The 41,088-nt window shown below is 72.5% G+C and carries 41 protein-coding genes and 1 pseudogene; 24 read left to right on the forward strand and 18 right to left on the reverse strand.

The window, feature by feature from the left end:
* The 5 genes and pseudogenes from J7523_RS16580 to J7523_RS16600 all read left to right on the forward strand — a co-directional run.
* Positions 1–218, forward strand: a pseudogene (locus J7523_RS16580) (single-stranded DNA-binding protein); the annotation flags it as partial.
* A 77-nt stretch (positions 219–295) separates the two neighbouring features.
* Entirely contained in the window at positions 296–532 is a 237-nt protein-coding gene (gene rpsR, locus J7523_RS16585) for a 30S ribosomal protein S18 (protein ID WP_203750476.1), read from the forward strand.
* A gap of 14 nt (positions 533–546) precedes the next feature.
* Complete coding sequence (gene rplI / locus J7523_RS16590; RefSeq protein ID WP_291889082.1) at positions 547–996, forward strand: 50S ribosomal protein L9; 450 nt, start codon at positions 547–549, stop codon at positions 994–996.
* Positions 997–1,338: 342 nt separating this feature from the next.
* Positions 1,339–1,956, forward strand: a complete 618-nt coding sequence (locus tag J7523_RS16595; protein WP_291889085.1) for an ATP-dependent Clp protease proteolytic subunit — start codon at positions 1,339–1,341, stop codon at positions 1,954–1,956.
* Positions 1,956–2,567: an ATP-dependent Clp protease proteolytic subunit gene (locus J7523_RS16600; RefSeq protein ID WP_291889087.1), complete on the forward strand. Its 612-nt coding sequence runs from the start codon at positions 1,956–1,958 to the stop codon at positions 2,565–2,567. The genes J7523_RS16595 and J7523_RS16600 overlap by 1 nt, the downstream gene beginning before the upstream one ends.
* Before the next feature lie 15 nt (positions 2,568–2,582).
* On the opposite strand, the gene J7523_RS16605 is transcribed toward J7523_RS16600, so the two are convergent.
* Together J7523_RS16605 and J7523_RS16610 are read right to left on the reverse strand one after the other, a co-directional pair.
* Complete coding sequence (locus J7523_RS16605; protein WP_291889090.1) at positions 2,583–3,008, reverse strand: helix-turn-helix transcriptional regulator; 426 nt, start codon at positions 3,006–3,008, stop codon at positions 2,583–2,585.
* 139 nt (positions 3,009–3,147) lie between these two features.
* The gene (locus tag J7523_RS16610) at positions 3,148–3,534 is read right to left on the reverse strand and encodes a helix-turn-helix domain-containing protein (RefSeq protein WP_291889092.1); all 387 of its coding nucleotides are present in this window, start codon (positions 3,532–3,534) and stop codon (positions 3,148–3,150) included.
* 121 nt (positions 3,535–3,655) lie between these two features.
* Between J7523_RS16610 and J7523_RS16615 the strand changes: the two genes are divergently transcribed.
* On the forward strand, positions 3,656–4,576 hold the full coding sequence (locus J7523_RS16615; RefSeq protein ID WP_291889095.1) for a zinc-binding dehydrogenase: 921 nt from the start codon (positions 3,656–3,658) through the stop codon (positions 4,574–4,576).
* A gap of 20 nt (positions 4,577–4,596) precedes the next feature.
* Here J7523_RS16615 and J7523_RS16620 read toward each other — a convergent pair whose 3' ends face one another.
* The 5 genes from J7523_RS16620 to J7523_RS16640 all read right to left on the reverse strand — a co-directional run bounded on the left by J7523_RS16620 (position 4,597) and on the right by J7523_RS16640 (position 10,564).
* Positions 4,597–7,797 (reverse strand): beta-phosphoglucomutase family hydrolase, encoded by a 3,201-nt coding sequence (locus J7523_RS16620; RefSeq protein WP_291889096.1) that lies wholly within the window; start codon positions 7,795–7,797, stop codon positions 4,597–4,599.
* A 162-nt stretch (positions 7,798–7,959) separates the two neighbouring features.
* A complete protein-coding gene (locus J7523_RS16625) occupies positions 7,960–8,412 on the reverse strand; it encodes an HNH endonuclease (protein ID WP_291889099.1) in 453 nt (150 codons plus the stop codon).
* A 39-nt stretch (positions 8,413–8,451) separates the two neighbouring features.
* Entirely contained in the window at positions 8,452–8,682 is a 231-nt protein-coding gene (locus tag J7523_RS16630; RefSeq protein ID WP_291889103.1) for a hypothetical protein, read from the reverse strand.
* Positions 8,683–8,916: 234 nt separating this feature from the next.
* Positions 8,917–9,042 carry a hypothetical protein gene (locus J7523_RS16635; protein WP_291889106.1) on the reverse strand — a complete coding sequence of 42 codons (126 nt, stop codon included), beginning with the start codon at positions 9,040–9,042 and terminating at the stop codon, positions 8,917–8,919.
* 166 nt (positions 9,043–9,208) lie between these two features.
* Entirely contained in the window at positions 9,209–10,564 is a 1,356-nt protein-coding gene (locus J7523_RS16640; RefSeq protein WP_291889110.1) for an MATE family efflux transporter, read from the reverse strand.
* A 316-nt stretch (positions 10,565–10,880) separates the two neighbouring features.
* Here J7523_RS16640 and J7523_RS16645 point away from each other — a divergent pair, with 316 nt between their 5' ends.
* The 5 genes from J7523_RS16645 to J7523_RS16665 all read left to right on the forward strand — a co-directional run bounded on the left by J7523_RS16645 (position 10,881) and on the right by J7523_RS16665 (position 17,345).
* Positions 10,881–13,547 carry a replicative DNA helicase gene (locus J7523_RS16645; RefSeq protein WP_291889112.1) on the forward strand — a complete coding sequence of 889 codons (2,667 nt, stop codon included), beginning with the start codon at positions 10,881–10,883 and terminating at the stop codon, positions 13,545–13,547.
* Between the two features lie 41 nt (positions 13,548–13,588).
* Positions 13,589–13,894, forward strand: coding sequence for a hypothetical protein (locus J7523_RS16650; protein WP_291889114.1), 306 nt, complete (start codon positions 13,589–13,591; stop codon positions 13,892–13,894).
* Positions 13,891–14,370, forward strand: a complete 480-nt coding sequence (locus J7523_RS16655; protein ID WP_291889118.1) for a DUF3800 domain-containing protein — start codon at positions 13,891–13,893, stop codon at positions 14,368–14,370. The genes J7523_RS16650 and J7523_RS16655 overlap by 4 nt, the downstream gene beginning before the upstream one ends.
* A 303-nt stretch (positions 14,371–14,673) precedes the next feature.
* A complete protein-coding gene (locus J7523_RS16660; RefSeq protein WP_291889121.1) occupies positions 14,674–15,393 on the forward strand; it encodes a DinB family protein in 720 nt (239 codons plus the stop codon).
* 449 nt (positions 15,394–15,842) lie between these two features.
* On the forward strand, positions 15,843–17,345 hold the full coding sequence (locus J7523_RS16665) for an MFS transporter (protein ID WP_291889123.1): 1,503 nt from the start codon (positions 15,843–15,845) through the stop codon (positions 17,343–17,345).
* A 76-nt stretch (positions 17,346–17,421) separates the two neighbouring features.
* Here the strand turns inward: J7523_RS16665 and J7523_RS16670 are convergent, their stop codons facing one another.
* On the reverse strand, positions 17,422–17,826 hold the full coding sequence (locus J7523_RS16670) for a helix-turn-helix domain-containing protein (protein ID WP_291889126.1): 405 nt from the start codon (positions 17,824–17,826) through the stop codon (positions 17,422–17,424).
* 128 nt (positions 17,827–17,954) lie between these two features.
* On the opposite strand from J7523_RS16670, the gene J7523_RS16675 reads away from it, so the two are divergent.
* The 5 genes from J7523_RS16675 to J7523_RS16695 all read left to right on the forward strand — a co-directional run bounded on the left by J7523_RS16675 (position 17,955) and on the right by J7523_RS16695 (position 23,894).
* A complete protein-coding gene (locus tag J7523_RS16675; RefSeq protein ID WP_291889130.1) occupies positions 17,955–18,815 on the forward strand; it encodes an SDR family oxidoreductase in 861 nt (286 codons plus the stop codon).
* 138 nt (positions 18,816–18,953) lie between these two features.
* Positions 18,954–19,901 carry an ATP-binding cassette domain-containing protein gene (locus J7523_RS16680; RefSeq protein ID WP_291889132.1) on the forward strand — a complete coding sequence of 316 codons (948 nt, stop codon included), beginning with the start codon at positions 18,954–18,956 and terminating at the stop codon, positions 19,899–19,901.
* Positions 19,901–20,698, forward strand: coding sequence for a hypothetical protein (locus tag J7523_RS16685; protein WP_291889135.1), 798 nt, complete (start codon positions 19,901–19,903; stop codon positions 20,696–20,698). Before J7523_RS16680 ends, J7523_RS16685 begins: the two co-directional genes overlap by 1 nt.
* Positions 20,699–20,725: 27 nt before the next feature.
* Positions 20,726–21,301, forward strand: coding sequence for a TetR/AcrR family transcriptional regulator (locus J7523_RS16690; RefSeq protein WP_291889138.1), 576 nt, complete (start codon positions 20,726–20,728; stop codon positions 21,299–21,301).
* A gap of 184 nt (positions 21,302–21,485) precedes the next feature.
* Complete coding sequence (locus J7523_RS16695; RefSeq protein ID WP_291889141.1) at positions 21,486–23,894, forward strand: ricin-type beta-trefoil lectin domain protein; 2,409 nt, start codon at positions 21,486–21,488, stop codon at positions 23,892–23,894.
* A 6-nt stretch (positions 23,895–23,900) separates the two neighbouring features.
* Here the strand turns inward: J7523_RS16695 and J7523_RS16700 are convergent, their stop codons facing one another.
* On the reverse strand, positions 23,901–24,920 hold the full coding sequence (locus J7523_RS16700) for a DUF2804 domain-containing protein (RefSeq protein ID WP_291889143.1): 1,020 nt from the start codon (positions 24,918–24,920) through the stop codon (positions 23,901–23,903).
* A gap of 319 nt (positions 24,921–25,239) precedes the next feature.
* On the opposite strand from J7523_RS16700, the gene J7523_RS16705 reads away from it, so the two are divergent.
* On the forward strand, positions 25,240–25,380 hold the full coding sequence (locus J7523_RS16705; RefSeq protein ID WP_291889146.1) for a hypothetical protein: 141 nt from the start codon (positions 25,240–25,242) through the stop codon (positions 25,378–25,380).
* A 130-nt stretch (positions 25,381–25,510) separates the two neighbouring features.
* Here the strand turns inward: J7523_RS16705 and J7523_RS16710 are convergent, their stop codons facing one another.
* Together J7523_RS16710 and J7523_RS16715 are read right to left on the reverse strand one after the other, a co-directional pair.
* Entirely contained in the window at positions 25,511–27,001 is a 1,491-nt protein-coding gene (locus J7523_RS16710) for a non-reducing end alpha-L-arabinofuranosidase family hydrolase (RefSeq protein ID WP_291889149.1), read from the reverse strand.
* A gap of 442 nt (positions 27,002–27,443) precedes the next feature.
* Positions 27,444–27,965, reverse strand: a complete 522-nt coding sequence (locus J7523_RS16715; RefSeq protein WP_291889152.1) for a hypothetical protein — start codon at positions 27,963–27,965, stop codon at positions 27,444–27,446.
* Positions 27,966–28,075: 110 nt separating this feature from the next.
* Here J7523_RS16715 and J7523_RS16720 point away from each other — a divergent pair, with 110 nt between their 5' ends.
* A complete protein-coding gene (locus J7523_RS16720; protein WP_291889154.1) occupies positions 28,076–28,996 on the forward strand; it encodes a hypothetical protein in 921 nt (306 codons plus the stop codon).
* Positions 28,997–29,062: 66 nt separating this feature from the next.
* Here the strand turns inward: J7523_RS16720 and J7523_RS16725 are convergent, their stop codons facing one another.
* Positions 29,063–29,818: an alpha/beta hydrolase gene (locus J7523_RS16725; protein ID WP_291889156.1), complete on the reverse strand. Its 756-nt coding sequence runs from the start codon at positions 29,816–29,818 to the stop codon at positions 29,063–29,065.
* 88 nt (positions 29,819–29,906) lie between these two features.
* Here J7523_RS16725 and J7523_RS16730 point away from each other — a divergent pair, with 88 nt between their 5' ends.
* Entirely contained in the window at positions 29,907–30,620 is a 714-nt protein-coding gene (locus tag J7523_RS16730; RefSeq protein WP_291889158.1) for a WYL domain-containing protein, read from the forward strand.
* Between the two features lie 20 nt (positions 30,621–30,640).
* Here the strand turns inward: J7523_RS16730 and J7523_RS16735 are convergent, their stop codons facing one another.
* Both J7523_RS16735 and J7523_RS16740 read right to left on the reverse strand, forming a co-directional pair.
* Positions 30,641–31,003, reverse strand: a complete 363-nt coding sequence (locus J7523_RS16735; protein WP_291889160.1) for a nuclear transport factor 2 family protein — start codon at positions 31,001–31,003, stop codon at positions 30,641–30,643.
* 92 nt (positions 31,004–31,095) lie between these two features.
* Complete coding sequence (locus tag J7523_RS16740) at positions 31,096–31,590, reverse strand: aromatic ring-opening dioxygenase LigA (RefSeq protein ID WP_291889163.1); 495 nt, start codon at positions 31,588–31,590, stop codon at positions 31,096–31,098.
* Positions 31,591–31,773: 183 nt separating this feature from the next.
* Here J7523_RS16740 and J7523_RS16745 point away from each other — a divergent pair, with 183 nt between their 5' ends.
* Entirely contained in the window at positions 31,774–32,835 is a 1,062-nt protein-coding gene (locus J7523_RS16745) for a hypothetical protein (RefSeq protein WP_291889166.1), read from the forward strand.
* A 58-nt stretch (positions 32,836–32,893) separates the two neighbouring features.
* Here J7523_RS16745 and J7523_RS16750 read toward each other — a convergent pair whose 3' ends face one another.
* Together J7523_RS16750 and J7523_RS16755 are read right to left on the reverse strand one after the other, a co-directional pair.
* On the reverse strand, positions 32,894–33,757 hold the full coding sequence (locus J7523_RS16750) for a hypothetical protein (RefSeq protein ID WP_291889168.1): 864 nt from the start codon (positions 33,755–33,757) through the stop codon (positions 32,894–32,896).
* Between the two features lie 48 nt (positions 33,758–33,805).
* Complete coding sequence (locus tag J7523_RS16755) at positions 33,806–34,654, reverse strand: LysR family transcriptional regulator (protein WP_291889171.1); 849 nt, start codon at positions 34,652–34,654, stop codon at positions 33,806–33,808.
* 104 nt (positions 34,655–34,758) lie between these two features.
* On the opposite strand from J7523_RS16755, the gene J7523_RS16760 reads away from it, so the two are divergent.
* Complete coding sequence (locus tag J7523_RS16760; protein WP_291889174.1) at positions 34,759–35,484, forward strand: SDR family oxidoreductase; 726 nt, start codon at positions 34,759–34,761, stop codon at positions 35,482–35,484.
* 67 nt (positions 35,485–35,551) lie between these two features.
* On the opposite strand, the gene J7523_RS16765 is transcribed toward J7523_RS16760, so the two are convergent.
* Positions 35,552–37,156 carry a glycoside hydrolase family 6 protein gene (locus tag J7523_RS16765; RefSeq protein ID WP_291889178.1) on the reverse strand — a complete coding sequence of 535 codons (1,605 nt, stop codon included), beginning with the start codon at positions 37,154–37,156 and terminating at the stop codon, positions 35,552–35,554.
* Between the two features lie 217 nt (positions 37,157–37,373).
* Here J7523_RS16765 and J7523_RS16770 point away from each other — a divergent pair, with 217 nt between their 5' ends.
* The 3 genes from J7523_RS16770 to J7523_RS16780 all read left to right on the forward strand — a co-directional run bounded on the left by J7523_RS16770 (position 37,374) and on the right by J7523_RS16780 (position 39,462).
* Entirely contained in the window at positions 37,374–38,456 is a 1,083-nt protein-coding gene (locus tag J7523_RS16770) for a LacI family DNA-binding transcriptional regulator (protein ID WP_291889180.1), read from the forward strand.
* 150 nt (positions 38,457–38,606) lie between these two features.
* A complete protein-coding gene (locus J7523_RS16775) occupies positions 38,607–39,128 on the forward strand; it encodes a GNAT family N-acetyltransferase (protein ID WP_291889183.1) in 522 nt (173 codons plus the stop codon).
* 91 nt (positions 39,129–39,219) lie between these two features.
* Positions 39,220–39,462 (forward strand): hypothetical protein, encoded by a 243-nt coding sequence (locus J7523_RS16780; protein ID WP_291889184.1) that lies wholly within the window; start codon positions 39,220–39,222, stop codon positions 39,460–39,462.
* 52 nt (positions 39,463–39,514) lie between these two features.
* On the opposite strand, the gene J7523_RS16785 is transcribed toward J7523_RS16780, so the two are convergent.
* Positions 39,515–41,088: phospholipase D-like domain-containing protein (locus J7523_RS16785; RefSeq protein WP_291889187.1), on the reverse strand; the 1,574-nt coding region annotated here is incomplete at its 5' end.

Here is a 41,088-nt window from a genome sequence, read left to right on the forward strand (position 1 = left end):
AGCGCACCGTGTACGAGCTGCAGGTCGACGAGGTCGGCCCGTCGCTGCGGTACGCCACGGCCAAGGTCACCCGGACCCAGCGTTCGGGCGGCGGCGGCTTCGGTGGTGGCGGCGGTGGCGGTTTCAGCGGCGGTGGCGGCGGTGGCGGCCAGCAGGACGACCCGTGGGCCACGCCCGCGGGCGGTGCCGGCGGCTACTCCGACGAGCCCCCGTTCTGATCGTCTGATCGACAACCCCAGACATCCATCCCCGGGCATGGCAACGCCCGGGGCTCCAGCAGACAAGGAGCACCACGATGGCCAAGGCCGTGGTCCGTAAGCCGAAGAAGAAGCAGAACCCGCTCAAGGCAGCCAAGATCGACGCTGTCGACTACAAGGACACCGCGCTGCTGCGCAAGTTCATCAGCGACCGCGGGAAGATCCGCGCCCGCCGGGTGACCGGTGTGTCCGTCCAGGAGCAGCGCGCGATCGCGCGTGCCGTCAAGAACGCCCGCGAGATGGCCCTGCTGCCGTACTCGTCGTCGGCTCGCTGAGGAAGGAGAACCTCATGAGCAAGATCATCCTGACCCACGAGGTCACCGGCCTCGGTGCCCCGGGTGACGTCGTCGAGGTGAAGGACGGGTACGCCCGCAACTACCTCATCCCGCGCAACCTGGCCACGCCGTGGACCAAGGGTGCCGAGAAGGACGTCACCGCGATCCGCAAGGCCCGCAAGGCCCGTGAGATCGCGTCGCTCGACGACGCCAAGGCGGTCCGCGACTCGCTGCAGTCGAAGCCGGTCGTCGTCAAGGCCAAGGCCGGCGACGCCGGTCGTCTGTTCGGTGCGGTCACGACCGCCGAGATCGCCGAGGCGGTCAAGGCGTCGGGCGCCCCGCAGATCGACAAGCGCAAGGTCGAGATCGCTCAGCCGATCAAGGCCCTGGGCGAGTACCAGGTGTCCGTCCGCCTCCACGCGGACGTCGCCGCGACCGTGACCGTCAAGGTCGTCGCCGCCTGACACCAGGCACCAGCACCACGAAGGCCCCGCCCCGGTTCGCCGGACGCGGGGCCTTCGTGCGTCCGCGGGTCGCGGCGGATGTCGGCGCCTCGCCGTGGACGTCTGGTGAACCGGACCCGAGCGACCAGACGGGCCCCTGGGCTCTCGCGGGAGCACCGCCCGGCCGCTCGGCCCGACCACGCGGTCGCTGCTGCTCGCGAGCGGCGCGCTCACGGGCTGACCGTGCGGCGGCGTGGCCGGTCTGCCGTCGGCGGATCTGCGCACGGCAGACCGGTGGGTCCGAGCGGGGCGCACGGTGGCAGCGTCGAGAGGGCCAGCACGACGACCCTGACGGAGGCCACCATGATCACCGCCCGCACCGCGGCACCACCCAGCACCCGACCGTTCGACGACGACCTGTCGACCCGGCTGCTGCACCAGCGCATCGTCGTGCTCGGGCAGGAGGTGGACGACGAGCTCGCGAACCGGGTGTGCGCGCAGCTGCTGCTGCTGTCCGCCGAGGACCCCCGCCGCGACATCGCCCTGTACATCAACTCGCCGGGTGGCTCGGTGAGTGCGGCCCTCGCGATGTACGACACCATGCGGCTGATCCCGAACGACGTCGCGACGCTCGCGATGGGGCTCGCCGCGAGCGCCGCGCAGTTCCTGCTCAGCGGGGGGACGCCCGGCAAGCGGTTCGCGCTGCGGCACGCGCGGGTGCTCATGCACCAGCCGTCGGGCGGCATCGGCGGGACGGCGATCGACATCGCGATCCAGGCGCAGAACATGGCGCACGTGAAGCGGACGATGCAGGGCCTGATCGCCGAGCACACCGGGCAGAGCGTCGAGACGATCGAGAAGGACTCCGACCGAGACCGCTGGTTCACCGCCGAGGAGGCGCGCGACTACGGCTTCGTCGACCGGGTGGTCGAGCGCCTGGAGGACGTGCGGCCCGACGCGACGCGACGGGCGGGCCTCTGATGGCCGGCCAGTACACGATCCCGTACGTGGTGGAGCAGCGGCCGACGGGGGAGCGGGCGTCCGACGTGTTCTCGCGGCTGCTGTCCGACCGGATCGTGTTCCTCGGCACCGAGATCGACGACGGCGTCGCGAACGTCGTCATCGCGCAGCTGCTGCACCTGCAGTCGGAGAGCTCGGACCTGCCGATCCACGTCTACATCAACTCGCCGGGCGGCTCGATCACGGCGCTGCTCGCCATCTACGACACCATGCAGTACGTGAAGCCCGACGTGGCGACGTTCTGCCTCGGGCAGGCCGCGTCGGCCGCGGCGGTGCTGCTCGCCGCGGGGACGCCGGGGAACCGGCACGTGCTCGAGCATGCGCGGGTGCTGCTGCACCAGCCGTCCGGGGGTGCCGAGGGGACGGCCGCCGACCTGGAGATCCAGGCGGGGGAGATCCTGCGGCTGCGGGCGCAGGTGGACGACGTGCTCGCGCGGCACACCGGCCAGACGGTCGAGAAGCTGCGGCGCGACACCGAGCGGGACCTGATCCTCACCGCGCAGCAGGCCGTCGACTACGGGCTCGCGGACCGGGTGGTGACGACGCTCAAGGGGCTGACCGCGGCGGCCTGACGAGCGCCGGGCCGGTCAGGCGGCGAGCAGGAGCACCTGGCCGGCCGGTTCGGCCGTCGCCGACAGGTGCGACCCGGTGGCGCGCTCGCGGTCCGGGGTCGACGAGAGGACCGCCAGGTCGTCGCGCGTGCGGGCGGTGAGGTCGACGACGACCCGGCCGTCCGCCTGCGCGAGCTCGGCGTGCGCGGCGCCGACGAGGTCGACCAGCCGCATGCCGAGCGCGCGGCACACGGCGACGAGCACCTCGGACGAGGCCTCCTTGCGCCCGCGCTCGACCTCGGAGAGGTACGCGACGGAGACGAGCGCGGACTCGGCGACGTCGCGCAGCGTGCGCCCTTGCTCCTCGCGGCGTCGCCGCAGGATGCCGCCGACGAGCCGCCGCATGAGCGGCTCGACCTGCTGCGCCGGGTGGCGGCGGACGGGGGTGAGCTGCTGCGTCATCGGTGGCCTCCGGTCGGGGTGCGCCTGGTTGCCACGCTAACGCCGGGTCGGTCGGTGCGGCGGGTGCGGGCTTCTGCCGTCAGCGGACAGCCGAGGTCGGACGGCAACGGGCCGATCGGAGCGGCCGCGTCGGGCGACGTCAGACGCGAGCGTCGTACCGGCCGCGGGACGCCTCGACCTCGTCCATGTGCGCCTGCGCCCACACCTTGAGGGCGTCGACCACCGGCATGAGCGAGCGGCCCAGCGGCGTGAGCTCGTAGTCGACGCGCACCGGCACGGACGCGGTGACGGTCCGCTCGACGAGGCCGTCGCGCTCGAGGTTGCGCAGGGTCTGCGTGAGCATCTTCTGGCTGACGCCGAGGATCCGTCGGCGCAGCTCGCCGTGCCGCAGGGGACCGGGTCCGAGGGCGACCAGGACGAGGCAGACCCACTTGTCGGAGAGCTCGTCGAGCAGCTGCCGGGTGGGGCAGTTGGCGTCGAACGGGTCGAAGGGTGTGGGTGTCGGGCAGGTCACCGTGGTCGTCATCCGTGGCTCCTCGGGCACCGGGAACAAGGCTTAGGCACCAAAAGGTACCTACTTCCCAACGGTGACCACAATGCTCAGGATGGGTCCCGCCATCCAGGACGCAGCGACACGAGGAGTTCCCATGCCCGCTCTGACCATCCCCGCCTTCGGCTCCACCGCGCTCGTCGAGCGCGAGCCGGCCCGCCCCGGGAGCGGCGAGGTCCGCATCCGCGTCGAGGCCGCGCCCGTGCACCCGGTCGACGTGTGGGTGCACGACGGGAGGCTCGCGGCCCTCCTGCCCGGCGAGCCGCCGTACGTCGCCGGTTGGGGTGTCGCCGGCGTCGTCGACGAGGTCGGGCCGGGCGTCGACGACCTCGCCGTCGGCGACGCGGTGCTCGGCCTGTCCGACTGGTTCGACACGTTCGTCGGCACGCACGCGTCGACCGTCGTGCTGCCCGCCCGTGCCGTCGGCCGGCGACCGGCCGGGCTCGACGCCGTCGCCGCGGCTGCCCTGTCGCTCAACGCGCTGACCGCGCTGCAGGCGCTCGACCTGGTCGGCCTGACGAGCGGCACGCTCGGGATCACCGGCGCGGCGGGCGGCGTCGGCGGGTACGCGCTCGAGCTCGCGCGGCTGCGCGGCCTCGACGTCGTCGCGCTCGCCCGCGAGGGGGACCGGGAGTTCGTCGAGCGCACCGGAGCCCGGCTCGCGGTGCGTCCCGACGACATCGCCGACACCGCGGCGGCGCTCACGGCGGTGGCGGGGCCGCTCGATGGGGTGCTCGACGCGGCGCTGCTGGCGGACCGGGCCCTGCCCGCGGTGCGCGACGGCGGTGTCTTCCTCGGCCTGACCGGGCCGGCCACGCCGCCAGCCGAGCGCGGGATCCGGGCGGAGGCGGTGCAGGTCGTCGGCGACTGGGCGCAGCTCTCGTCGCTCGCCGAGCTCGCGGCGTCGGGTGCGATCAGCACGCGCGTCGCGGCGACGTACCCGCTCGCCGAGGCGGACCAGGCGTACCGCGCGGTGCTCGACGGCGGGCTGCGCGGGGTCGTCGTCCTCGTGCCCTGACGCCCGGGAGCGTCGGGTCCTCAGGCACCGACCGACGGCGAGCCGGCGGCGACCGGCTCGCCGTCGGTCGGTGCACCGTCGTCGCTGGTCCGGAACGTGCCCGTGAACTGCACGGGCGCACCCGGCGCGACGGTGAACCGTTCGCCGCGGTGGGTCGCCGACAGCGGTCCGCCGCTGAGCACGGAGTACGTGACGCGGTCGGGCTCGATGTCGACCTCGAGCACCGACCCGCGGATCCGCAGCGGGAACCGCAGCCGTCGCCCGCGCGTCGGGAGCATCGGCGAGAACTGCGTGCCGCGCCACCGGTACCCGGCGAACCCCTGCACGAGCGCCATCCACGTGCCCCCGGCCGACGCGACGTGCACGCCGTCGCGCAGGTTCCCCGCGGTGTCGGCGACGTCGATCGCGACCGCGTCCACCAGGTACTCCTCGGCGGTCCGGAACTTGCCGACGTCCACCGCCGCGATGGCCTGGATGCACTCGGACAGCGACGAGTCGCCCGTGGTCAGCGGGTCGTAGTACTCGAAGATCCGCCGCCGCTCGTCGGCGGTGAACCGCTCGGGCAGCAGCACGGTCGCCAGCACGACGTCGGCCTGCTTGATCACCTGGTGCCGGTAGATGACGAGCGGGTGGTAGTTCAGCAGGAGCGGGTACTTGTCCTCGGGGGTGCCCTCGAAGTCCCACCGGGGGAGCTCGAGGAAGTTCTCGTCCTGCAGGTGCACACCGGCCTTCTCGTCGTACGGGACGAAGATGTTCGCGGCCGCCCGACGCCACCGCTCCTCCTCCTCGTCCCGCAGTCCGACCTTCTCGGCCAGGGCCTGCAGGTCGGACGGCGACTCGGCCCGCAGCCGCGCGACCGCGTCGGCCGCGGCCCGCATGTTCTCCGCCGCCATGACGTTCGTGTAGAGGTTGTTGTCGACGACCGTCGAGTACTCGTCGGGCCCGGTGACCTTGTGGATGACGAACTTCCCGTCCATCCGGTCCGAGAAGAACCCCAGGTCGACCCACATGCGGGCCGTCTCGACGAGCAGCTCGACGCCGTACCGGAACAGCAGATCGGTGTCGCCCGTGACCTCCACGTACTGCTCCAGGGCATACGCCACGTCGGCGTTGATGTGGTACTGCGCGGTGCCCGCCTCGAAGTACGCGGACGCCTCCTCGCCGTTGATCGTGCGCCACGGGAACAGCGCGCCCGAGCAGCCCACCTCGGCGGCCCGGCGGCGCGCGTCCGGGAGCATGCGGACGCGGTGCATGAGCAGGCTGCGCGCGATCGTCGGCGACGTGTGGATGAGGAACGGCAGCAGGTACGCCTCGGTGTCCCAGAAGTAGTGGCCCTCGTACCCGGTCCCCGTGAGCCCCTTCGACGGGACGCCGTGACCCTCACTGCGCCACGACGCCTGCAGCAGCGCGAACTGGCTGAGGTGCAGCGCCTGCTGCGCGGCGGTCGCCCCCTCCCACACGATCTCGCTGCGCACCCAGAACTCGGCGACCTCGGCCTCGTGCTCGTCGACGACGGCGTCGCGACCCGACGCCTGCGCCTGGTGCAGCGTGAGGCCGGTGCGGTCGGCGAGCTCGTCGCAGTCCTCCGCGCCGTAGTGGTACGCGAGCCACTTCGTGATCCCGACGGGCACCCCGACCCGTGCGTCGACCTCCACGACCACGTGCGCGCGCGACGCGTCGGTGGTGGTGCGCACGTGCCTGACCGACGGGTCGTCGAGGTCGTGGTCCATGCCGGCGGCGACCGCCAGGCCGCTGCTGCGGGTCCGGTACGTGCGCACCACGCGCAGGTCGTCGACCACCTCGACGTCCGGCACGAGCGACCCGTGCGCGAGCGGGCGGCTCTGCCGCGGGTCGACCGCGACCGTCTCGTCGGCCGGCGCGGCCCGTGGCGTGACGAGCTCGGACGCGAGCAGCACCCGGGCCGGGGCGTCGAGCGCCGTCACCTCGTAGCGCAGGCACGCGAGGTGCCGTCGGGCCAGCGACACGACCCGCTCGGACCGGACCCGGAACCGCCGGCCGTCGCGCAGCCGGTAGACGACGGTGCGCTCCAGCACGCCGCGGCGCATGTCGAGGACCCGCTCGAACTGCTCGATCTCCGCCGTCTGCGACGTCACCGGGGTGTCGTCGACGAGCAGCCGGATCGTGGTGCCGTCCGGCACCGGCTGGATCGTCTGGCCGGTCGTCGCGAAGCCGAACGCGGTCTCCGGGTACTGGATCGGCCACGTCTCGTGGAACCCGTTGAGCAGCGTGTCCGGCGTGAGGGACGGGACACCCTCCTCGAGCGCCCCGCGGATGCCGAGGTACCCGTTCGACAGCGCGAACAGCGTCTCCGTCTGCTCGACGAACTCCGGGTTGAACGACCGCTCCACGAGCCGCCACGGGTCGACGGGGTAGTCGGACGACGACGCGACGATCCGCCGTGCCGCCGCCATGAGGTGGTGCCGGCGAGGGCCCGAACGGTGCAGCGCGTCGTCGGGGGATGCGAGCAGCTCGCCCAGGTCGTCCACGACGACGTCGGCGCCGCTCGCCCGCAGCGCGTCCGCGTGGCCCTCGCGGTTCACGCCGATGACGAGCCCGAACCTGCCGGCGCGACCCGCCGCGACACCCGCGAGCGCGTCCTCCACCACGACGGCCCGCTGCGGCTCGACGCCCACCCGCCGCGCGCCCTCGAGGAACGAGTCCGGGGCCGGCTTGCCGGGCAGGCCCAGCTCGAGGACCGTCTCGCCGTCGACGCGCGCGTCGAACAGGTTCGCGATGCCCGCCGCGTCGAGGACCGCCGCGCAGTTGCGGCTGCTCGACACGACTGCCGTCCGCAGCCCCGCCTCCCGCAGCTCCCGCACCCACGCGACCGACCCCGGAAAGGCCTCGACCCCGTTCCTGGCGATCTCCTCCTCGACGAGCAGCTGCTTGCGGTTCCCGAGACCCCACTCGGACAGCTCGTCCGGCGGCGCGTCGGGCTCGCCGGGCGGCAGCTCGATGCCCCGGCTCCGCAGGAAGTCACGGACGCCGATCTCGCGCGGCTTGCCGTCGACCGCCGACGCGTAGTCGGACCGCTCGTCGAAGGTCGGCGTGCTCGTGCCGTGCTCCTCGTCCCACTCGGCGAGGAACTCGTCGAACATGCGCTTCCACGCCGCCGCGTGGACCTTGCGGGTCGTGGTGAGGACGCCGTCGAGGTCGAACAGGACGGCGTCGAAGTCACGCAGCGAGACGGGCGAGGGCATGTGGAACCTCCCGCAGCCGGCGCCCGCCGCCGCCTCGCTGGTCGTTCAGCCAGGTCGGGGCGCCGCACCCCCGATCGTGGAGACTCCGGCGGCGTCCGGCAACCCGTGCCGGGCGGCGGCCCGTGTGCGGGCCGGCGAGGGTGTCACCGGCCCGCACACCGGTCAGCGGCCTGCGGTCAGCAGCTCCGCGAACGTCGGGACGCGCGGGAGGTACCGCAGGGCCATGCCCGCCTCCTCGGGGGTGCGGTCACGCTTGCGGTGGTTGCACCGGCCGCACGCCGTCACGGTGTTGAGCCACGAGTCGGCGCCGCCACGGCTCCGCGGCTGCACGTGGTCGACGGTGTCGCCGGGCCGGCCGCAGTACGCGCACCGGCCGCCGTCGCGGCGCAGCATCCCGGCCTTCGTCCACGCCGGGACGCCGCCCCTGCTCCGCCACCTCATGTGCACGTACCGAACCAGCCGCAACACCGCCGGAAGCGGGTACGGGCCGAACGTCTTGCCGTCGACCGCCTGCTCCACCACGGCCACCTGCCGGTGCAGCATCCGGACCGCGTGCGCGAGGCTCACCCGGTGCAGGGGCTCGTAACCGGCGTTGAGGACCAGCACTCCGGACATCTCGGGATCACCTCCTTGCCTTCTCGTTTGCTTCGGGACCTACTCGACGACGTCGACCACGCGCGCGAAGTCGGCGTGCTGCTCGCACCACAGGTGGTCGCCGACCACCGCGACCGGGTCGCGGACGTAGGTGGTCTCGCACGCCAGCAGCACGCGGCGCAGCGGGTTGGCGGCCTGCCGTCGGGACAGGCGCCGTTCGGCGCGGCGGCGCTCGTCGGCGGCGAGGTCGCGGTGCCGGGGGGTGAGGGAGTCGTTGACGATGCGGACCACGGGGGTCTCCTCTCCGGTCGGGCGGGTGTCTGGTGATGGGGGGCGGCCGCGCTCGCGGGCTCGGGCTGCTGGGCGGTCGCGGGCGGTCGGGGTCGGTGGGTCGCGGGCAGAGGAGTCGAACCTCTCCGTGCGGGCTTATGAGACCCGCTGGGCACCTGCACCCGCGGTGCCTGGGGACGACAACGGGGCCGTCCCCTCGTCGGGGAACGGCCCTCGGTGGCCTGGTGGTCCAGGTCAGTGCGTGGGTGCTCTCCCGTGCGTCTTGCGCATGAGGTGGAGGCAGGGCTCGGCGAACAGGTAGCCGGGCAGGGTGCCTTCGGCGCGGTCGGTGGACCGGCAGGTGCTCGTCGTGCGGATCAACGCGGTCCTCCTTCCGTGGGCGTGGCTGTCGCGTGGCAGGGCTGAACACTGCCCGACGAGCGCGCGATCCGGAACGGATTTACGTCAGCGGGCGACGGCGGTGCTGCTGCGCGGCGGTCGGTGAGCCGCCCGCGGTCCTTCGTCCACCGCGAAGCGACCACAGCCCCTACGCGCCCGTCACCATCCACGCGTTCCCGCGCGCCCGCCACCCCGTCGTCACCGCGCGCGAGAGCATGAAGACGCCCGCGAACGCCGCCCACAACCACGCCAGCCCCACCGCACCGCCCGGAGCCCATACCCGCACCGCCAGCGCGAACGGCACGTACACCGCCAGCGTCACCACGCCCGCCCACGCGAGGAAGCGACCGTCACCCGCTCCGATGAGCACCCCGTCGAGCACGAACACCCAGCCCGCCATCGGCATCGTCACCGCCGCGACGACGAGCGCGACCACGGCGGCGTGTCGCACGGCCGGGTCGGTCGTGAACAGCCGGACGTACACGAAGGAGGCACCCCCGACGAGCACCCCGAGCACCGCCCCGGCACCGACGCCCCACTGCAGGGTCCGCCGCAGCACCGCCCGAGTCCGCACGACGTCGGCGGCGCCGAGCGCGTGCCCGACGAGCGCCTGCGCGGCGATCGCCAGGGCGTCGAGCGCGAACGCGGCGAGCCCCCAGACGGCGTTGACGACCTGGTGCCCGGCCAGTGCGACCGCGCCGAGCCCGGTCGCGACCCACACGGTGAGCAGGATCGCGGCCCGCAACGACAGCGTCCGCACGAACAGGGGGGCGCCGGCGCGGGCGTTCGCCCACAGTCCCGCCGGGTGCGGGGAGATCCGCGCGCCCGCCTCGCGCGCACCGCGCACGACGACCGCGGCCAGCACAGCTCCCATCGCGAGCTGTGTGAGCGCTGTCCCCAGCCCCGAACCGGCGATGCCGAGATGAGCGCCGTAGACGAGCACCACGTTGAGCACCGCGTTGACGACCGCGCCCGCCGTGGCGACGCCAAGAGGGGTGCGGGTGTCCTGCAGGCCGCGCAGCGCGCCGGTCGACGCGAGGACCAGCAGCATCCCGGGCAGGCCGGGCGCCGACCAGCGCAGGTAGACGACGGCCTGGTGGGCGACCTCGCCGTCCGCCCCCAGTGCGGACACCAGCCACGGAGCGGCGGCCCAGGTGGCGGCGCCGAGCACCACACCGATGCCGAGCGCGAGCCACATGCCGTCCATGCCGACCTGCATCGCGCCGGCCCGGTCGCCTGCGCCGAGGCGTCGGGACACGGCGGCGGTCGTCGCGTAGGCGAGGAACACGCACAGCCCGACGACCGTCACGAGGAGCGTCGAGGCGAGCGCCAGTCCGGCCAGCGGAGCGGTGCCCAGATGCCCGACGACGGCCGAGTCGACGAGCACGAAGAGCGGCTCGGCGACGAGCGCGCCCAGCGCCGGGACCGCGAGGGCGAGGATCTGGCGGTCGACGCTGGACCGCGGATGTCCGACAGATGAAATCTCGGCCAACCTTTCTCGCATCCACAGCCGGTGCACAGCGTTTGCGCCCGTGGACCGCACCGGAGCGCGCCAGATCCGCGCTCTTTCCACACCACTGTCCACGGTCTGTGGACAGTTTCGGACATCGTCCACAGCCACGCGCACAGGTTTCCCCAGGCGGTCCACAGATCCTGGACAGGCTCCCACAGCCTGTCGGGCGGGCGTTTGGACCAGCGTCCGGAGGGCTCTACCGTCGCGGGTGCGAGGCGTGCGGACGCCCTCGCCTGAGCGTGGATGTCGGACCCGTTGTCAGACCCCGCAGGGAACATGTGTTCGACGGACGACGACAGGGGAAGCAGTGACGATCGAGGACCTCGAGTACGGCATGCCGGCCGACCCGGGCCGCGACACCGGCCGCGGCGGCGGCTTCGACCGCACCCCGCCGCAGGACCTCGACGCCGAGCGCAGCGTGCTCGGCGGCATGATGATCTCGAAGGACGCCATCGCCGACGTCATCGAGCAGCTCCGCGGCACCGACTTCTACCGCCCCGCGCACGAGGTCATCTACGACTCGATCCTCGACCTGTACGGCCGTGGCGAGCCGGCCGACGCCATCACCGTCGCCGACGAGCTCACCAAGCGCGGGGAGATCGGCCGCATCGGCGGCGCGCCCTACCTGCACACCCTCATCTCGTCCGTCCCCACCGCGGCGAACGCCGGCTACTACGCGCGGATCGTGCGCGAGCGGGCCGTGCTCCGCAAGCTCGTCGAGGCCGGCACCCGCATCGTCCAGCTCGGCTACGGCACCGACGGCGGCGACGTCGACGAGATCGTCAACAACGCGCAGGCCGAGGTCTACGCGGTCACCGAGCGGCGCACCTCCGAGGACTACCTCATCCTCGGCGACATCATCGGCGGCGCGGTGGACGAGATCGAGGCCGCCGGCCACCGCCAGGAAGGCATGACCGGCGTCCCGACGGGGTTCGCGGACCTCGACCGGTTGACCAACGGGCTGCACCCGGGGCAAATGATTGTTTTGGCCGCGAGACCTGCAATCGGTAAATCGACCCTGGGTATTGATATTGCACGTTCTGCGGCGATCAAGCATAACCTGACGTCCGTTGTTTTTTCGCTCGAGATGAGCCGCAATGAGATCACGATGCGCCTTCTCTCGGCGGAGGCGCGCGTGCACCTGCAGAAGCTGCGCACCGGTCAGATGGGGGAGGATGACTGGGCCAAGATCGCTGCCACCATGGGCAAGATCTCCGAGGCGCCCCTGTTCATCGACGACTCGCCGAACATGTCGCTCATGGAGATCCGCGCCAAGTGCCGGCGGCTCAAGCAGAAGCACGACCTGAAGCTCGTCATCATCGACTACCTGCAGCTCATGTCGTCCGGCAAGCGGGTCGAGTCCCGGCAGCAGGAGGTCTCCGAGTTCTCCCGGGCGCTCAAGCTGCTCGCGAAGGAGCTGCAGGTTCCTGTTATTGCGCTTTCGCAGCTGAACCGTGGCGCGGAGCAGCGCACGGACAAGCGGCCGCAGATGAGCGACCTCCGTGAGTCGGGCTGCCTGACCGAGGACACCCGCATCCTCCGGGCCGACACCGGCGCCGAGACCACACTGGGCGAGCTGTACGCGCTCGGCGCGAAGGACGTGCCGGTGTGGGCGCTCGACGACCGGCTGCAGTACGTCCGCCGTCACCTGACGCACGTGTTCCCGACGGGCACCAAGCCCGTGTACCGGCTCCGGCTGGCCTCCGGCAAGGAGGTCACCGCGACCGCGAACCACCCGTTCCTCACCTACGAGGGATGGACGCCGCTCGGTGAGCTGGAGGTCGGTTCGCGCCTCGGCGTGCCCCGCCACGTGCCAGGCCCGGAGCGACAGGTCAGGTGGGAGGACCGCAAGGTCATCATGCTCGCCCACCTGCTCGGCGACGGGTCGTTCGTGCGGCGGCAGCCGATCCGGTACGCATCGATCGACGAGGCGAACCTGTCCGCGGTCAGCACTGCGGCGGGCGCCTTCGGGATCACCCCTGTCCGCGACGAGTACGCGGCCGCACGCGTGACCACGCTGCGGCTGCCCGCGCCGTACCGGCTGACGCACGGCAAGCGGAACCCGATCGCCGAGTGGCTCGACGACTTCGGCCTGTTCGGCGCTCGCAGCCACGAGAAGTTCGTGCCCGAATCCGTGTTCCACCTGCCCAAGGAGCAGATCGCGCTGTTCCTCCGGCACATCTGGGCGACGGACGGCTCCGTGACGGTTCGTGCCGACGGTCGCGGCGGACGCATCTACTACGCATCGACCTCGCGGCGCCTTGTCGACGACCTGTCGCGGCTGCTCCTGCGGTTCGGCATCTCGACTCGTGTCCGGACGGCGACGAAGAAGGCCGCCTACCGCGCGGGGTACACGCTCGACATCTCCGGCGCCGACGATCAGCGCCGGTTCCTCCAGGAGATCGGCGTGCACGGCGCTCGCGGTGCTCAGGCCGACAGGCTGCTCAACATCGTTCGGGTCACGACCGCGAACACGAACGTCGACACGGTCCCGCGGCAGGTATGGGACGACGTCCGTGACCTGCTCGTCGAGCGGGGCATGTCGCACCGTGAGTTCGCCGAGGCGATGGACACGCAGTTCTGCGGGTCGACGATGTGGAAGCACTCGCCGTCGCGACAGCGGCTGGGCCGGATCGCCGAGGTCCTCGACAGCGAGGAGCTCGAGATCATGGCGGTCAACGACCTGCTGTGGGACGAGGTCGTCGCCATCGAGCCGATGGGGGAGCAGCCCGTCTACGACGCCACCGTGCTCGGCACCCACAACTTCGTGGCGAACGGTATCGCCGTCCACAACAGCATCGAGCAGGACGCCGACATCGTCATCCTGCTGCACCGTGAGGACGCCTACGAGAAGGAGTCGCCCCGCGCCGGTGAGGCCGACGTGATCGTGGCCAAGCACCGAAACGGCCCCACCGACACGCTCGTGGTGGCCTTCCAGGGTCACTACTCACGCTTCGTAGACATGCAGGCGTAGACCTACGTCGGCACTGCTCAAGCGGTGATGGAGGTGTGGGCGTGAGTGGCGTGGTCCTCGCTTACGTTGACGAGACCGGCGACACGGGATCTGTGATCGCAAAGGCCGGAGCGACGTCGTGCTATGGGCTCGGCTGCGTGCTGGTCAACGTAGACGCCTGGCCGACGGCCTTCGACGGCCTCGTGGGTCTACGCCAGCGCTTGCGTGACACCTACGGTCTGCCGGTGCGAGCAGAGGTGAAAGCCAACCACCTCATCCGCGCTGGCGGCGCGCTTCGGCCGCTGGGACTCGCGCCGGTGGAGCGGCATCTCATCTATCGCGCACATCTGCGATTCCTCTCGACGTGAACGTTCGCGCCTTCTCGGTTGTCGTCGACAAGGGACGGGCCGGTGTTCATGGGGCGGCGGCATTTGAGATGGCATGGCAGACCCTCCTACAGCGACTTGAGCGCCTCTCGACGAGCGAAGAGGTCTCCGTGATGGTCGTGCACGATGCGGGGGAGAACGACGAGATTCGCAAGCTCTTTCGTAAGGCGCGTCGCTACCTCACCGCGGGGCGCGCTGCTGGTGGTGGCGGGTTTCGATTCGCCGCCGATCGTTTCATCGACGACCCGACGCCTCGCAACTCGGACGCCTCGTACTTCGTCCAGGTTGCGGACCTTGTGGCCTATGCCGGATGGCGGACCTACCAGCGCCCGGGAGGCAGTGTCGCGAGAGTCGTGCCGCACACGATGTGGAACGAGCTCGGCGCGGCGAACCATCGAGTCGTCAACTACCTCAGCCCGAACGGATCGGTCCCGGGGGTGGTCCTCCGGACAAGGTAAACGCAAAGGCCCCCCAAACGCGGCGCGTCCGGGGGGCGGGAAGCACCTACCCCAGGCAGAGGCCTGGATCAGCGCTTAGGTCACACACTACCGAGGTGACCGAGCAACACGCGGCGTTTCACCCGCCATGTTGCGCTACTCACTCGCGTGGTCCAGTAGTGGACGACGACCGCTGTTCACCGCCGGTGTCGTCGCCGCTCCGTCACCGGTGCGCCGACGGATCTCTGACCACCCACATCTCCGCGTCGTCGTCCTCGTGCTGTCGTGGCTGGCTTGTCGGTGGTCGGACCTAGTGTGCGGGGCATGACGCGGTACATCGATGAGGATCTGCACGGTGCGGAGTTCCGCGAGTGCGATCTGACCGGGGCGCGCCTGGTCGGCGTCGTCATGCAGGATGCCGTGATCGATGGGCTCGTCACCAACCTCGTGGTGAACGGTGTCGAGGTCACCGAGTACGTCGAGGCAGAGCTCGACCGGCGTCATCCGGTGCGGTTGCTGATCCGCTCCGAGGACCCTGCCGATCTGCGCGAGGCGTCTCGTCAGCTCCATGCCGGCTGGGCCGCCACGATCGAGCGAGTCCGCCGTACGCCCGGCATCGAGCGCCGCAGCGTGAACGACGAGTGGTCGGCGGTGCAGACGATGCGCCACCTGGTCTTCGTCCACGATTCGTGGTTCCGCCGCTGCTGCCTGGGATCGACGGAGCTGTTCACGCCGATGGGCCTCGGGAACATCGGCGAGCCCTACCGTGGAACGCACGGGCTTGACCTCTCACTTGATCCGGCCCTGGACGAGATCGTGAGCGTGCGCGAGGCACAGGCCGCCGAGCTCGAGGCCTGGCTCGACGATGTCACCGCTGAGCAGCTCGCAGCGCGAGCGCCGGTGCCCGACGACGATGTCTGGCCGCCGTACGCCCGGGGCCGCTCGGTGCGGCAGTGCCTCGGCACGGTGCTCAACGAGACCTTCGAGCATCACCGCTTCTGCATCCGCGACCTCGACCTGATCGAGGCACAGGACGCTGAGTAGGGTCGGCAACGGACTCGGCATCGTGCGGATGCGGCCATCGCTGACCGTCTCCGCGGTGCCGACCCGTCGGGCCCAGAGCCGGGCGCCGTACTTCCCGAGCATCGCGTCCCACGACGCCGAGCGGTGTCGCTCCGTCGTCGGTCGCCGGCATCAGGCGCCGTAGACGACCGGGGGTGCGCGCCGCGCGCGGCTGGTCTGCTCCGGATGCGCGGCGCCACGACCGGTGTCAACGTCCTACCAGGACACGACCGAAGCAGCCGGTGCGATGCGTCCGCGTCGAGCTCGACGAGCACCGCCTGACGCCCGGCGCCGATGCCACGGACACGTGCACGGACGAGTGCCGGTCGCCACGGCCGCTGCCTGCCACGGCCTCGCGGTGCCCCGGACGTCGCCGACCGCGGCCCGCCTGCGTCGGCGGCCCGCTGAGATCCGCCACAGGAGGACCGAGGATGACCGCAGCGACCCACTCAGCGCCGCCCGAGGCGGTGCGCAGCCTGATCCCGGCGCGGCTCGACCGCCTGCCGTGGACGAGGTTCCACTGGATGGTCGTCGTCGGCCTGGGGGTGTCGTGGATTCTCGACGGGCTGGAGATCCAGCTCGTCGCGAACGTGGGGTCGGTCCTCACGGAACCGGCCAGCGGTCTGGGCATCGCGCCGGCGGAGGTCGGGCTGCTCGCGTCCGTTTACCTCGTCGGCCAGGTGGTCGGCGCGCTTGTCTTCGGGCGCCTCACGGACCGTCTGGGACGGCGGCGCCTGTTCATCCTGACGCTGGTGATCTACCTCGTCGGTAGCGGCCTGGGCGGCCTCTCGTGGAACCTGGGTTCGTTCCTGGTGTTCCGGTTCGTCGCCGGTATGGGCATCGGTGGCGAGTACACCGCGATCAACTCCGCGATCGACGAGCTGATCCCCGCGCACTTCCGAGGCCGGGTCGACATCGCCGTCAACGGCACGTACTGGGCCGGCGCGCTGATCGGCTCGCTCGGCGCGCTCGTCCTGCTCAACCCGGATCTGGTGCCCATCTTCTGGGGCTGGCGCATCTGCTTCTTCATCGGGCCGGTGCTGGGCCTGGTGATCATCTACATCCGCCGGCACATCCCCGAGAGCCCGCGCTGGCAGCTGACGCACGGGTACGCGCAGGAGGCGGAGGCGACGATCGACGGCATCGAGGAGACCGTCCGGGCGCAGGGCGGCGAGCTGTCGACGGTCGACGACAGCAAGGCCATCGAGGTCGTGCCCGAGAGGTCGATCCCCATCCTGCGCGTCGGCAAGATCATGTTCACCGAGTACCGCCGGCGGGCGGTGCTGGGCGGGACGATGATGATCACGCAGTCGTTTCTCTACAACGCGATCTTCTTCAGCTACGCGCTGGTGCTGACCAACTTCTTCGACGTGCCGAGCGGCCGCGTCCCGCTGTACTTCATCCCGTTCGCGTTGGGGAACCTGCTCGGCCCGCTGTGCCTCGGCCACCTGTTCGACGTGTGGGGCCGGCGGCGGATGATCCTGCTGACCTACGGGTTGGCGGCCGGTGTGCTGGCCCTCGCGGCCGTCCTGTTCAACGCGGGCGCCCTGACCGCGGTGACGCAGACGATCCTGTGGTGCGTCTGCTTCTTCTTCGCCTCAGCCGGCGCGTCGTCGGCGTACCTGACCGTCAGCGAGATCTTCCCGCTGGAGCTGCGGGGGCAGGCGATCGCGTTCTTCTTCTGCATCGCGCAGCTCTCGGGTGCCGTCGCCGCGGCTCTGTACGCGGCTCTCGTCGGCGAGGGCGACTCTCGCGGCCCGCTCGCCGCGGGCTACGCCCTGGGCGCGGCCTTCATGCTGGCGGGCGGTCTGGTGGCGTGGTTCATCGGGGTCGACGCCGAACGCAGGTCGCTCGAGGACATCGCCGACCCCCTGACCTCGACCCGCCGGCGCGGTGCGGTCCGCGCGACGGGCGCGAGCGACAACATCCGCTGACCGGACAGCGCCGCTCCGCGCACGCGCCCGGCTCGGTGCGGTGCGGTTGACGCCGGCGCACCACGACGCTGCTGTGTCAGGCGCCATGCTCGGCGCGGGCGGCGTATGCCGCACGGGCCGCGAGCACCTCGTCGGTGTGCTGCAGGGACCACTCGGTCAGCGCCCGGAGCGGAGCGCGAAGTGTCTGACCGAGGTCCGTCAGCTCGTACTCGACGCGGACCGGGACGGTCGCGTGCACGGTGCGCAGGACGAGTCCGTCGCTCTCGAGCGCGCGCAGCGTCTGGGTGAGCATCTTCTCGCTGACGCCCGACACACGGTTGCGCAGCTCCGTGAACCGGGACCTTCCGTGCTCACCGAGCTCGCCCAGAACGAGGATCGACCACTTGTCGCCGATCCGGTCGAGCAGGTCACGCGACGGGCAGCCCCGCTCGTACAGGTCCCACGAAGCTGTTGCCCCGGTCACAGTCTCGACGGCCGGCACCGCCCTCACCTCGCTTCTTTCGTCGCGGTGGCCAACTTACCAAGAGGTGGCTACTTACGGATGGAGAGCGCGCAGGTCAGAGTGGCGGCGTGCCGCGGACGGGCCGTGGCGGGAATGGGGTAGCTCACATGTCGATCGTCGTCACCGGAGCCACCGGCCAGCTCGGCCGGCTCACCGTCGAGGCGCTGCTGCGGCGCGGGGTGCCCGCGGCGGAGGTCGTCGCCACGGGCCGGGACACCGCGGGGATCAAGGACCTGGCCGACCGCGGTGTCGTGACCCGTCGGGCGGACTTCGCCGACCCCGAGAGCCTCGCCGCGGCCTTCGCTGGCGCGGAGAAGATCTTGCTCGTCTCGGCCTCGTTCCCCGTGGACGAGCGTCTGGCCCATCACCGCCGCGCGATCGACGCCGCGCTGGGCGCAGGGGTCTCCCAGATCGCCTACACGAGCATGACGCAGGCGGACACAGCCGGCACGACCCTCGCCGAGTCGCACCGGGCCACCGAGGGCTACCTGCGTGAGCGTGGCGCGCCGACCGTCGTGCTGCGCAACAGCTGGTACCTGGAGAACTACACCAGCCAGCTGCCCCTGGCCCTTCAGCACGGCGCCTTCGTCGGCGCGGCGGGGGACGGCAGGGTGAGTGCCGCGACGCGCGCCGAGTACGCCGAGGCTGCCGCGGTCGTCCTGACCGCGGAAGGCCACACCGGCGCGACCTACGAGCTGGGCGGCGACCAGGCGTTCACCTTGGCCGAGCTCGCCGCGACCGCGTCCACGGCGGCCGGGCGACCGATCACGTACACCGACCTGTCCGCGGACGCGCTGGTCCGGCTGCTGGCCGACGCCGGCGTGCCGGCCGAGCTGGCCTCGGTCCTTGCCGACGCGGACCTGGGTCTGCGCCGCGGCGAGCTGTTCACCGACAGTGGCGACCTGCGCCGCCTGATCGGACGGCCCACCACGACCCTCGCCGACGCGATCACCGCTGCCCTGCACTGACACCGGGCGACGACATAGGGCCGGGACCGTCAGCGTGTCGCCGAGGCGTGGGCCAGCCTCGCCGCGGGGGCACGACGGCTTGACGAACGAGACGACAGGCCTCAATGTAAGTGAGTACCCACTTACATAGGAGGACCGATGAGCGCGGTGTCCAGCACGGGGCTGACGCGCCGCTTCGGCGACGTGCTGGCGGTCGACGCGGTGAGCGTCGACATCCCGGCGGGCGGTGTGGTCGGCCTGGTCGGGCCCAACGGGTCGGGGAAGTCGACGATGATCCGGATGCTGCTCGGGCTCATCCGCCCGACATCCGGATCGGCCACCGTCCTCGGCGAACCCGTCGACGGCGACGGCGCCTACCTCAGGCGGGTCGGCGCACTCGTGGAGAGCCCCGCGTTCGTCCCGGGGTTGTCGGCCCGCGCGAACCTCACATCGCTCGCCCAGCTGCGCGGCCTGCCCCTCGGGCGGGTCGACGCCGTGCTCGACGTGGTCGGCCTGACGGGCCGCGACCGGGAGCCGGTCAAGCGGTTCTCTCTCGGCATGAAGCAGCGCCTCGGGATCGCCGCGGCGCTGCTTCCCGACCCCGAGCTGCTGGTGCTCGACGAGCCGACCAACGGGCTCGACCCGTCGGGCATCGTCGAGATCCGCACGCTGCTCGGCGCGCTCGCTCGCGAGGGGCGCACCGTCGTCGTGTCGTCCCACCTGCTCGCCGAGATCGAGGCGGTGTGCGACCACCTCGTGGTCATCCGGTTCGGCGAGCTGCTCTACTCCGGCCCCGTCGCGGCGCTGCTCGAGCGCACGCACGGGCACGTCGAGGTCAAGCCGGAGCACGCAGCAGACGTCGACGCGCTCGTCGAGGCACTTGCCCTGGCGGGGCACGAGGTCGAGGCGGTCGGCGACGGCGTGCGGGTGCTCGGAGCCGGCAGTCGGGCGGCGGCGGTCAACCGTGACGCGGCGGCGGCGGGTATCACGCTCGTCGAGCTCCGCACGGTCCGCGAGTCGCTCGAGCAGGTGTTCCTCGACCTGACCGGCCGGGACGAGGACGAGGCGGCGGCCGCACGGGCCCGCCGCGGGGGAGGGGTGCGCTGATGCTCGACGTGGTGCGCAGCGAGCTGACGCGGTCGCGTCGGCGTGGGGTGCTGGGGGCCTGGCTCGGCCTCACGGCCCTGTTCGCGGGGATGATCGTCGCGGTCATCTTCCAGCTCGCGGGCGACGCCGGCGCGATGCCCGCTGCCGGCCCGGGCGTCACGTTCCCCACACGCGAGGCTCTCGAGTCGGCGTCGGGCATCATGGCGCCGCTCGCGTCGGCGTCGAGCATGTTCGGCATCGTCACGCTCGCGTTCTGGGCCGTCCTGACCGCCACCGACCACAGCACGGGTCTGGTGCGGCTGCTGGTCGCCGCGCAGCCCCGACGGTGGAAGCTCGTCGCGGGCAAGGTCGGTGCGCTCGTCGTCTGGACGGCCGTCGCGACGAGCGTCGCGGTGCTGGTCGACCTGCTCGTCGCCCCGATGCTCGGCGCGTCGTCCGACCTGGACCTGAGCGCATGGGGCACGGGCGTCGGCACCGTCGTGGCGTCGGCGTGGCTCAACCTCTTCCTGGCGCTGCTGGTGTGGGGGTCGATCGGGCTCGTGCTCGCGGTCGCCACGCGCTCGGCGGCCGTGGCCGTCTCCGTCGGCGCCGGTTGGGTGCTCGTCGTCGAGCAGGTGCTCACCGCAGCGTTCGACGGACTGCGCAACTGGCTGCCCGGTGCCACCATCGGCGCGGTGGCCGCGGGCGGGAACGACGTGATCTCCTACGGGTCGGCCCTCACCCTCGCGGCAGGCTACGTGGTGGTGTGCCTGACGGTGGCCGTCGTGGTGTTCACGCGGCGGGACATCACGGACTGAGCTTCCGGACGACGACGAAGGACGACGATGCCCCGCGGACCGCACACCCGCCGCAACCTGCTCGAGGCGACGATCACCGTCGCCGCGCGCGAGGGCTACGCGCGCGCGACGACCCGTGCGATCGCGGACGAGGCCGGGGTGTCCGAGGCGACCATCTACCGCCACTTCCCGGACAAGCTCACGCTGTTCGCCGCGGCCGTCGGGCACCAGAACGCCGACATCGACCAGGCGCTGGCGGCACTCCCGGAGCGCGCCGGCCAGGGCAGCGTGCTCGAGAACGTCCGGACGTGCCTGCACCAGCTGGCGTCGATGAAGGAAGCCGTCCTCCCGCTCGAGCTCGCGATGCTCATCGACCCCGAGCTGGCCCAGGCGCGCGCCGACCGGCTCGCTGCCGCGCACGAGCTCACGGGGGCACCCCGTCATCTGGCCGACTACCTCGCCGCGGAGCAGGCGATCGGCCGGGTGCGCGCAGGTCTCGACCCCCACAGGGCGGCACTCGTGCTGCTCGGGACGCTGTTCAGCGCCGTCGTGGGCGGTGGCCCGGTGATCGACGACTGCGCCGACGTGCTCGTGCACGGACTGCTCGCACCCGTGGCGCGCTGACGCCCGACCCGGCGAATCGCCTCGACAGGTCGCTCGGCAGCCGCGTGTGAGCGCTCACATCTGAACCGTTTCTTCCGTGGCGAAGCGCTTCCGCCAGGTGCTACCCAGAGGCACGGGACATCCGAGGTCCGGCACCACGGCCGTCCCGCGTCGACGGCGACGATCGCACCGGACGGGGAGAGCCATGGTCGGATCCACCTCTCGCAGCGCGGCCGCGAGGACACGCGGAGCGGCGCTCGTCATGGCCCTCGTGGCCGCCTTCGCCGGGGTCCTTCTCGCTGCCCCGACGGCCTCGGCCGACGCGTCGATCACGATCGACGGCTTGTCGGGCGGCCGGGTCTTCGACGGTGTCGGCGCGATCAGCGGGGGCGGCGGCAACAGCCGGCTGCTCATCGACTACCCCGAGCCGCAGCGGACGCAGATCCTCGACTACCTGTTCAAGCCCGGCTACGGCGCTGCGGTGCAGCTGCTCAAGCTCGAGATCGGCGGCGACACCAACACGACGTCGGGCGCCGAGCCGAGCCACGAGCACACGCGTGGCGTCGTCGACTGCAACCGGGGGTACGAGTGGTGGCTGGCCGAGCAGGCCAAGGCACGCAACCCCGGGATCCGGCTGGTCGGCCTGACGTGGGGTGCCCCAGGCTGGATCGGCTCCGACTTCTGGACGAACGACGCGATCACGTACCTGACGGACTGGCTCGGCTGCGCCCGGTCGCACGGGCTGACCGTCGACTACCTGGGCGGCTGGAACGAGAAGGGGTTCAACGCCACCTGGTACAAGAACCTGCGCGCGGCCCTCGACGCCCGCGGCTACGGCTCGGTGAAGATCGTCGCGTCCGACGACTTCGGCTGGGCCGCCGCCGACCAGGCGCTGCGCGACCCGTCGATCGCCCAGGCGCTGGCCGTCTTCGGCTCGCACTACGTGTGCGGCTACCGCAGCGCGCAGACCAGCTGCCCGAGCTCGTCCAACGCCGTCGCCACCGGCAAGCCGCTGTGGGCGAGCGAGAACGGGTCGGACGACTACAACGCCGGCGCCGATGCGGTGGCCCGCGGCATCAACCGCGGCTACATCGACGGGAAGATGACGGCGTACATGAACTGGCCGATCATCGCCGCCCTCACGCCGAACCTGCCCTGGCCGACCATGGGCGTCGCGACCGCGCCGCAGCCGTGGTCGGGGTACTACTCGATCGGCAAGAACGCCTGGGTGATGGCGCAGACGACGCAGTTCACGGCGCCCGGGTGGCGGTATCTCGACGCCTCCAGCGGGTACATCGGCGGCAACCGCGGCAACGGCAGCTATGTGTCCCTCCGGTCACCCACCGGGAGCGACTGGAGCACGGTCGTCGAGACGATGGACGCCACCGCCGCGCAGACGCTGACCTTCACCGTGGCCGGCGGCCTCTCGCAGGGCACGGTGCACGTCTGGTCCACGAACGTGCGGTCCGCCAGCTCCGCCGACTACTTCGTCCGGCAGGCCGACCTGACGCCGTCCGGCGGCCGGTTCTCGCTGACCGTCCAGCCCGGTCGCGTCTACAGCATCACCACCACGAGCGGTCAGGGGAAGGGCACCGCCACGAGTCCTGCGCGGGGAACGCTGGGCCTGCCCTACAGCGACACGTTCGACGGCTACGCGGTCTCGAGCGAGGCCAAGTACCTGATGGACCAGGAGGGCTCGTTCGAGGTCGTTGCGTGCGGGGGCTCCCGGTCCGGGCGGTGCGTGCGGCAGATGTCGGAGCAGGCGCCCATCAAGTGGACCTCCCAGGGCGCCGAGCCGTACACGCTGCTGGGCGACACGAGCTGGTCGAACTACACCGTCTCGTCCGACGTGCTGCTGGAGCGGAGCGGCTACGCCCAGCTGATCGGTCGGGCCGCGTCGTACCAGTTCCAGGCGCCCGCCAACCTCAACGCCTACTACCTGCGGGTGGACGCGGGCGGGGCGTGGTCGATCCGGAGCAACACCACGAGCGGCGGGGCGCGCACCCTCGCCGGCGGGACCGTCGCGGCGCTCGGCACCGGGCGCTGGCACACGCTCGCGCTGACGTTCAGCGGCGGCACCATCACGGCCGCCGTCGACGGCACGACGGTGGGCACCGTCACCGACTACACGTCGAGCGCCGGCCAGGTCGGGTACGCCACCGGGCAGGGCGTGACCGCCCAGTTCGACAACCTCACCGTCACGCCGGGCCCCGGCGGCACGGGCGGGTCGAGCGGCGTGCTGCGCGGTGTCGGCTCCGGCCGGTGCCTGGACGTGCCGAACGCCAGCCAGACCGACGGGACCGCCGTCGCGATCTGGGACTGCAACGGCGGCAGCAACCAGCAGTGGACCTCGACCGCCAACGGCCAGCTCGTGGTCTACGGGAACAAGTGCCTGGACGTGCCCGGCCACGCCACCGCCGCCGGTACCCGGGTGACCATCTGGACGTGCAACGGCGGCGCCAACCAGCAGTGGCGGCTCAACGGCGACGGCACGGTGGTCGGCGTGGAGTCCGGGCTGTGCCTCGACGTGACCGGTGCGGCGACCGGCAACGGCAGCGCGGTCGCTCTCTGGACGTGCACGGGCGGCAGCAACCAGCGGTGGAGCCGCAGTTGACGCGACTCACCAGCGTTGGCGGACGTCCTCCGCCCAGCCGAAGACGTCGGCCACGCGGACCCAGGCCCCGGACTCGTCCTGGACCCGACCTGACCACGTGCCGAAGGCCTGGTGGGTGGCCGAGGAGATCGCCACAAGGTTCGTCGAGACCTCCTTGACGTACTCCGGGGTGAACGTGAGGTCGACGCGCTCCCCGTGGACCAGCCAGGGCTTCTCCCAGCGGGTCGGGTCGTAGTCCCAGACGAGCTCCTCGCTGATCTTGTGCAGCCGGGTGCCGACGAGGAGCGAGTTCTCGACCGAGCCGGTCCCGTCGGTCCACTTCCCGCCGACCTGGATGCCGACGACCCGTCCGTCGACGCGGCCCGAGCCGGCGCCCCAGTTCCAGTGGACCCGGTAGGGCCAGCGCCCACGCCCGTGGTCGAGCGTGGCCCACGCGTCGCCGGGCGGGACCGGGACGTCCACGCCGTCGACCGTGATCCGGCCCGTCGCGGGGCGGGCGACGTCCTTGACCGTGTACTGGAAGAGCCGGTCCGTCCAGGGCACCACGACCCCGAGCCGCTCGTGCCCTGTCGGGAGCGCGGCGACGACGTCGATGCTGACCCGAGCGGCTTCGGCGCGCAGCCGGGTGCCGCCCGCGACCTCGTCGACCGCGATCCGGAACGCCTTCGAGGTGGCGCGTGCCGGGCCGGCCGCGAGGGTTCCCGGCAGCGTGGAACCGCGGCCGAACGGGCCGATGGCGTCGAGGCTGATCTCGGTCCCGCGCTCGCGGTCCAGCACCCAGATCCCGTTCACGGCCGCGTAGTCGATGTCCGAGATCGTGAGCGCCACGACGTGGGTGGGGGTCGTGACGGCCCAGTACTCCCACCGCTTGTTCCGACCGAGCAGGCGCAGGCCCGTGCCGATCCCGTCGGTGTCGTGCAGCGGCGCCCGGGTCCAGCCGACCGCGTCCGGGTTGAGCCGCCCGCGGTCGCGGGTCAGCGACACCGGTGCGGTGATCTCGCGCTCGGTGATCGCCGGGGTGTTCATCGGCCCGCCCGTCCCTGCCGACTCGTGCGCTGTCTGCAGTCGGGCGTTCGACGCCCGGACCGCGTCACGTTCCACCGTGCGCACCAGTCCATGGGTCTCCTCCGGCACCGCAGGTCGTGTCGTCAGTGGCGGAGCGTAGCCTCTGGCCGGCGGCGGCGAGCACGACGACGCGACCCCGCGTCGTGATGATGTGCGGGCCAGGAGGTGCCGGCAAGACCACCGACGCGAAGCGTCTGGAGCGCAAGGGCTGGACGCGGCGCTCGCTCCGCAGGGCGTCGCGCCGGAGACCGTCGACAACGCGACGAGTCTCGAGACCATCGTGAGCCGGGTCGGTGACCGACGCGGGAGGTGGGCGGACGACTGGCCGCTCACCGAGCAGACGGCGCGCGAGTACTTCGAGCGGTTCGAGCCGCCGACGCCCGAGGAGGGACCGCTCGAGGTGGTCCGTCAAGTCGTGTGAACCACGTGGCCCGATCGACGGGCGAGGGTGGGCTCGATCGAGTCGAGCCCACCCTCCTCTGCTCCCACGGTCGTGGGTGTGCCGTCCCGTGCCCGTCAGTGACGCCGGGCCGGACCCTGCCCTCCGGCTGTCACCGCTGGAGGGTGAGCAGACCCGGACGGTAGGGCAGGTTGTTGTAGTCGGTGTTCACGTTGGGGTCACGGCCCTGGTACAGCAGCTGCAGGTTGCACGGGTCGATCGTCTTGGTCTGGTCGGGGTTGGACCGGACCAGGTCACCGTGGCTGATGTCGTTGGTCCACGTCGCGCCGCTGTTGGCCTTGCCCGCGAACGGGTTGCTCTCGGTGGCCGCCTGCGGTGTCCACGTGCCGGAGAGGCTGGAGGACGTGAACGAGCGGAAGTACCGCCCGCGGGAGCCCATCGCCTCGACGAGCATCAGGTACTGGTTCTGGCCGGCGACCTTGTACACCTCCACGCCTTCGAACAGGTTGGCCTGGGTGTCGCTCATGATCGTCGTGTAGCTCGACCCGAAGCTGCCCGGGAAGTTCCCGATCGGCATGCTCGCCCGGTAGATCTTGCCGTTGTCGCCGGCGAAGAACAGGTACATGTTCTGCCCGTCACCGATGAGCGTCTGGTCAATCGGACCGGTCCCGGACCCCGAGATGCTGCCCGTGAACAGCGGCTGCGGCGAGGACCACGAGTTGACGTTCGTCGGGTCGCTCGAGGTCCGGTAGATGAACGGCCACTGGCCCCACTGGTAGGCCAGCACCCAGATGTTCTTGGGCGCGAAGTAGAACAGCGTGGGAGCGACCGTGCCCGACGGGAGCGCGTTCTGGCTCGCGGAGGCCATGTCCGACCAGTTCGTGAACGGGCTGAACGCCATCGAGCCGTAGCTGCCGTTGACGACGTTCGACGCGTACACGATGTGCTTGCCGTTGTAGACGACGTTCGTGAAGTCCTTCAGCGACGTCCAGCCCGACCTCGGCTGCGCGAGGGGGCCGGAGGAGGTCCACCGGTAGGTCGACGGCAGCGAGCACCCGCCCGTCGGCGTCGGGGTCGGGGTGGGGTCGGGGGTGGTGCCGAGGCGGACGAGCTGCCACTGCTGGTTGGTGCCGTTCCAGTCGGAGTACTGGACGACGTTCGCACCGTCGGCGGTGGACGCGCCCTGCACCTCGACGGCCTTGCCGGAGTGGCGGGCGACGAGCTGGATGTAGCCGTCGACGTCCTGGATCGAGAACTGCTGGTTGGTGGAGCTGGCGTCGGTCCACTGGATGACCCCGGCGCCGTCCGCGGTGGAGCGGCCGGTGATGTCCAGGACCTTGCCGGACAGCACGGACCTGACCCGGTAGTAGCCGTCGCCGGAGCTGACGAACTGCCACTGCTGGTTGGTGCCGTCGTTGCGCGACCACTGCGTGATGCGGGCGCCGTCCGCCGTGGACTTGGCGTAGACGTCGAGGGCCTTGCCGCTGTTGCGGTTGACGAGCACGTACGACGCCGAGGTGTCGATGCTCGCCGCGGTCGCTGCCGGCGCCGCCGCGACCGCAACCGCACCGGCCGCCACGACGCCCAGCGCGAGGAGCATCGCGGACCAGCGCCGCCGCGCGTTCCCTGGGGTTCTTCTCACCTGTTCATCTCCCTCTTCGTCAGTCGGGAGCGGGTGCACCACGTCGGCGCAGCAGCTCCCGCGGGGCCGTCAGTCATCCGAGGCGGACGAGCTGCCACCGCTGGTGGGCGCCGCTCGACGCGGCACCTCCGGAGGTCGACCTCTCGTCGACGTCCAGGTCGTGCCGGGGCGCCTCGACCGGACCCTGGACGCTGTGCGTGGAGGTGGCCGCACAGTGTCGTCCCGAGTGGGTCGCGCGGAGGCGCCCACTCGAGAGCCTTTGTCGACGTCGTCGTCGCCATGACCGTCTCCAGGTGACCGGGACATCGCCGTGTGAGCGTTAACACGGCGACCGCGGCCACTGTGGCACAGGGCGATGCCTCTCCGACCCTGCGCTAAACGCTTCAAGCGCTTCGACGCTCGCGACGCGGCGGCGGCACCCGGACCTTGCTCGTCGACGACCTCAGGGCGTCGGCGAGACCGACGAACCCGCCGACAGGTCGTCCTGCGCGTGCGCGCACACGGTCCAGCGGCCGTCCTCCTTGCGGAACCACAGCGTCGCCCCGGGCTGGTCCGGGCGTGTGATGTGCGCGCTCGCCACTTCGCCGACGACGTGCACGTCGGAGACCCTCACGGGCCGGTGCGGGGGAGGGTCGACGGGCGGCGGGCGCGACGGGTCGTAGTCGTCATCGTCCGTGATGTCCGCGGCCTCCTCCGTGCACATCAGGGCGAGGATGCCGGCCTGGTCCTCGTCGTCGACGACCACGGCGAACTGCGACACGAGGGTGCGGATGCGGGCCTCGTCGCTGTGCGAGCGTGCGACGAGCACCCGCGCGACGACGGCTCCGACGACCACGAGCACGCCCACGGCGACCGCCACCACGACGATCGCCCGCCGGCGTCTCGGTCCGGCGGCGGCCGGGCCGTCGGGCGGGGCGGCGAACGGCTCCCCGGGCAGGTCTCCCTCGTGCGGTGGCGTCGTCATGCCGTCCCCGTCGCTGGTCGCGGACCTTGGTAGCAGATCGACACGAAGCGCGACAATCTGCTACCAACTGCTGGCCGGGGACCACGCGGGTCGACGAAGGGGGCCGGACGATGCGCGGGACGTGGGGGCGACGCGGTGCATCGCGGCTGGCGGGCGCGCTCGTGGCGCTCTTGGTGCTGCTGGCTCCGACGGACGTCGCCTCAGCAGCACCGGCGACGCGGTCCGTCGGGCCGGTGCACGCGGCCGCGGCCGACCTGTGCGCCTCGCTCGAGGCCGCGCTGCAGGCGGTCCAGGCGCAGATCGAGCAGCACAACGCGACGCCGAACGTGTTCGACGAGAGCCAGGCCGCCGCCCTCGCCGCCTACGACGCGGAGGCCGCGGCGCTGACCGCGGCCCAGGAGACGGCGATCGCCAACCTCCAGAGCTGCCTCGACGCCGCGGCCCTGCTGGCGACCGACAACAGCACCGTCGACCTCAAGCCGCCGACCGAGAAGGCGCGCCAGGTGCTGCAGGAGGCGAAGGACAAGATCGGCAACGACTGGACCCCGCCGGCCGCGCCGCCGGTCGGCAAGAACTGGAGGGTGCCCAAGTCGTCGCCGCCCCGGGCGCTGTACGACGCGCTGCGGGCCGGCAACCCGCCCGAGCTCGGCGCCGCGACCCTGCGCGGCCAGGCGCGCCCCGCGGTGGGCGCCGACGACCCCGCGTACGCCAACCGGACGTTCCTCACGGCGGCGGACGGGCTGTCTGCGGCGTCCGCGGACCACATCATCCCGATCGCCCGGCAGATCTACCTGCCGGGCTTCGTCCAGCTGACGCCCGACAACATGTACGTGGTGACGCGCGCCCCGCTGAACTTCCAGTGGCTCTCGTTCAAGGCCAACCTGTCGAAGCAGTCGCGCAGCGTGGCGGGCATGTCGGGCGTCGACCCGCGGTGGCAGGCCGAGCAGGTCGAGCTCGAGGACGAGACCGTCCAGGCGTTGCAGGCCGCGATCGACCGGCTCCTGGCGAGCCAGGGCACACCGAGGCAGTGAGCGTGCTCGTCAGCGCAGGCGATCGCGGAACCCGTCCTTCGGGGCCGCGGGTCGCCGTGGCCCGCGCTACCCGAGCGCCGCGGCCGCGATCGCCGCGGCCAGGTCGTCGGGGCGGGACAGCATCGGCCAGTGCCCGGTCGGCAGGTCGACGTAGGTGACGTCCGTCATGTCCGGCACCTCGGCGGGGATGACGCCCGAGCCGAACATGCCCTGCACCGCACCCGAGGGGATGCTCGTGCAGATGATGGTGGCCGGGACGCTGAGACGTCGCGGGTCCCGCGGGTCGGCCTCCGCGCTCGCCACGCGCGCGGGGTGGGGAACGGCGCGACGCGCGATCTCGGCGCGCAGCTCGTCGTCCATCCCCTCCATGCTGCTGCCCTGCGCGGCGAGCTCGTCCCAGCTCGGCAGCGGGTGGTCGACTCCCGTCGCGCTCGGGTCGATCGCCCTGCCGGCGCTCAGCGGCCCCGAGTCGACGTAGACGACGCGCCGCACCCGGTCCACGGCACGGTCGAGCACGTGCTGCACGACCATGCCGCCGCCGCTGTGCCCGACGAGCACCACGTCGCCGTCGAGCCCTGCCACGACGTCGAGCACCGCGCGCACGTGGTCGTCGAACGTCACCTGCGAGCGGTCGGCGTCTGGCGCTTCGAGCCCCGGCAGGGTGAGGGCGTGCGGCTCGAGGCCCGCCGCGCGCAGCCCGGGCAGGACGCGGTCCCACGCCCAGGCGCCGAGCCAGAAGCCGGGGACGAGGACGACGTGCACGGTGCTGGTGCGCTCGGCTGGTCCGGACGGGGCGGTGGTCGAGGTCTGCGTGTTCGTCATGACCCCAGCGTCCGCCCGGCTCGGTGACACCGGTCTGTCACCATGATCCGACGAGTCCGCCTCGCGCGGCGAGCCCACGGAGGTGACGGTGAACCGGACCGAACGGCTCTACGCCGTCGCGGAGGAGCTGCGTCGCGCGGGCCGCGCGGGCACGTCCGGCCCGCGCCTCGCGCGTCTGCTCGAGGTCAGCGAGCGCACGATCAAGCGCGACGTCGCCGCGCTCCAGCAGGCGGGCCTGCCGGTCTGGGCGCAGGCCGGCCCGGGCGGCGGGTACGTGCTCGACGCCGTCGCGACGCTGCCGCCGGTGAACTTCACGCCCGCGCAGGCGGTCGCCGTCGCGGTCGCGCTGGCCGCGATGCCGCCCGGCAGCCCGTTCTCGGCCGACGGCGCCGCCGCGCGCGGCAAGGTCTTCGACGCGCTCGGCCCGGCGGACCGGCGGCGGGCGGCCGAGCTCGCCGGGCGGGTGTGGTTCGACGCGCCGGCGCGGCCGGACGCGACCACCGACCCCGGCGTGCTGCGCGCGGTCGAGGAGTCGCTCGGCCGGCACCGGGTCCTCGCGATCCGCTACCGCGCCGCGTCGGGCGAGGTCACGCGCCGCCACGTCGAGCCGATCCTCCTCGCGCACGCGCGCGGCTGGTGGCACCTGATCGCATGGTCGCGGGACCGCGACGCGGTCCGGTGGTTCCGTCTGTCGCGGATCGAGCGCGCCGACCTCACGCAGGACGCCTACGAGCCGCGGCCCGTCGACGTCGTCGGCGAGCCGCCGGAAGGCGCAGGACCCGCGGTGGGCCCGGCGCGCTGAGCCCCGGAGCCGGAGGTCGGTCAGTCTTCCCCCGCCAGCATCGTGCGCAGCTCGCTGATGCGTCCGTCGCGGACGGTGATCACGTCGATCCCACGCGCGACGGCCGCCGCACCGGGAGGGCCGAGCCTCCAGGCGAGAGCTCCGGTGGAGGTGCCGATGTAGCGTGGCCCGTCCGCGACGAACTCGAAGTCGTCCGGGAATCCCGCCAGCAGTGCGGCGGCCCGCTCGTCGAGTGCGGCGCGGCCCGTCACGGTGCGCTCCGGGTCGATGAACGTGACGTCCTCGGCGTAGACGGCGTCGATCGCTCGACGACGGGCAGCGCCGTCCCGGTTGTTGAACACCTGGAGCAGGTTCGCGTCGAGAAGCTCACTCGTCTCGGCCATCGGGTCCTCCGAAGGGGTATGGGGCGATCGAGTCTCTCAGCGATCGCTGCGCGCGGCCGGTTCGCACCGGAGGCGGGCGTCCCGCCCCACGCTCAGGCGGTCAGGGCGCCGCCGTCGCGGCGCGCGAGGCTGCGCAGCCCCAGGCCGCCGAGCACGAACCCGACCCCGACGCCGACCACCGCGAGCGAGACGCCGAACGCGATCACCGAGGTCATGAGGGACGCGCGCAGGAACGTGCCGGTCGCGACGCTGGGCCGGATCGGGTCCTCGCGGTCGACCTCGGCGTAGGTGCGCCCGTCGGTCATCTGCTGCAGGTCGGTGCGGATTGCCTCGGACTGCGCCCACGCCTCCCACGGGGCGTCGACGCGCTGCCCGACGAACGCCGGTGCGGTGTCGGTCACGTCGACCTTCTCCTGGCCGAGGCCCTGCGCGACGGCGCCCCACGCGCCGACGCCGGCGACGAGCATGATCACGCCGAGCACCACGAGGAGCGTGCCGTACGTGCGTGCGCGCCTGTTGACCCGGCGCGTTGCCGGGGCGCCCTCCGGGGCGTAGTCGGGCTCGATCGCGGTGGGCTGAGCGGACACGGGTGCCCCCTTCGGTCGGTGGGTGATCGGTCCACCGTGTCGGGCTCGTGCGGGAGGCGGAACCCTTGCGAATCCATTCACATGGTGCGGGCCGGGTGCGCCGCCCGGTCTCGTCAGCGGGCCTCGGCGAGACGCGCCGGCCGGGCGTGGTCATCCGCCCGGGCGTGCTGAGAGCATGCAGCGATGGCACCCCGGACCGGGTCCGACGGACCCTCGCGGACGCGCGGCCGGCTGCTCGCGCTCCTGCTGCTCGTCGTCGCGCCCGTCTGCGCGGAGTACCTGACGGCCTACGACCCCGAGGTCACGGGGCAGGCGGCGGCGCTCGTCGGCGGGCTGGTGGTCCTCGCCCCGCTGTATGGGGCGCCCGCGATCGTGATCCGTGAGGTCGCCGCGCGCACCGGGATGCACTGGACGGGCATCCTCGCCCTGGCGGGGGCGTTCGGTGTGGTGCAGGCGGGCGTGGTCGACCAGTCGCTGTTCGCCCTGCACTACCTCGGCTACGCGTCGTGGGAGCACGACCTGGCCCCGACCCTGATCGCCCCGCTCGGTGTGGCCGGCTCGTTCGCGCTCAACTTCCTGCTCGGGCACGTCGTCTGGAGCATCAGTGCGCCGATCGCGCTGGTCGAGGCGTTCGACCGGCGATCCGGCCGGCAGCCCTGGGTCGGCCGACCGGGGATCGTCGTGCTGGTGGCGCTGTGGGCCCTCGCGTCCGTGCTCGTCTGGTCCGACATCCGCGCCGACGGGAGCGACCAGGCGTCCGCCCCGCAGATCGGTGCCGCGCTCGCGGTCGCTGCGGCGCTCGTGGTCGTCGCGTGCACGTTCGGGCGGCGCCGGTTGCCGCCGCCCACGCGGGGCCGGGTGCCGCCGCCGGGGGCCGTGCTTGCCGTCGTCCTCGTCGCGGCGTACGCCTACCAGGCGATCCCCGCGACGTGGCTCGGTGTGGCGCTCGGGATCGCGATCGTGCTGGTCGTGTGCGTGTTCGTGACGCGATGGTCGCGCGCGGCGTCCTGGGGTCCACGGCACGTCGCGGCCGTCGCGGGAGGAGCCGTCGTGGCCCGCGCCCTCGTCGGCTTCGCGTCGGTCGCGTCGACCGTGCCGCAGCCGCCGGGCGGGTACGCCCAGAACGTCGTCCTGCTGCTCCTGGCGGTCGCGCTGGTGCTGCCTGCGACGTTCGGGCGCACACCTGCGCTCGCGGGCACGGGCGGTGCGTCGGAACCGGAGCGCGGACCGCGGACGACGACCTAGGCGAGTTTCGTCACCTGCGCACCGCACCGGCGCGCGCGCCGCCCGGCGCGGCTCGCGCTCACGCGGCGTGCACCGTCAGCACGATCTCGTCGCCGACATCGAGGCGGACGTCGCTGATGCGGACCCCCGGCGGCAGCTGGGCCGCGAGGTCGACGCGCCGGCGCGAGATCTCGTCCAGACGGCCGCGGACCACGGACAGCAGGGCGCTGACCAGCGGGTTGCCGCTGGTGACCTCGACCTGCGACGGGGAGAGCACGAGGTCGTCGTCGACGGTGGCCGTCGCCCTCGCACGAGCCGACGCCGAGAGCATGCCCTTGCGCAGCTTCGCGTCGGCCACGACCGAGACGGCACGCGGACCGCGGGACACCAGGTCGACGTCGAGCTGGGTGACGGTGACGCCCTGCGCCGAGGCCGCGGCCGCCACCTGGGTGCGGACCGCCTCCAGGAGCTGGGCCCGCGGGACGGCCACCCGCACGTGCCCGGTGACGGGCGCGTCCGCGGCGGGCTCCACGAGCTCGACGGCGAGCGAGCCGTCACGCCCGGTGACCCAGGAGAACGGGACGTCCGCGAGCTCCGCGCGGATGTCGACGGGCACGCCGACGACGGTCGCCGGGTGCGCCTCCAGCAGCGCCACGGCGATGGTCCCGGGCGTCCGCTCGAGCGCCTCGCCGTCCGGCACCCCTCGGCGGCCGGACCGGGTCCTCGACGGCTGCGGCTCGCTGACGGACAGCCCGGTCGCGTCGATCTCGAGCCGAGGCACGTCCGCGCCGTCGACCTGGGCGGTGACACGGACGGCGGTGGTGTCGGTGCTGCCTCCGAGCTCGTCGGCCAGCGCCGCGTGCAGCCGGGCGGCGAGGTCAGGACCGGTGGTGGGGCGGGGCGCACGTCCGAGCGGGATCAGGTCCGTTCGCGAGGAGGTCACGCCCCAGTGTGTCCCACCGGAGGCGGCAACGGTGCGTACAGCCGCCGCTCACAAGCTCGTCGCGGTCCGGACCAGCCCGGCGACGCCCCGGGACCGGCTGTGCGGAGGCCACGCGATCACCGTGGTCACCGACGGCGCATCGAGGACCGGGACCGCGACGACGTCGCCGCGCCCGGACGTCCCGCCGGACTCCGGCACGATCGCGCACGCCCGCCCGAGCCCGATGAGCTGGAGCAGCTGCGCGTGGTTGTCGGCCTGCGGGCCGGGCCCGTCGCGGTAGGTGCCGTCCGCCTCCGGCCAGCGCGGGAGCGGCAGTCCGGGCAGGTCCGTGACGTCGGCGGTGAGGACGTGCGACCGTGCGCCGAGCGGGTGCCCGGCGGGCAGTAGCACGACCTGTCGCTCGGTGCGGAGCTCCTCGGTGTCGAAGCCGGCCGTGTCGTCGAACGGCAGGTGCAGGAGCGCGACGTCGGCACGGCCGTCGCGCAGCACGCGCGTCTGCTCGCCGATCCCGCTGAGGATCACCTCGACGGGGACGGCGTCCGGCTCGGCGGCGTAGGCGGCGAGGAGCTTCGCGAGGAACTCGGTCGACGCGCCCGCCTTGGTGGCGAGGACCACCCCCGGCTGTCCCGTCGTGGTGTGCGCGGCACGTCGGGTCCGGCGCTCGGCGGCCTCGACCGCGTCGAGCACCGCGCGGGCCTCGTCCAGGAGCGTCTCGCCCGCCGCCGTCATGGCGACGGTGCGGCTCGTCCGCTCGAGCAGCTCCACGCCGAGGCGTCGCTCGAGCTGCCGGATCGCCCGGGACAGCGGGGGCTGCGCCATCCCGAGCCGCTCCGCGGCGCGCCCGAAGTGCAGCTCCTCCGCGACGGCGACGAAGTACCGCAGCTCGCGCGTCTCCATGGCGAGCAGCCTAACGAGGACCCGCAGGGCCGATACCTCTCGGGTATCGATCGCACCGAGTCGGTATTGGACGGTCCGCCGCGGACGCGCGGACGATCGATCGCATGAGCGAGAAGACGACTGCGCTGGTCACCGGCGCGAACAAGGGCATCGGATACGAGATCGCGGCGGGCCTCGGGGCCCTCGGGTGGCGGGTCGGGGTCGGCGCGCGTGACGAGCAGCGCCGGGACGACGCCGTCGCGAAGCTGCGCGCGGCGGGCGTGGACGCGTTCGGCGTCCCGCTCGACGTGACCGACGATGCGAGCGTGGCGGCCGCCGCCGCGCTGGTCGAGGAGCGCGAGGGCCGGCTCGACGTGCTCGTCAACAACGCCGGCATCACCGGGGGCGTGCCGCAGACGCCCACCACGGTTGCCCCGGCGACGATCCGGGAGGCTGTCGAGACGAACGTCATCGGCGTCGTCCGGGTCACCAACGCGTTCCTGCCTCTGCTGCGTCGGTCGCCGTCGCCCCGGGTGGTGCAGATGTCGAGCAGCGTCGGCTCGCTGACCCTGCAGAGCACGCCGGGGAACGACACCGGCCCGATCTCCGCGGCCTACTCGCCGTCCAAGACGTTCCTCAACGCCGTGGTGGTCCAGTACGCGAAGGAGCTCGCGGGCACGAACATCCTCATGAACGCCGCCTGCCCGGGCTACGTCGCGACGGACCTCAACGGCTTCCGCGGGACGCGCACGCCCGAGCAGGGCGCCCAGGTGGCCATCCAGCTCGCCACGCTGCCCGACGACGGCCCGACGGGTGGCTTCTTCGACGACTCGGGCCCGGTCCCCTGGTGAGGCAGGGGTGAGAGCACATGACGAGGGGCCGGATGGGGGGATCCGGCCCCTCGTCGTGCGGTGACCGTCAGGACGTGCAGGCCTGACCGTCGAGCCTGAACTGCAGCGGCGCCTGGGCGTCACCGGTGCCGGAGACCACCAGCGCGGTCTTCTTGCCGGGCGCCAGGCTCGGGTGCGCGCGAGGCGCCGTCACCGTGACGGCGTTGCCGGTCTGGACGAACGTGCCGCCGACGACCGTCCGGACGCGCTGGTTGCCCTCGAACTCCCAGGACAGGTGCCACGGGCTCAGACGCTGCGTGCCACGGTTCTCGACCGTGAGGGCAGCGATGAAGCCGCGGTTCTTCGGCCCGCCGACGTTGGTGCCGACGACCTTGACGTGGCAGGTGAGCGGGCTCAGCGCCGGGACGGCGAGGGCGACGAGCTCGCGGGCCTGCTGCGTAAACCACTGACCGGCCGCCGGGTCGGCGATGCCACGTGCCGGGTCGAGCGGTCCGGCGGTGCCGCGGAAGCACTGGCCGTCGGACTCGCCGGGCACCTTGATCCACAGGTAGGCGTCGACGAGCGGCGAACCGGTCGCGGTCGTGGGGCGGGCGCCGAGCCCGCGGTCCGGCGGGTTGCACCAGTCCTCGTGCGCCGGGTAGACGCTCGCCGGGTACTGCCACGGACCCAGGCCGTTGCGGCTGGTGTCGATGACGAACCGGGCGGTCGGCTGGACGCCGCCGAGGATCGAGGCGTAGCGCGAGTCGACGCCCGAGGTGTTGAGCGCGGGGTCGGTCGCGTCCGGCGACCACCGGCCGTAGTTCGACATCCCCGTGCCCTGCCAGTCGGTGGCGGGCCCGCCGTTCCAGTACTGGTTGCCGCAGCTCGCGTAGTCGCCGGGGACGACCTTGGTGGCGTAGGCGATGCACTGCGAGACCCACGTGCCGTAGGCGGTGCCGTTCTCGGTGAACTGGTAGTTCGAGGCGTTGAGGAAGAACCCGGTGGCCTTCTGCACACCGGCCTTGACCAGGCGGTCGCTGATCTCGCCGACGTTCAGCCACGCCGACGACGTGCCGTCGAGGTAGACCTTGACGTTCGGCAGGGCGGCGAGGGCGTCCACGGCGTGGTTGAGCTGCGCGAAGCGGTTCGCGGGCGCGGTCGCGGGGTCGGCCTCGGCCGGCTGGCACCAGTCGGTCGAGCCGTCGAGGTTCGTGTAGTGGGGGATGATCCCGAGGCCGTCGGGCTCGAGGATGACCGTCGCCTGCCGGTTGCCGATGCCGGCGGCGAAGCCGTCGATCCACGCCGCGTAGGCCGCGGTGTCGGCGGCACCGCCCGCGGAGTACTGCGCGCAGTCGCGGAACGGCAGGTTGTAGGCGACGAGGACGGGCAGCTGGCCGGCCTTCGAGGCTGCGGAGGTGAGCTTGTCGACGTCGGCGCGCACCTCCTGCGGGGTCCCGCCGGTGAACCAGGTCGCGGACGGGATGCTGCCGAGGAGCTGCGCGTCGGCGCGTGCCTGTCCCTTGAGGGACTGCGCGGCCTCGAGGGTTGTGCTGTGCGGGTCGACGTAGAACGCCGTGGCCGCCGGGGGTGCGGTATCGGCCGCGTGGGCAGGGGTGAGTACCGACAGCGACACCGCGAGGGTCGCGGTCGCTGCGAGGGCCGTGCGGCCCAGCGGGGCGCGGGTTCGGGGCATGTCTCTCCTGAGTCGTCGTTGACCAGCAAGTGGGACCGCTCCCACTTATTTCCAGTCATTCTCCACACCGCGGGACGGAAACGTCAACGGCTGCCTGGACGGACGTTCACCTCCTATCGGGTGATTCGTCGCTCCGAACCGGACGCCCGGGCACGCGGTCGCGACCGGTCGCCGAAGGCCCACCGGCCCGGACGAGCGCGCCGTTAGGGTTCATCGCATGCCTGACCCCACGACGGCCGGTCCTGACGACCGCCACGGCGAGGAGTCGTCCGGACCGGGCGCGGCTCGCGCGTTCCGGGTCGCGACGCTCGACGAGGTCGCGCAGCGGGCCGGGGTCTCGCGATCCGTGGCGTCGCGGGCCATGAACAACTCCCGCAACGTCAGCGCGCCCAAGCGTGAGGCCGTCGCGCGCGCGGCGGCCGAGCTCGGCTACGTGCCCAACCCGACCGCACGAGCCCTCGCGACGAGCACGGCCGGGTCGGTGGTCCTCGCGCTGCCCGACGACGACCCGGCGCTGTTCGGCGACCCGTTCTTCTCGCAGGTCCTCGTGGGCGTCGCAGCCGCGCTCGACCGGTCGGAGCTCAACCTGACGCTCATGCTCGCGTCGTCGGAGCGCGGCCGGGAACGGCTCGCGCGCGTGCTGCGGTCACGCCGGTCGGACGGTGTGATGCTGATGGGCCTGCGCAAGGACGACCCCTTGGGCCGCCTGGCGGCCCAGACCGACGTGCCGGTGGTGCTCGGCGGTCGTCCGCTCGACGCGGACGCCCGCTGGTACGTCGACGTCGACAACCGCGGGGGAGCGCGCCTCGCCGCCGAGCACCTGCTGAGGTCAGGGCGACGCCACCTCGCCGCGATCGTCGGGCCCGTGGACCTGCAGGCGTCCGTGGCTCGACACCACGGGTTCGCCGACGCCGTGGCAGCCGAGAGGCTGCCGGCCGACTGGGTCGAGCACGCCGACTTCACGTACGAGGGCGGTGCTGCGGCGATGACCCGGCTGCTCGCTGCCCACCCGGAGATCGACGGCGTCTTCGCGGCCTCGGACTACATGGCCTCCGGGGCGATGCGCGCCCTCAGGGCCGCCGGTCGCCGGATCCCCGAGGACGTCGCCGTGGTCGGCTTCGACGACCTCGAGATCGCGCGTCACACCGAGCCGCCGCTCACCACGGTCAGCCAGCCGATCCGCGGGCTGGGCCACGAGATGGCGACGATGCTGATCCGGCTCATCGACGGGGACACGCCCACGCCGATCATCCTGCCGACCCACCTCGTCGTCCGGGGCTCGGCGCCCGGGCCGGTGTGACCGTCGCCCGGCGGGTGAGCGGCCGGCATCGCTGCTCGTCCCGGGGCGGGGTCCGAGGTGCTGCCCGACAACGGGAGCCCGGGCGTCGACGGTGACGAGGTGGAGCCCAGCGGAGACGAGCGCGGTGGATCTGGACGTAGGGTCGGCGGCGTGCTCGAGTTCTCCGTCCCCACCCGGCCGGAGCTGCTCGTGCGCCAGCGGTGGATGTCGGACCCTGACGTCATGGCCTACAACGCCGGCTGGAGCGGCAGTCCGCCGGGCTACGACCCCGACACCGGTTGCATCGCGTGGCCGGAGAGCGAGTGGGACCGCTTCGTGGAACGCCTCGCACGTCCGGCTGACGAGCAGGGCTACTTCTACGTCCGGGACGCCGCGACCGGGACGCTCGTCGGTGACGCTCACTACGAGGTCGGCGTCGACGGCGCGGCATCGATCGGGCTCATGGTCGTCCCGGCGCTGCGCGGGCGTGGCGTGGGCGAGCGCGTGCTGCGTGAGCTCGTCTCGCGCATCTGGCGAGACACGTCGGCCACGGAGATCGTCAACGAGTTCGAGGACGAGCGCGCCTCCGCGGTCCACCTGCACCGTCGGTGCGGCTTCGCGCCCGACGCTGCGACGCGTGCCGTCTGGGGACGCCCGACACGGACCTGGCGCTTGGCCCGACCGCCGCGGTAGGTCCGCGACGGTCCGGATGGCGGGGTGCGGTGCGGGCGCCGACGATGGACCGACCCGGTCCGTGACGGTCCAGGCATGCAGGAGGGCAACCATGAGCGACACACCGCAGGACCCGGACGCAGGGACGCAGGAAGGCGGCTACGGGTACCCGACGCTCGAGCAGGAGGTCACGCCCGAGGTGCTGCACGCGGGTGACGCGCCCGCTGGCTCGGGCGACGCCGCGCACGCCGGTACGCCGTCCGACGAGGGCGAGGACGAGGACGAGGACGACGGCGACGGTTCGGCGCCCGGCGAGCTGGTGGAGGACCCGGCCGCGACCGAGCCGACCGACTGACCGTCCTCCGTCGTCGCCGGTCCCGCGCCGGCGCGACGGCCAGGGCCGCGGCTCAGTAGCCGCCGGACCTGCGCAGCGCGGCCGGCCGGCCGTCGGGGTCGTGCAGCAAGTCGAGCGGCACCGCCGCCCAACGGCGCTGGGCCGGGCTGAGCCGGGGCAGAGGAAGCCGGCGCAGCCGGCCGGCGGGTCGGGGTCCGTGCCCGCCCGACGCGTGCCACTCGTCGAGCCGGCGGGCGTGGGCGGCGAGCACGTCGACCATCTGCCGCGGGTCGAGGCAGTCCGCCATCGCCGCCTCGATCCCCTGGCCGGTCACGTCGTCGAGCCGGTCGAGGTGCTCGGCGGCGAGCGTGAGCCGCAGGTCGCGGGCGTAGGTCCCGTCGAGGACGACGGCGGCGAGCTCGGAGTCGTGGGTCCAGGAGCGGCGGCTCACGTTGTCCGAGCCGGTGCTCGCCCAGGTGTCGTCGACGACGCACACCTTGGCGTGCACGTAGACCGGGACGCCGGCGTGGTTCTCGAGCCCGTAGGCCGACACCTGGCCCGGCGCGACGCGCAGGAGACGGCCGAGCGAGCGGTGCCGCCCGAGCAGCTGCGGCACCCGGTTGAGACCGTCGACGTCGGGCACCATCGGGATCACGACGACCAGGTGCAGCTCGGGACGGGCCCGCAGCTGCTCCTCGAAGACGTGCGCCACGTCGTGGCCCCAGAAATACTGGTCCTCGACGTACACGAGCTGCTCGGCCCGTCGCAGGGCCTTCTGGACGCCGCGGGCGACGCTGCGCTCGCCGCCCGGCGCGAACGGGTAGTCCCGGCCCCGGCCGAGCGAGGGGTACGTGCGCAGCAGCTGCACGGTGTGCGAGCCCGCCGGGGGCGGGGGCGGCCACTGCTCGGGCAGGCGGCTCGGCGCGCTGTCGAGCCCCCGGAGCCTGTCCGCCGCACGTCGCCACGGCGCCCGTGACAGCGGTGCCGGATCGGTCCAGCGCTCGCGGAAGACGGTCTCCACGTCGTGCACGGCCGGCCCCCGGATCGCGACCTGGACGTCGTGCCACGGCGGGTGCGCGCCGTACTCCTGCGTGAGCGGCTGGGGTTGCGGGTCACCGCCGTGCGCGGCGTCGTCCCGGCGGTTGTGGGCGAGGTCGATGCCCCCGACGAAGGCCACGTCGCGCGCGGCGTCGTCCCGGTGGCGGATGACCACGAACTTCTGATGGTGGGAACCCCCGGCACGCACGCGCATGTCGAGCAGCACCTCGGCGCCCCGCTTCTGCAGCTGCTCGCCGAGGTGACGGTTCTCCGTGGCGAAGAACCCGGTCTGGTCGAGGTGCGAGCGCCACACGAGCCCGTGCACGGCGACACCGCGCTCGTCGGCCCGGCCCAGGACCTCGACGACCTCGCTCCCGGGCGCGCCCGTGAGCCGCTCGTCGGCGTCGCCCTGCCAGTCCGTGAACAGCACCAGGTCTCCGGGGCCGGTCGCCTCCAGCGCGTCGTACAACGCCCGGAAGTACGTCGCCCCGTGCACGAGAGGGACGACGAGGTTGCCGTCCGACCACGCCCGGCCGCCCTCGTGGCGGTCGTCGAGCCGCGTGGAGGGGTTCCCCCGCTCAGCCGCCGTCAGCAGCCAGTCCGCCGGGT

The organism is Cellulomonas sp. (genome assembly GCF_017744555.1).
In the GTDB taxonomy this organism is placed as follows: domain Bacteria; phylum Actinomycetota; class Actinomycetes; order Actinomycetales; family Cellulomonadaceae; genus Cellulomonas.

Coding starts and splice junctions, on each gene's coding strand:
- rpsR (WP_203750476.1), top strand. CDS start 296: ATGGCCAAGGCCGTGGTCCGTAAGCCGAAGAAGAAGCAGAACCCGCTC.
- rplI (WP_291889082.1), top strand. CDS start 547: ATGAGCAAGATCATCCTGACCCACGAGGTCACCGGCCTCGGTGCCCCG.
- J7523_RS16595 (WP_291889085.1), top strand. CDS start 1,339: ATGATCACCGCCCGCACCGCGGCACCACCCAGCACCCGACCGTTCGAC.
- J7523_RS16600 (WP_291889087.1), top strand. CDS start 1,956: ATGGCCGGCCAGTACACGATCCCGTACGTGGTGGAGCAGCGGCCGACG.
- J7523_RS16605 (WP_291889090.1), bottom strand. CDS start 3,008: ATGACGCAGCAGCTCACCCCCGTCCGCCGCCACCCGGCGCAGCAGGTC.
- J7523_RS16610 (WP_291889092.1), bottom strand. CDS start 3,534: ATGACGACCACGGTGACCTGCCCGACACCCACACCCTTCGACCCGTTC.
- J7523_RS16615 (WP_291889095.1), top strand. CDS start 3,656: ATGCCCGCTCTGACCATCCCCGCCTTCGGCTCCACCGCGCTCGTCGAG.
- J7523_RS16620 (WP_291889096.1), bottom strand. CDS start 7,797: ATGCCCTCGCCCGTCTCGCTGCGTGACTTCGACGCCGTCCTGTTCGAC.
- J7523_RS16625 (WP_291889099.1), bottom strand. CDS start 8,412: ATGTCCGGAGTGCTGGTCCTCAACGCCGGTTACGAGCCCCTGCACCGG.
- J7523_RS16640 (WP_291889110.1), bottom strand. CDS start 10,564: ATGCGAGAAAGGTTGGCCGAGATTTCATCTGTCGGACATCCGCGGTCC.
- J7523_RS16660 (WP_291889121.1), top strand. CDS start 14,674: ATGACGCGGTACATCGATGAGGATCTGCACGGTGCGGAGTTCCGCGAG.
- J7523_RS16665 (WP_291889123.1), top strand. CDS start 15,843: ATGACCGCAGCGACCCACTCAGCGCCGCCCGAGGCGGTGCGCAGCCTG.
- J7523_RS16675 (WP_291889130.1), top strand. CDS start 17,955: ATGTCGATCGTCGTCACCGGAGCCACCGGCCAGCTCGGCCGGCTCACC.
- J7523_RS16680 (WP_291889132.1), top strand. CDS start 18,954: ATGAGCGCGGTGTCCAGCACGGGGCTGACGCGCCGCTTCGGCGACGTG.
- J7523_RS16685 (WP_291889135.1), top strand. CDS start 19,901: ATGCTCGACGTGGTGCGCAGCGAGCTGACGCGGTCGCGTCGGCGTGGG.
- J7523_RS16690 (WP_291889138.1), top strand. CDS start 20,726: ATGCCCCGCGGACCGCACACCCGCCGCAACCTGCTCGAGGCGACGATC.
- J7523_RS16695 (WP_291889141.1), top strand. CDS start 21,486: ATGGTCGGATCCACCTCTCGCAGCGCGGCCGCGAGGACACGCGGAGCG.
- J7523_RS16700 (WP_291889143.1), bottom strand. CDS start 24,920: ATGAACACCCCGGCGATCACCGAGCGCGAGATCACCGCACCGGTGTCG.
- J7523_RS16715 (WP_291889152.1), bottom strand. CDS start 27,965: ATGACGACGCCACCGCACGAGGGAGACCTGCCCGGGGAGCCGTTCGCC.
- J7523_RS16720 (WP_291889154.1), top strand. CDS start 28,076: ATGCGCGGGACGTGGGGGCGACGCGGTGCATCGCGGCTGGCGGGCGCG.
- J7523_RS16725 (WP_291889156.1), bottom strand. CDS start 29,818: ATGACGAACACGCAGACCTCGACCACCGCCCCGTCCGGACCAGCCGAG.
- J7523_RS16735 (WP_291889160.1), bottom strand. CDS start 31,003: ATGGCCGAGACGAGTGAGCTTCTCGACGCGAACCTGCTCCAGGTGTTC.
- J7523_RS16745 (WP_291889166.1), top strand. CDS start 31,774: ATGGCACCCCGGACCGGGTCCGACGGACCCTCGCGGACGCGCGGCCGG.
- J7523_RS16755 (WP_291889171.1), bottom strand. CDS start 34,654: ATGGAGACGCGCGAGCTGCGGTACTTCGTCGCCGTCGCGGAGGAGCTG.
- J7523_RS16760 (WP_291889174.1), top strand. CDS start 34,759: ATGAGCGAGAAGACGACTGCGCTGGTCACCGGCGCGAACAAGGGCATC.
- J7523_RS16765 (WP_291889178.1), bottom strand. CDS start 37,156: ATGCCCCGAACCCGCGCCCCGCTGGGCCGCACGGCCCTCGCAGCGACC.
- J7523_RS16770 (WP_291889180.1), top strand. CDS start 37,374: ATGCCTGACCCCACGACGGCCGGTCCTGACGACCGCCACGGCGAGGAG.
- J7523_RS16780 (WP_291889184.1), top strand. CDS start 39,220: ATGAGCGACACACCGCAGGACCCGGACGCAGGGACGCAGGAAGGCGGC.